44 protein-coding genes, 5 tRNA genes and 1 other RNA gene (2 of these 50 running past the window's edge) are annotated in these 57,671 nt (G+C 44.3%); 31 read left to right on the top strand and 19 right to left on the bottom strand.

Features of this window, described 5'->3' with window-relative positions; genetic code table 11:
- Positions 1–227 carry the 5' portion of a sigma-70 family RNA polymerase sigma factor gene (locus T426_RS0121755; protein ID WP_025863594.1) on the bottom strand. The gene continues 643 nt to the left of window position 1, outside the view, so 227 of the gene's 870 nt are visible here — the first part of the coding sequence; its start codon is at positions 225–227; its stop codon lies beyond the left edge, outside the window.
- Between the two features lie 455 nt (positions 228–682).
- On the opposite strand from T426_RS0121755, the gene rho reads away from it, so the two are divergent.
- Positions 683–2,443, top strand: a complete 1,761-nt coding sequence (gene rho / locus T426_RS0121750) for a transcription termination factor Rho (RefSeq protein ID WP_025863595.1) — start codon at positions 683–685, stop codon at positions 2,441–2,443.
- 76 nt (positions 2,444–2,519) lie between these two features.
- Here the strand turns inward: rho and phoB are convergent, their stop codons facing one another.
- Positions 2,520–3,257, bottom strand: coding sequence for a two-component system response regulator PhoB (gene phoB, locus T426_RS0121745; protein WP_211253581.1), 738 nt, complete (start codon positions 3,255–3,257; stop codon positions 2,520–2,522).
- Between the two features lie 448 nt (positions 3,258–3,705).
- Between phoB and T426_RS0121740 the strand changes: the two genes are divergently transcribed.
- Both T426_RS0121740 and nifJ read left to right on the top strand, forming a co-directional pair.
- Positions 3,706–4,917 carry an AAA family ATPase gene (locus T426_RS0121740; protein ID WP_234406514.1) on the top strand — a complete coding sequence of 404 codons (1,212 nt, stop codon included), beginning with the start codon at positions 3,706–3,708 and terminating at the stop codon, positions 4,915–4,917.
- A gap of 65 nt (positions 4,918–4,982) precedes the next feature.
- Positions 4,983–8,531: a pyruvate:ferredoxin (flavodoxin) oxidoreductase gene (gene nifJ, locus T426_RS0121735; RefSeq protein ID WP_025863598.1), complete on the top strand. Its 3,549-nt coding sequence runs from the start codon at positions 4,983–4,985 to the stop codon at positions 8,529–8,531.
- Positions 8,532–8,588: 57 nt separating this feature from the next.
- On the opposite strand, the gene T426_RS0121730 is transcribed toward nifJ, so the two are convergent.
- On the bottom strand, positions 8,589–9,698 hold the full coding sequence (locus T426_RS0121730) for an acyltransferase family protein (protein WP_036985525.1): 1,110 nt from the start codon (positions 9,696–9,698) through the stop codon (positions 8,589–8,591).
- A 174-nt stretch (positions 9,699–9,872) separates the two neighbouring features.
- Here T426_RS0121730 and T426_RS0121725 point away from each other — a divergent pair, with 174 nt between their 5' ends.
- Both T426_RS0121725 and T426_RS0121720 read left to right on the top strand, forming a co-directional pair.
- Entirely contained in the window at positions 9,873–10,655 is a 783-nt protein-coding gene (locus T426_RS0121725; protein ID WP_027586279.1) for an NIPSNAP family protein, read from the top strand.
- A 287-nt stretch (positions 10,656–10,942) separates the two neighbouring features.
- On the top strand, positions 10,943–11,599 hold the full coding sequence (locus tag T426_RS0121720) for a PQLLE family protein (RefSeq protein ID WP_027586278.1): 657 nt from the start codon (positions 10,943–10,945) through the stop codon (positions 11,597–11,599).
- A gap of 75 nt (positions 11,600–11,674) precedes the next feature.
- On the opposite strand, the gene T426_RS0121715 is transcribed toward T426_RS0121720, so the two are convergent.
- Positions 11,675–12,469 carry an aminotransferase class IV gene (locus T426_RS0121715; protein WP_027586277.1) on the bottom strand — a complete coding sequence of 265 codons (795 nt, stop codon included), beginning with the start codon at positions 12,467–12,469 and terminating at the stop codon, positions 11,675–11,677.
- A 19-nt stretch (positions 12,470–12,488) separates the two neighbouring features.
- On the opposite strand from T426_RS0121715, the gene T426_RS0121710 reads away from it, so the two are divergent.
- On the top strand, positions 12,489–13,067 hold the full coding sequence (locus T426_RS0121710; RefSeq protein ID WP_025863601.1) for a hypothetical protein: 579 nt from the start codon (positions 12,489–12,491) through the stop codon (positions 13,065–13,067).
- Between the two features lie 37 nt (positions 13,068–13,104).
- On the opposite strand, the gene T426_RS0121705 is transcribed toward T426_RS0121710, so the two are convergent.
- The 6 genes from T426_RS0121705 to ffs form a co-directional block, all read right to left on the bottom strand.
- Positions 13,105–13,176 (bottom strand) — tRNA-Thr (locus T426_RS0121705).
- A 6-nt stretch (positions 13,177–13,182) separates the two neighbouring features.
- Positions 13,183–13,255, bottom strand: a tRNA-Gly gene (locus tag T426_RS0121700).
- A gap of 127 nt (positions 13,256–13,382) precedes the next feature.
- A tRNA-Tyr gene (locus tag T426_RS0121695) sits at positions 13,383–13,465 on the bottom strand.
- A 195-nt stretch (positions 13,466–13,660) separates the two neighbouring features.
- A tRNA-Tyr gene (locus T426_RS0121690) sits at positions 13,661–13,743 on the bottom strand.
- 25 nt (positions 13,744–13,768) lie between these two features.
- Positions 13,769–13,842: transfer RNA gene (locus T426_RS0121685), tRNA-Thr, on the bottom strand.
- 7 nt (positions 13,843–13,849) lie between these two features.
- Positions 13,850–13,943: signal recognition particle sRNA small type (gene ffs / locus T426_RS25660), an RNA gene on the bottom strand.
- Between the two features lie 199 nt (positions 13,944–14,142).
- Here ffs and T426_RS0121680 point away from each other — a divergent pair.
- Both T426_RS0121680 and T426_RS0121675 read left to right on the top strand, forming a co-directional pair.
- Positions 14,143–14,694 (top strand): DUF4199 domain-containing protein, encoded by a 552-nt coding sequence (locus T426_RS0121680; protein ID WP_159103298.1) that lies wholly within the window; start codon positions 14,143–14,145, stop codon positions 14,692–14,694.
- 20 nt (positions 14,695–14,714) lie between these two features.
- Complete coding sequence (locus tag T426_RS0121675; RefSeq protein WP_025863603.1) at positions 14,715–15,683, top strand: glycosyltransferase family 2 protein; 969 nt, start codon at positions 14,715–14,717, stop codon at positions 15,681–15,683.
- 332 nt (positions 15,684–16,015) lie between these two features.
- Here the strand turns inward: T426_RS0121675 and T426_RS0121670 are convergent, their stop codons facing one another.
- The 3 genes from T426_RS0121670 to T426_RS0121660 are packed head-to-tail and all read right to left on the bottom strand — an operon-like array spanning position 16,016 to position 19,506.
- Positions 16,016–17,299: a M16 family metallopeptidase gene (locus T426_RS0121670; protein WP_025863604.1), complete on the bottom strand. Its 1,284-nt coding sequence runs from the start codon at positions 17,297–17,299 to the stop codon at positions 16,016–16,018.
- Positions 17,296–18,543 (bottom strand): M16 family metallopeptidase, encoded by a 1,248-nt coding sequence (locus T426_RS0121665; RefSeq protein WP_027586276.1) that lies wholly within the window; start codon positions 18,541–18,543, stop codon positions 17,296–17,298. The genes T426_RS0121670 and T426_RS0121665 overlap by 4 nt, the downstream gene beginning before the upstream one ends.
- Before the next feature lie 9 nt (positions 18,544–18,552).
- Positions 18,553–19,506, bottom strand: coding sequence for an NAD(P)H-dependent flavin oxidoreductase (locus T426_RS0121660; protein ID WP_027586275.1), 954 nt, complete (start codon positions 19,504–19,506; stop codon positions 18,553–18,555).
- A 325-nt stretch (positions 19,507–19,831) separates the two neighbouring features.
- On the opposite strand from T426_RS0121660, the gene T426_RS0121650 reads away from it, so the two are divergent.
- The 4 genes from T426_RS0121650 (at position 19,832) to T426_RS0121635 (ending at position 25,699) form a co-directional block, all read left to right on the top strand.
- Complete coding sequence (locus T426_RS0121650; RefSeq protein WP_025863605.1) at positions 19,832–21,610, top strand: chloride channel protein; 1,779 nt, start codon at positions 19,832–19,834, stop codon at positions 21,608–21,610.
- A gap of 75 nt (positions 21,611–21,685) precedes the next feature.
- On the top strand, positions 21,686–23,458 hold the full coding sequence (locus T426_RS0121645; protein ID WP_036985524.1) for a chloride channel protein: 1,773 nt from the start codon (positions 21,686–21,688) through the stop codon (positions 23,456–23,458).
- A 153-nt stretch (positions 23,459–23,611) separates the two neighbouring features.
- Positions 23,612–24,892, top strand: coding sequence for a serine hydroxymethyltransferase (gene glyA / locus T426_RS0121640; RefSeq protein ID WP_025863606.1), 1,281 nt, complete (start codon positions 23,612–23,614; stop codon positions 24,890–24,892).
- 57 nt (positions 24,893–24,949) lie between these two features.
- Entirely contained in the window at positions 24,950–25,699 is a 750-nt protein-coding gene (locus T426_RS0121635; protein ID WP_025863607.1) for a sulfite exporter TauE/SafE family protein, read from the top strand.
- 75 nt (positions 25,700–25,774) lie between these two features.
- Here T426_RS0121635 and tsaD read toward each other — a convergent pair whose 3' ends face one another.
- Entirely contained in the window at positions 25,775–26,815 is a 1,041-nt protein-coding gene (gene tsaD, locus T426_RS0121630) for a tRNA (adenosine(37)-N6)-threonylcarbamoyltransferase complex transferase subunit TsaD (protein ID WP_025863608.1), read from the bottom strand.
- 171 nt (positions 26,816–26,986) lie between these two features.
- Between tsaD and T426_RS0121625 the strand changes: the two genes are divergently transcribed.
- The 6 genes from T426_RS0121625 (at position 26,987) to malQ (ending at position 36,298) form a co-directional block, all read left to right on the top strand.
- Positions 26,987–31,462, top strand: a complete 4,476-nt coding sequence (locus tag T426_RS0121625) for a translocation/assembly module TamB domain-containing protein (RefSeq protein ID WP_027586273.1) — start codon at positions 26,987–26,989, stop codon at positions 31,460–31,462.
- Between the two features lie 87 nt (positions 31,463–31,549).
- Positions 31,550–32,254 (top strand): MotA/TolQ/ExbB proton channel family protein, encoded by a 705-nt coding sequence (locus tag T426_RS0121620; RefSeq protein ID WP_025863611.1) that lies wholly within the window; start codon positions 31,550–31,552, stop codon positions 32,252–32,254.
- 12 nt (positions 32,255–32,266) lie between these two features.
- The gene (locus tag T426_RS0121615) at positions 32,267–32,680 is read left to right on the top strand and encodes an ExbD/TolR family protein (protein WP_025863612.1); all 414 of its coding nucleotides are present in this window, start codon (positions 32,267–32,269) and stop codon (positions 32,678–32,680) included.
- Between the two features lie 7 nt (positions 32,681–32,687).
- Positions 32,688–33,644, top strand: coding sequence for a cell envelope integrity TolA family protein (locus T426_RS0121610; protein WP_025863613.1), 957 nt, complete (start codon positions 32,688–32,690; stop codon positions 33,642–33,644).
- A 313-nt stretch (positions 33,645–33,957) separates the two neighbouring features.
- Positions 33,958–34,626, top strand: a complete 669-nt coding sequence (locus tag T426_RS0121605; RefSeq protein WP_025863614.1) for a hypothetical protein — start codon at positions 33,958–33,960, stop codon at positions 34,624–34,626.
- A gap of 193 nt (positions 34,627–34,819) precedes the next feature.
- Positions 34,820–36,298 (top strand): 4-alpha-glucanotransferase, encoded by a 1,479-nt coding sequence (gene malQ, locus T426_RS0121595; RefSeq protein WP_025863615.1) that lies wholly within the window; start codon positions 34,820–34,822, stop codon positions 36,296–36,298.
- On the opposite strand, the gene T426_RS0121590 is transcribed toward malQ, so the two are convergent.
- Together T426_RS0121590 and T426_RS0121585 are read right to left on the bottom strand one after the other, a co-directional pair.
- Entirely contained in the window at positions 36,275–37,093 is an 819-nt protein-coding gene (locus tag T426_RS0121590; protein ID WP_025863616.1) for an alpha/beta fold hydrolase, read from the bottom strand. The two genes, malQ and T426_RS0121590, sit on opposite strands and share 24 nt — an antisense overlap.
- A 3-nt stretch (positions 37,094–37,096) precedes the next feature.
- Complete coding sequence (locus tag T426_RS0121585; RefSeq protein ID WP_234406523.1) at positions 37,097–37,813, bottom strand: pyridoxine 5'-phosphate synthase; 717 nt, start codon at positions 37,811–37,813, stop codon at positions 37,097–37,099.
- A 68-nt stretch (positions 37,814–37,881) separates the two neighbouring features.
- On the opposite strand from T426_RS0121585, the gene T426_RS0121580 reads away from it, so the two are divergent.
- From T426_RS0121580 to murI, 8 genes are all read left to right on the top strand, one after another.
- Complete coding sequence (locus T426_RS0121580) at positions 37,882–38,550, top strand: CBS domain-containing protein (RefSeq protein WP_025863618.1); 669 nt, start codon at positions 37,882–37,884, stop codon at positions 38,548–38,550.
- A gap of 15 nt (positions 38,551–38,565) precedes the next feature.
- Positions 38,566–39,444, top strand: coding sequence for an NAD kinase (locus tag T426_RS0121575; RefSeq protein WP_025863619.1), 879 nt, complete (start codon positions 38,566–38,568; stop codon positions 39,442–39,444).
- Between the two features lie 177 nt (positions 39,445–39,621).
- Positions 39,622–40,515: a DUF6089 family protein gene (locus tag T426_RS0121570; protein ID WP_025863620.1), complete on the top strand. Its 894-nt coding sequence runs from the start codon at positions 39,622–39,624 to the stop codon at positions 40,513–40,515.
- An 11-nt stretch (positions 40,516–40,526) separates the two neighbouring features.
- Positions 40,527–41,267, top strand: a complete 741-nt coding sequence (uppS, locus tag T426_RS0121565) for an undecaprenyl pyrophosphate synthase (protein ID WP_025863621.1) — start codon at positions 40,527–40,529, stop codon at positions 41,265–41,267.
- 1 nt (position 41,268) lies between these two features.
- Entirely contained in the window at positions 41,269–43,848 is a 2,580-nt protein-coding gene (bamA, locus tag T426_RS0121560) for an outer membrane protein assembly factor BamA (protein WP_027586270.1), read from the top strand.
- A gap of 59 nt (positions 43,849–43,907) precedes the next feature.
- Positions 43,908–44,423 carry an OmpH/Skp family outer membrane protein gene (locus tag T426_RS0121555; protein WP_025863622.1) on the top strand — a complete coding sequence of 172 codons (516 nt, stop codon included), beginning with the start codon at positions 43,908–43,910 and terminating at the stop codon, positions 44,421–44,423.
- Between the two features lie 41 nt (positions 44,424–44,464).
- A complete protein-coding gene (locus T426_RS0121550; protein ID WP_025863623.1) occupies positions 44,465–44,971 on the top strand; it encodes an OmpH/Skp family outer membrane protein in 507 nt (168 codons plus the stop codon).
- 126 nt (positions 44,972–45,097) lie between these two features.
- On the top strand, positions 45,098–45,931 hold the full coding sequence (gene murI, locus T426_RS0121545; RefSeq protein WP_025863624.1) for a glutamate racemase: 834 nt from the start codon (positions 45,098–45,100) through the stop codon (positions 45,929–45,931).
- A gap of 69 nt (positions 45,932–46,000) precedes the next feature.
- Here murI and T426_RS0121540 read toward each other — a convergent pair whose 3' ends face one another.
- Positions 46,001–47,098 (bottom strand): phosphotransferase enzyme family protein, encoded by a 1,098-nt coding sequence (locus T426_RS0121540; protein WP_025863625.1) that lies wholly within the window; start codon positions 47,096–47,098, stop codon positions 46,001–46,003.
- Positions 47,099–47,113: 15 nt separating this feature from the next.
- Entirely contained in the window at positions 47,114–48,016 is a 903-nt protein-coding gene (locus T426_RS0121535) for a nucleotidyltransferase family protein (protein ID WP_244957732.1), read from the bottom strand.
- 297 nt (positions 48,017–48,313) lie between these two features.
- Here T426_RS0121535 and gluP point away from each other — a divergent pair, with 297 nt between their 5' ends.
- Positions 48,314–49,531: a glucose/galactose MFS transporter gene (gene gluP / locus T426_RS0121530; RefSeq protein ID WP_036984295.1), complete on the top strand. Its 1,218-nt coding sequence runs from the start codon at positions 48,314–48,316 to the stop codon at positions 49,529–49,531.
- 162 nt (positions 49,532–49,693) lie between these two features.
- Here gluP and T426_RS0121525 read toward each other — a convergent pair whose 3' ends face one another.
- Entirely contained in the window at positions 49,694–50,218 is a 525-nt protein-coding gene (locus T426_RS0121525) for a gamma carbonic anhydrase family protein (RefSeq protein WP_025863627.1), read from the bottom strand.
- 215 nt (positions 50,219–50,433) lie between these two features.
- Between T426_RS0121525 and T426_RS0121520 the strand changes: the two genes are divergently transcribed.
- The 4 genes from T426_RS0121520 to T426_RS0121505 all read left to right on the top strand — a co-directional run.
- The gene (locus T426_RS0121520; protein WP_027586266.1) at positions 50,434–52,275 is read left to right on the top strand and encodes a 2-oxoacid:acceptor oxidoreductase subunit alpha; all 1,842 of its coding nucleotides are present in this window, start codon (positions 50,434–50,436) and stop codon (positions 52,273–52,275) included.
- Between the two features lie 2 nt (positions 52,276–52,277).
- A complete protein-coding gene (locus T426_RS0121515; RefSeq protein ID WP_025863628.1) occupies positions 52,278–53,294 on the top strand; it encodes a 2-oxoacid:ferredoxin oxidoreductase subunit beta in 1,017 nt (338 codons plus the stop codon).
- Between the two features lie 191 nt (positions 53,295–53,485).
- Positions 53,486–56,506 (top strand): PEP/pyruvate-binding domain-containing protein, encoded by a 3,021-nt coding sequence (locus T426_RS24715; protein ID WP_025863629.1) that lies wholly within the window; start codon positions 53,486–53,488, stop codon positions 56,504–56,506.
- Positions 56,507–57,040: 534 nt separating this feature from the next.
- Positions 57,041–57,671, top strand: partial view of an alpha/beta hydrolase gene (locus tag T426_RS0121505; RefSeq protein ID WP_025863630.1) — the 5' portion only. 380 nt of this gene lie beyond the right edge of the window; only the first 631 of its 1,011 coding nucleotides appear in the window; the start codon lies at positions 57,041–57,043; its stop codon lies off the right edge, out of view.

Raw genomic sequence — 57,671 nt, 5'->3', positions numbered from 1 at the left:
AGGCTCAGTCCCTGATTTTGGTATTGTTTGGATACTGAAACGACGAATCGGAGATTGGCATTTACGAGTCTTTCCAGCGCCTTTCGGTCACCTTTTTTGATACGTTTAGCCAGGGTTACTTCTTCATCGGCTGTTAATAATTCTACCTTTCCTATCTCGTGGAGGTACTTATCAAGCGATAGAGCTTCGCGGTTGGTTACTTGTTTTGTTATTTTCAGCTGCCTCATAGGTGAATGTAAGACTTTGACGAAACAATTTTAGTTTTGGTTTTTAGAATATACGGCAATTACGCCTCATGGTTATAATGGTTGATGTAAAAAGTTATTGAATGTGAATTTATATAAAAAAATGATTTTCATCAAAGAAAGTGCTTCATATTGCAAATTATTTCTTAACTTATAACGTAATCGCAGGCTTACTGTTGTGGTGTTTAAAAGCATGTTCGCAGAAAAAACATTTTTTAATACGATGAAAATAACGCATATTTGAAAAAAAGTGCGTGAACTTTTGTGAATTTAAAGCATTTACTTATAATTGCAGAAAATTCGATTATTCGTTTTACTAAACAAGTCCCTTTTTCTTCTTCCAATAAATCAATAAGGAATTTTTTAATGTGCCACTTTCCCAAAATATTATACTCAGTGGGAAATCAGGGCTTTATGTTAAGTTAAATCATAATAACATGTACGACATTCTTGAGCTTAGCAAGAAACTGGTTCCCGAGTTACGGGATATTGCTAAGGAGTTGAAAATTAAAAGAGTTGAGTCATTTAAGAAGCAAGACCTTATCTATAAAATACTGGATACACAGGCCATTCTTGCTTCTGAGGGCAAGACGGCTGATAAAAAACCCGCCCCAAAGAAAGGTCCCAAGACAGACAAGGCTGAAGTTGATAAAAATATTTCACCTGTAGAAAAACCGGTTGAAACTCCTCCGGTAAGAAAAGCCACGCCCGTGGTTAACGAAGGACACCGTTCTAAATCAAATGACGATAAGAATGACCGTCGTCGCTCGCGCCGGCCGCGAGTAGGGCGGGACCAGGAATATGCATCTCCGGCTGAAAAACGTCCAGCAGAAAAACGACCGATGGAAAGTTCCAAACCGGCAGATAACCGGTTTTCAGGATCATCTGATCCCGCGCCAAAACCACGCAGGGACGATTCTCGTAAAGATGATTCCCGCAGGGAGCGGAACGACCGTGACCAGGGGGGGCCATCTAAATATCCGCATCAGCCTCAGCAACAGCGTCAGGCTCCTGCTCCTCACCGGAATACACAAAACCAGGGAGGACGTCAGCGGGATAATGAAAAGGCTTTTGAATTTGATGGAATTATCCAGGCTTCCGGTGTTTTGGAAATTATGCAGGATGGTTATGGATTCCTTCGTTCTTCGGATTACAACTATTTGAATTCACCTGACGATATTTACGTTTCGCAGTCGCAGATTAAACTCTTCGGTTTGAAAACCGGCGATAACGTGACTGGTGCCATACGTCCTCCGAAAGAGGGTGAAAAATATTTCCCGCTGATTAAAGTAGTGGAGATCAACGGTCGCAGTCCTGAGTATATTCGTGACCGGGTACCGTTTGATCACCTGACACCGCTTTTCCCCGATGAAAAATTCAATGTCACCGGAAAAGGTTATTCGAGTTTATCGAGCCGGGTAGTTGATATGTTCTCACCCATCGGTAAAGGACAGCGTGGTTTGATTGTAGCCCAGCCGAAAACCGGTAAAACGGTATTACTGAAAGAGATTGCTAACGCTATTGCCGGCAATCATCCGGAAGTTTACATGATTGTTTTGCTGATTGATGAGCGTCCGGAAGAGGTGACCGACATGGCCCGCAGTGTGAATGCCGAAGTGATTTCGTCAACTTTTGATGAACCGGCAGAGCGTCACGTACGTGTAGCCAATATGGTGCTCGAAAAAGCCAAGCGTATGGTGGAATGTGGTCATGATGTGGTTATTTTGCTTGACTCGATTACTCGTCTGGCCCGTGCTTATAACACCGTAGCTCCGGCATCTGGTAAAGTATTGTCGGGTGGTGTTGATGCCAACGCACTACACAAACCGAAGCGCTTCTTCGGTGCTGCCCGTAACATTGAAGAGGGCGGTTCATTGACAATTCTGGCAACGGCGCTTACCGAAACCGGTTCAAAAATGGATGATGTGATTTTCGAAGAGTTTAAAGGAACCGGTAACATGGAACTTCAGCTCGATCGGAAATTGTCCAACCGTCGTATCTTCCCGGCAGTGGATATTACCGCTTCAAGTACGCGTCGCGAGGATCTGCTGATGGAAAAATATGCACTGGATAAAATCTGGATTCTGCGTAATTACCTTACCGATATGAACTCTGTTGAGGCTATGCAGTTCCTGAAAGATCGTCTCCAGAAAACTTCGAGCAACGAAGAATTCCTGGTTTCGATGAATGACAATTAGTCAAAATCATTTCAGATATATAGAAAAGGCGGATTCTCTTGTTGAATCCGCCTTTTTTCAATGTAAATTTTCGCGTTTAGCGGTCCTGTTCAAAGCAGTAACCGTATCCCTGGCGGGTGACAATCTTTTTACTATGACTTCCAATCTTTTTCCGCAGGCGTGTAATATTTACATCAACCGTCCGGTCGAGAATATACGATTCATGTTCCCATATTTGAGTGAGTATCTTTTCCCGGGTAAATACCTTACCAGGATGCTGGCATAGTAGCAGTAGAATTTCAAACTCCTTTTTGGTCAGATTTATGGTTCGACCATCAATGACCAGTTTCTTTTCTTCGGGAAAGATTTTCAGGTCACCAATATTAATTACGGATGTTTTGTTTTCGGGGCGGTTCTTCAGATGCCGCAATGTAACCTTTACCCGGGCAATAACCTCTTTTACCGAGAAGGGTTTGGAAATATAATCTTCGGCTCCGAGATTGAAGCCGGTCAGTGTGTCATTTTCCGTGCTTTTGGCAGTCACAAATATGACCGGAATATTTTTTAGTCTTTCATCTTTCTTCAGAATGTTGGCCAGTTTAAACCCCGAGATTTCGCCCATCATTACGTCCAGCAAAATCAGGTCATATTTTTCTAAGGGGAGTTCAAGTGCCTCTTCAGCTGAGTAAGCGGTATCCACATTAAATCCTTCACTCTCTAAATTGAATTGAAGAATTTCACACAGGTCGGCTTCATCATCAACTACTAAAATATGGCTGGCTCTTATCTGGTCAGGTCGCATGGTTACTGGTTGCTCAAATATTGTTGTTTTCATGGAATCAAAATAAAATTGACACCCGGTAACCGGGTTGTTTCGAAATTCATTGCTGTAGATAAATCCCTTATGAAATGTTGGTTATGGAAAACATAACTAAAGTGAAAAGATGTCTTCTCAATAAGTTCAGTTTTTCGAAGCAATCTTCGTTTCAGAATCTACTGTTCGTGCCGTTAGTTTCCAATAGCAAGAATAATGTGATGTTGTTTCATTGCGGATAAAAAGATGTATCATTTGTATTACAAATCAACAGATTGGAGTTAATGTGCATATTATCAGGTCTTAAAAGGTGTGCTGGGAAGGTTAAAAAATAATAAAAAGCAAAATCACACCTTGTTGAATATCATAATGTTCATATCTTGATGAAATGTTACTTTTATTTTTACCAGATATAAATTGCATTCAAAAGACAAAATTGTAATCTATGGATAGCAAAATGGTGATGTGAATGTTTATTTTTGTTGAAAATAGTTTACTCAAGGTGGAATACTTTCTTAACACACATCGCTATTTAGTCCGTGAATCAAATGAATTGATTCACCGGGAACTGGTCGAAGATATTGATTGGGAACATCGCCTGATTGGTATTAAAGGATTCAGAGGAGTAGGAAAGACTACCTTTCTGCTGGAATATGTAAGGGAACATTTTGGCGAAGACAAGAGCTGTCTGTATGTCAACCTGAATCATTTCTATTTCACTAAGCGTCGTATTTTTTCATTTGCCGACGAATTTTACAAACGGGGTGGGAAAGTGCTGATACTTGATCAGGTTCACAAGTATCCGGAATGGGCAACCGAGTTGCGTCAGTGCTATGATGAATTGCCCGGATTGAAAATTATTTTCAGTGGTTCGCCGGTTCTTCGTGTGATTGAAGGAAACGAGGCGTTAAAAGACATCGCCCGTGTTTATCATCTGGAAGGTCTTTCGTTTCGCGAATATTTAAATTACCGTGCGGGGAAAAGCTTCTCAAAAGTTACGTTGGAAGATATTATTAACCGGCACGAGGAAATTGTTCGGGATATCATTAGTGAAGTAAGGCCGTTGGCATATTTCCCCGATTATTTGAAATTCGGTTATTACCCTTACTTTATCAACAACCAGGTTTTTTATACAGAGAATTTATTGAAGCATGTGAACCTGGCTCTTGAAATTGACGTGACGTATCTCAACCAGATAGAGTTAAAATATTTGCCAAAACTGCGAAAGCTGTTGCAGATCATCAGTGCTCAGATGCCTTTGGCCCCAAATGTGAGTAAATTGAGCTCCGAAGTGGAGACATCACGGGCAACCGTACTGAATTACCTCCGTTACCTGAAAAATGCACGACTTATCAACATGCTTTTTCCGAATGGTAATAACGGACAGTTAAAGAAACCCGACCTGGTATACCTGCACAACACCAATCTGCTGCATGCCATCGCTCCCGAAAATATTAATAACCGTAACCTGAGGCAAACATTTTTCTATAATCAGGTGGGATATCAGCATAAATTGACCTCGACGCCGGAGGCCGATTTCCGTGTCGACGGAAAATACGATTTCTGGGTGGGAGGAAAATATACACAGCCAGAAAAAATGAAGCAATATGGAGCGGCCGATATGATTGAAATCGGTGATGGCAACATCATTCCATTGTGGCTTTTTGGTTTTCTGTATTGAAAAAGGATTTACGATTCAACTAATTATACGACAAACGATTATTATACTTTTAAAGTCAAAATCAAATGGCAAACAAAAAAAAGTTCATAACCTGTGATGGTAACTACGCTGCTTCACACGTCAGCTATATTTTTAGCGAAGTAGCTTGTATTTATCCCATTACGCCGTCATCTCCCATGGCGGAAAGCGTAGATGAGTGGGCGGCTAAAGGCCGTGAAAACCTTTTTGGACAACCGGTTCGTCTGGCAGAAATGCAGAGTGAGGGTGGAGCATCCGGTGCTGTCCACGGTGCACTGCAGTCGGGTGCACTTACCACAACGTATACTGCATCGCAAGGGCTTTTGCTGATGATCCCCAATATGTATAAAATTGCGGGCGAACTTTTACCTACCGTATTCCACGTAAGTGCCCGTGCTTTGGCAACGCATGCATTGTCAATCTTTGGCGATCATAGTGACGTTTACGCAGCCCGTCAAACGGGTTTTGCCATGCTGGCTTCAGGTTCCGTTCAGGAAGCAATGGATTTGGCCGGTATCGCTCACCTTTCAACCATTAAGAGTCGTGTGCCTTTCGTTCACTTCTTCGATGGTTTCCGTACTTCGCACGAGATTCAGAAAATCGAAGTGCTGGAAAATGATGATTTGGCACCGCTGGTTGATATGGAAGCTTTACAGGAATTCCGTGACCGTGCCTTAAACCCGGAACATCCGGTGACCCGTGGTACCGCACAGAACCCTGATATTTTCTTCCAGGCAAAAGAGGCTTCGAATGTATTCTACGATGCCGTTCCGGATATTGTTGAAGACTACATGAAGGAAGTCAGCAAACTTACTGGTCGTGAATATCATCCGTTTACTTATTACGGTGCACCTGATGCTGAAAATATCATCATGGCAATGGGCTCGGTTACCGAAACCATCCGCGAAACCATCGATTACCTGACAGGTCAGGGTAAAAAAGTAGGTTTGGTTACAGTTCATTTGTATCGTCCGTTCTCAACCAAATACTTCCTCAATGTACTGCCTAAGTCAGTAAAACGTATTTCTGTTCTCGATCGGACTAAAGAGCCGGGAGCAAACGGTGAGCCTTTGTATCTCGATGTTCGCGACGTATTTTATGGCCAGAAAGATGCTCCGCTGGTAGTAGGTGGTCGTTACGGATTAGGATCAAAAGATACTACACCCGCGCAAATCATTTCGATTTACAATAACCTGGAATTGCCCGAACCAAAAAATCAATTTACCGTTGGTATCGAAGACGACGTGACCTTCAAATCGCTGCCTTTACTGCCCGAGGTAAAAGTATCTCCTGATGAGCTGTACGAAGCAAAATTCTACGGTCTGGGATCGGATGGTACGGTTGGTGCAAACAAAAACTCCATCAAAATCATCGGTGGTTCAACCGACAAATACTGCCAGGCGTATTTCGCTTACGACTCGAAAAAATCAGGTGGTTTTACCGCATCACACCTGCGTTTCGGTGACGCGCCAATTCGTTCGACCTATCTAATTACTACACCTGACTTCGTTGCCTGTCACGTACCGGCTTATCTAAATCAATACGAAGTATTGAAAGGATTGAAAAAAGGTGGTTCCTTCCTGTTGAATACCATCTGGGATGAAGAAGAAACGAAGAAACGTCTGCCGGATCACATGAAACGTTACATGGCAGAGAACGACATTAGTTTCTATATCATCAATGGTACCAAGCTGGCTACCGAAATTGGTTTGGGTAACCGTACCAATACCATCATGCAGTCGGCTTTCTTTAAAATCACGGGAGTCATTCCTTACGAAATGGCTGTAGATGAAATGAAGAAAGCGATTGTTAAATCGTATGGTAATAAAGGTGAGACCATTGTCAACATGAACTTTGCTGCCGTTGATGCCGGAGGTAAAAACGTACAAAAAATCGACGTTCCTGCTGAATGGGCCAAGCTGAGCGCAAACGAAGACGCTGCAACGATTAGTGGTCGTCCTGATTTCATCAAGAATGTGGTTGATGTCATTAATGCACAGAAAGGCGATGACCTGCCGGTTTCTACATTCAAAGGAATCGAAGACGGTACGTTCCCAGCCGGAACTACTGCTTTCGAGAAACGTGGTATTGCCGTTGATGTGCCGGAATGGGTACCGGAAAACTGTATCCAGTGTAACCAGTGTGCGTATGTTTGTCCTCACGCTGCCATTCGTCCATTCCTGGTAAATGAGGAAGAAATGGCTGGTGTTCCTGCCGGAACCGAAACCATTAAAGCCAATGGAAAACAATTTGCCGGATTGCAATTCCGTATTCAGGTAGATCCACTCGATTGTACAGGATGTAGTAACTGTGCCGATGTTTGTCCGGCCAAGGAAAAAGCATTGGTAATGAAGCCGCTGGGTACTCAGGAAGCGGAAGTAGAGCGTTGGGATTATTTTGCAGCCAACGTATCGTACAAAGACAAGTTGGTTGACAAGAATAAAACGGTTAAGAATTCGCAGTTTGCACAGCCTCTCTTCGAATTCTCTGGTGCTTGTGCCGGTTGTGGTGAAACACCTTACGTAAAATTGACAACTCAGCTCTTCGGTGAGCGCATGATGATTGCCAATGCTACCGGTTGTTCGTCTATTTACGGTGGTTCGGCTCCGGCAACTCCGTACTGCTCGAACAACGAGAGTGGACACGGACCTGCTTGGGCAAACTCGCTCTTCGAAGACAACGCCGAATATGGTTTCGGTATGGCCGAAGGTGTAAAAGCACAACGTGAACGACTGGCCAATGTGATGAGTAAAGCGCTCAATAACGGCGTTTCGGATGCTGAACGCGAAGCTTTCACCGAATGGTTGGAAAGTATGGCCAATGCTGAGAAATCAGAAGAAGCTACCGCGAAAGTGCTGGATGCGATCAAAGGAAAAGATGCAGCTTACGCAAAAGAGATCGAATCATTGAAGCAGTATCTCGTGAAGAAATCGATGTGGATCTTCGGTGGTGACGGATGGGCTTACGATATCGGCTACGGAGGTTTGGATCACGTATTGGCGTCAGGTGAAGATGTGAACGTATTGGTTCTCGATACCGAGGTTTACTCGAATACCGGTGGACAGGCTTCGAAATCAACTCCGGTTGGTGCTGTAGCTAAGTTTGCCGCTTCCGGTAAGAAAATCCGGAAAAAAGACCTGGGAGCTATGGCGATGAGCTACGGTTACGTATATGTTGCTCAGGTGGCAATGGGCTCAAGCCAGTCACAATACCTGAAAGCGCTGCGCGAAGCTGAAGCTTATCCAGGACCGTCGTTGATTATTGCTTACGCACCTTGTATTGCTCACGGATTGCGTAGCTCAATGGGACGCTCACAGGAAGAAGAAAAACGTGCCGTTGATAGTGGTTACTGGTCGCTTTTCCGTTTCAATCCTCTGCTCGAGGAAGAAGGCAAGAATCCGTTCCAGCTTGATTCGAAAGAGCCGGATTGGAGCAAATTCCAGGACTTCCTGAATGGTGAGGTACGTTATACTGCACTGAAGAAGTCGTTCCCGGCTGAAGCCGATCAGCTCTTCAAAGCTGCTGAGTCGAATGCCAAATGGCGTTACCGTTCATACCAGCGTATGGCTGCTATGGACTGGGCTCTTGAGGAATAATTTAAAGCTCAAAATAATTGAAAAGCCACCTTTTTTAGGGTGGCTTTTTTTATGGATTTAGATCCGAATAAAAATCTTTCTCTTGTAGAGGAAATAGCAGATATACCACAATAAAAACCAAACGATAGATGCGGTGATTATTTCTGTCGGGACTTTTCCCATCCAGCCGAAAATGCCAAAGCTAAACGGTTTGACTATTCCCCAAAGCCATCCGGAACCGCCGGTGTTGGTCAGTAAATAGATGAACAACGGGTTCATCCCGACGATGGCGAAAAATGCAGGTGCTTTTTTAAAACCAACTACATCGATGATCCAGAAGGAGAGTGCCAAAGCGATGAAACTCCAGCCTCCGCTGGCCAGAACAAAGGAACTGGTGCAGATGCGTTTGATAATTGGCGTAACCGGATTAAGCGCATAGCCTATGATAATTCCAATTAAACCGGCAAGTAACAGTATCTGAATTTTCTTTCGGTTGGGACGGCTGCTTTTCAGTACCATGCCGGCCAATACGCCCCACATCGTGTGGGCAGTGGTTGGAACTGCGTTGAAAGCCACCCAATGTCCGCCCGAAAGTTTGCCCATTAGTTGCAAATCGACCCACGAGCCGAAATTGTGGTCGGGCGTAAAAGGCTGGTTAAATCCGGGCACCCAAAATAAGCGGTACAGCAATTCGGAACCGATTAGAAGCAGAAATGTGACGATGATTTGGGTAGGAATGGATTTTCGCATCAAGAGAAACGCGACCAGGTAAGTAAATGACAGTTGTGCCAGAACATTCCATAACTCGAAGGTCAATTTACCCGGGCCAATGCAGTATAGGGCCCAACCAAAAAATAACAGCAGGAATGAGCGTTTTAGGGCATGGCGGAAGGTCAGGCTCCAAGGGGCTCCGCGCTGCCAACGCTTCCCGAAGGAAAATGGCATAGAAACGCCAACAATGAACATGAAAAACGGCTGGATTAAATCCCAAAAACGAAGCCCATTCCAAGGATGATGATGTAATTGTGTGCCAATGGCAGAAATAAGGGTTCCATCAAGTGAGGGATCAACCAGGTAATGAAACAAATGAGTTGATTCGCCAATGAGCAGGAACATGGTAATTCCACGAAAGAAGTCGATGGCAAAAATGCGGTCAGTCTTCAGCGTGGTAGCTGTTTGTTGATTCATGGTAATTCGGTTATTTCGTCCGTTTTCGATTTCCCGGAAGGGAGAAAGCCTCCCTGAAGATAGGTAAAACTCTCATTCTCAGAAAAGGGAAAAGCTGATGAAGTCGGTCGGTTTGTAATCCTTCTGCAAACTGTGTAAATTAATAAGTCTATTAACCAAACTAATAAAACAACCATGAAACGTCGCAACTTTCTTCGTTCCGCCATACTGGGGACTGCAAGTACGGCTGTATCCGCAAATGTTTTTGGAGCCGGAAGAGCCTCTTCTTCCCATAAACAGTTTTACGAATTACGGGATTATGAACTGGTTCGTCTCGAAAGGCAGGAGTTCCTCGATCAATATTTTAGGTATGCATTAATTCCGGCACTGAACAGGGCGGGCGTTGAGCATGTGGGTGTTTTTAGGGAGTTGAAGGCCAGATATCCTGCCAGGATGCTTTTGCTAATTCCTTACGATTCCGGTAAAGACTTTTTCAAGGTGAAGGAGGAATTGGCTGAGAATACGATTTTCCAGGAAGCATCGAAAAAGTACAATGCCCTTTCAGTCGATGATTACGTATATTCCCGTTATACGACTTACTTGTTGGAAGCCTTTTCGGGTTTTCCCGAAATAAAAATTCCTTCAGGGGAACCGAAAGTGTTTGAACTGCGCAATTATCAAAGTTACAGTGAAGATGCAGGAAGACGGAAAATAGAGATGTTCAACAGGGAGGAGCTGGCATTATTCAATGAAGTTGGACTTTCTCCTTTGTTTTTTGGTAAAGTATTGGCCGGCGACACCATGCCATCGTTAACTTATATGCTCAGTTTTAACAATATGGAAGAACGAGATGCCCTGTGGAAAAAATTTGGTGAGAGCGAAGGGTGGAAGCAGATGAAAGACAAGCCGGAATATGCTAATACGGTTTCTGAAATTGTCAACCGGTTTTATGAACCACTAAGTTATTCCCAGATATAGGAATGACAGATTCGGATAGAATAAAAATACAAAGGGGAGGTACAAAAAACTTCCTCTTTTTTTGTATCCTTTTGTGGCCTTTCCAGTATGAATGGAAACGAGAGCAAAGTGAATTTTGATTCAATTGAATAGCACGTTCGAATAGGCTAAGCAACGGGAATACTCATCGGATGTAAAAAAATTGAAACAATTGTTAAGTGCTTAACAGAATGAAATAGTACGTATGATATATTGTGTAACTTGAATGCATTGAAGTTTAATTATCCATCCCCAAAAAACTTCCCATTATGATTACAAATCGAGACAAAAGAATGGCTACGACGCTGGCCAGAATTGAGAATTCTATTTACCGCATCCTGAGCGAACCCGAAATCATGACACGGTTGGCAAATTATGGTTACGATTTTGGTGCGGTGCATTCAGCACGTAATCTTCTGGAAGAAGTTATCCGGTTGAATCGTTTGCCGGATAATTATGACGGGAAAGAACGTTTGTTACTTGAATCATTTAAAACAGTAAAAACCGATTTTGAAAGCTTCTATAACCGGCACCGTCAGCTAGTGCAGGAAATGGAAGATGCAGAAGCAAAAGGGATCTGGAGACATACTTATCCGGAACATCCCGATTACGAGAAATGGCTTTCTCAGGCTGACGTTTTTTACGGCTCTTTGATGGAAAACGAATCAATAAAAGAGGCCATGCTGAAAGTTAATGTGCCGGAAAGTGAATTAATACAGGCACGTCATTTAATTGATATTATGCGACAGGTTTTCCGGGAATACCGAAAGCAAAAAGGTTCCGAAATAAAAGAGGTGGTGGATTTGGAGAAAAAAATTCGCGACCTGGAGAACTGGTACGACCGGTTCGTCGAAATCAACCGGATTGCTTTTGAAGGAGAACCCCAGACACTTGAAATACTGGGTATTCCTATTGCAATGAATTAAAGAATAAGTAGTAATCAAACATAAGGTTCGTCTAATGCAGGCGGACCTTTTTTTTGAGGCGTATCGCCCAAAGAATTAAGGCATAATTTTATTTCGGATGTAGGATTCAATCTGTTCGTCGTACAGGCGTCCAATTCTTCTGACGAGCATATTCCCATTGTCAAATTCGTGATGATCGATATGTGAAACGGGCAAAACCTTAACGGATGTTCCCGAAATAAATACCGCATCGAACGTATCCAGCTCCGACAATTTAATCGGTTCTTCACTTATCAGGATGTCGTTTTCGATGCATAAACGAAGAATGACTTTCCGGGTGACGCCCGGCAACACTTGCATTGTAGGAGGAGTGTACAAGCGATTTCCTTTGACGAAAAATATGTTGGAGCGACTTCCTTCGGTGATGTAACCTTCGTGATTGACCAGCAATACTTCATAATACTTCCCATGCGCAATAATTTCATCGGTTCGTTGGCGCAATACCGGGCGGTAGATTTTCGCGTTAGGCAACTCACGCTGAGCCATCAGTGTTCTTAGCCGAACACCTTCGGCAAAGTTCCGGTCTTCCGGATAACGGTGCGGAATAAATGCCAGCGCTGGTTCGGGTACATCCTCTTCCGAACTAACGGTTAACGATAGCCGGATATTTCCTTCCGAAACATCGCTATTACGCAAAAACGAAATCAGCTTTTCCTCCAGTGCGACCGGGCCGGGCAAGTGATGTACTTCGGCCAACCGGGCCGATTGATATAACCGGTTCAGGTGTTCCTCCAGAAAAAGCGGAACTTTCCGGATAACTCGAATTACTTCGTAAAGCTCCACCGGAAAGTTGGATGACATGGGATGATCCTCCGATCGCATTTGCGCCATATTGCGTACATTTATTGAAATGGGAAGTTTAAAAGTACATAATTATTTTGACGTTCCGTCGCCCTTTATTTACAATCCACTGAAGCATCATCTGGGCTGCATTCGGCAGTTCATTACTGACGCAACTGACCATAAACAGGAAGATAAGGAATTAGAGGAAATCCTTTCGGGAATTGGTGCTCCCATGACCGATATTTATTCGGGGACGTTATCAGTGCAGGAACTATTGGATACAGTTTCATCCAGGCTCTTGGAGGAAAGAGCTTTCAACTTGTCATCCTACCGGGAATGGTTGAACAATGCGAAGAGATATCGTTTTTTGCTACTTCCCGATGACTCGAAATGGATATTCATGGAAGGACGAGATACAGACCGCTACATTCATTTTCATCCGGCAAAATACAGCGAGCTTACTTTCCGGGTACGCGGTTCTACACTACGCACCGTAATTGCGGTAAAAATAAAAGGTGCTGAGCAACCGGAAAACTGGTTTAATGTCTCATTCGTAAATGAGATTCGTTCGTCGCTGCTTGGTTTGTCGCCGGTGAAACGCATTGTTCGGGACAGGGGAATCGGGAGATTGATGGAGATGGTATAAACGAAAAAAGCCCGGTCGGTTGAACCAGGCTTTCGTGAGCCGATGACGAGAATTGAACTCGTGACCTCTTCCTTACCAAGGAAGCGCTCTACCCCTGAGCTACATCGGCGAATTGAGCGGGAGACGGGATTCAAACCCGCGACCCTCAGCTTGGAAGGCTGATGCTCTATCAGCTGAGCTACTCCCGCAGATACATATTTTACCAGGCGATAAAAGCCTGTAGCGGGTGAAATCAGTTGAGAAAACTTCCTTTTTTCAACTTTCCGGAAAAACAACCAGTAAAAGAACGTTCAGCATTCATTTGCTGAGCTTCGGTGGGGAGAGCAGGATTCGAACCTACGAAGGCATAAGCCAGCAGATTTACAGTCTGCCCCAGTTGGCCACTTTGGTATCTCCCCGTTGATGTTTTAATTATCCGCTATGTCCCGTTTTTATGGGAATGCAAAGCAAATAAATAAAATGTTACCGACAAAAAAATTAAGAACATAATGCCACAAATAGGGCGTAAAAAAAAGCCTTACTTTCGCTTCGAAAATAGGCTTACGTTATGCACATCATGATGAATCATTGTCGACTTCGAAACATCATCTGTGTGGGGAGAGCAGGATTCGAACCTACGAAGGCATAAGCCAGCAGATTTACAGTCTGCCCCAGTTGGCCACTTTGGTATCTCCCCAACAATCGTATAAAGAACTTTTTTGAGCCGGATGTCAGATTCGAACTGACGACCCCGAGATTACAAATCACGTGCTCTGGCCAACTGAGCTAATCCGGCAAGTGGGTAAGCGATCTACGTCGCACTGCTACAACCGCCTACCCTTGCTGCCTTCCGACCCTGGGGGAATTCAGCAGGAGCTAGTCGCGTAGGACTTACCCGGCGGCAAAAGTAGAAAAAAAAGCATTCGTACCAAACAAAATGGGGGGATTGGGGATGTTTTTTTTTCGCTGCACAGAATAAGGATTTTATTTTCAGTCCGGTATCTGTTTTTTTTTTTTAATGCAACTTTTTGCTGAATGGAGTCCCGTTCGCGCAAAAAGGGTATCTTTGTTTTATGTTTATTGAAAAATCATGATCATGGAAAATCAAAGTAAATCGGTATTTAGTTCAGCCATGTCCTATGGGTTGTATTTAGGACTAGCGCTCATTCTGACGCAGGTAATATTCTACGTAACCGGAAATCCGTTTTCCAAGGTAGCGTCATATATTGTGTATGCATTGCTTTTCGGTGGAATCGGCTGGGGTATGTACCTGTTCCGTGAGAAGAACGGGACTGATGGAATGCCTTACGGCAGAGCCTTGGGACTGGGAACTGCGCAATCGTTTTTTGCATCAATCCTGTTTGGATTTTTTATTTTCATCCTGTATAAATTTATCGATACGGGATTGATTGATAAGCTGTATATCTATACCGAGCAAACCTATTTGGAACATGGCATGTCGGAAGATCAGGTGGAAACCATCATGCAAATGGCTAAGAAGATGATGACACCGGCCATCATGGGTGTTTCGCAAGTCTTTACTTTGACCTTATTCGGATTTATCTTTTCTTTGATTCTTGGAATTTTCTTTAAACGAAATCCCGAAGAACCTTTCGGTGAAGTAGTGGACGAGGAAGAACAGAATTAAAAAGAAAGAGCTTTTGCCAGATGGATATATCGGTTGTAGTCCCTTTATTTAATGAGGAAGAGTCGCTGCCCGAACTGCACGCGTGGATCACAAGGGTGATGAATGAGCATGGTTTTTCATTCGAAGTAGTGTATGTGGATGATGGCAGTAACGATGGCTCGTGGAAATGGATTGAGGAAAAAGCCCGGGAAGATGAACACGCCCGCGGCGTTCGTTTTCGTCGCAATTACGGAAAATCGGCCGCGCTACACACTGCTTTCGAAGAAGTGAGAGGAGATGTGGTGATTACCATGGATGCCGATTTACAGGACAGTCCCGATGAAATCCCGGAACTGTACCGCATGGTTGTTGAAGGCGGATACGATTTGGTTTCGGGTTGGAAGAAGAAACGATACGATCCGATTTCCAAAACACTACCGAGCAAACTCTACAATTTTACTGCCAGCAAAGTAACCGGCATCAAATTGCACGATTTTAACTGTGGTTTGAAAGCGTATCGCAGCAAGGTGGTGAAGAGTATCGAAGTATACGGTGAAATGCACCGCTACATTCCCTACATTGCCAAACAGGCTGGTTTTACACAGATAGGAGAGAAGGTGGTTCAACACCGTGCCCGGAAGTATGGCAAAACCAAATTTGGTTTGAGCCGCTTCATTTACGGCTACCTCGATTTGATGTCCATTTATTTCATTTCCCGCTTTGGGAAACGACCGATGCACCTGTTCGGAACGATGGGAACGTTTATGTTTGTCATCGGTTTCCTGGCATCGTTATGGTTGGGCGGTTACAAGCTGTATTGTGTGGCCAATGGCATACACGCGGCCAAAGTGACTGAGAGTCCGTATTTCTACCTGGCGCTTTCGTTCATGCTTATGGGAACGCAACTTTTCCTGGCCGGCTTTTTGGGCGAACTGATTTCCCGTAGCGCCAGCGAACGAAATGTGTATCTCATCGAAACAAAAACCGATATAGAAGGGAAAGAATCGTAACCGGATTAATCTTTTTATAATCCGAAACAGGATATACAGACATGGGTACCCCGGCTGTATATCCTGTTTTTTGTATTACTTCAGCAGTATTCATAAACCGTATCAGGTCATGCGTTGCTTCTCGTTGTGCATGGCTTGCTACGGGTCCGTTTTGTGTTGCTTCTCGCGTGGCATGGCCTGCTACAGGGTAACCGTGCATTGCTACATGGCAACGGTGCGTTTCTACAGAGCACTTGTGCATTGCTACATGGCAACGATGCGTTGCTACAGGGCGGGCACCTGCTGCTACGGGGATTTTATCTGCTATTTGAGTTGCCTCTCTTATTGAACGTCTATACGTTTCCGGCAACTACTTGCGTCATCGAATCGGGCGATAAATATTGCTGAGCCAAATCCTGAATTTCTGTTGGCGTGATATTCCGGATGGTTTTGATAAGCCGTTCGTAGTATCCGTAAGTTAATCCAAACTCAAAAATGGTTTCAAAGCTTTGCGACATGGCAAATGGGCCATCGAATTCGCGCAAAACACGACCCATCATATAACTGCGGACCATCTCCAGTTCATCTTCCGGAACCAGTTCATTTTGCAACCGTTCCATTTCGTGGTAAATCTGTTTTACCGCATCCGCGGAAACTTCCGTTCCCACTTCCGAGAACGTCAGAAAAATGCCCTGATGTAAAAAGGGAATAGACGAAGAATGCACCGAATATGTGTAGCCTTTGTCTTCCCGGAGATTCTTCATCAGGCGCGAGCCATAAAAGCCACCAAGCAAGGTAATCAGTACTTTTAACGCAGGATAATCCGGATGATTCCGTGTGGGCATCAACCGGCCAATGGCAATGGCATTTTGCGAAGCTCCCTTTTTATGGATGTCGACCTTTTCGGGAGCCGGAAGTTGTAAGTGGCTTATGTCGGGGGCATAATCTGTTGAACCTCCCCATGGTGTACCAAACGATTCTTCCAGAATAGCCAATGTCTCATTGTCCACAAGTCCTGAAGCAATGATATTCATTCGTTCCGAGGTGTAGTGATTCCGGTAGAACTCGTGAGCATGATCGCGGGTGACCTTATCGTACAAATCGAATGAATTGATTGGTGCATACGGATGTTGATTTCCCATAATCTTGCGCAGAAAAGTGCGTTGAGCGGTTATGCTAACGGTTTTCGAGTCGACCAGTGCTTTTTGTTTCCGTTTTTGCCGCAGAATTTCAAATTCATTTTCCGGAAAAACCGAATCTCTGAAAATATCGGCCACAACCGGAAGGAGCGTTGGTAAGTGCTTTTTCAGGCTGAGAAACGAAACGTAGCTGTTATCGTAATACGGACTGGCACTAAATTGTGCTCCGTAAAAATCGAACGTGTCTGCTAACTGCGCAGCGGTTCGTGAAGTAGTACCTTCGTGCAGCATCGATGCTGCCATTACGCTATCAAGCTTGCGTTTATCGTACCAGCTGCCGGCGCGGAATAAAAAATCGAGTTTCACAATCTCCTGCTCACCGCCATGCATCAGGTAAACTGATGAACCGTTGCTCAGCTGATGTTTTTCCGGTTCCAGGAAGTTTATTTTGCCTACCGGAGAAATGTCCGGTTGTTGATTTCTATTGGGGTTTATCATTTTCCGTCTTTCTTCGATAAGTAGTTCAGGGTATTCATGTTTCCTTCGCGGAAGATTTTTCCGGCAACGCGAAGGATATCATCCGGTGTTACTTTACGGTAGTGCTCTACCTGTTCGTTGATTTGAGCAGCATCGCCCAATAGTTCGTAATTGGCCAGCTGGATGGCATTGTCGAGATATCCGACTTCGTGATAGAGCAGATGTGCTTCCACTTTGTTTTTCACTTTCTCCAACTCATAGTCCAGCGGTTTTTCCTGAACCGTTTTTTGTATTTCATCGAGCACGGCCTTTTTGGCCTTGTCAAAACCAATTCCCGGATTCACTCTGCCCACTACCGTGAAAAGGCCGGGATCATTTTCTCCCGAAAGGAAAGCATCCAGTTCGTTGAAAAGTTTTTTCTCCTTCACTAACCTTTGCTGGAATCGGGAAGATTTTCCGTTCGAAAGAATATCAGAAAGCAAATCGGCGGCAAAAAAGTCGTCGGCATCGCGGGCTCCCATATGCCACCCGATGTAGAATGCATCCATCGGAACATCACGCTCCACTGTCAGTTCTCTGTTTTCTGTCTGCTCTGGCTCAGGTTGTCTTGGAGGATTTTTCAATTCCCGGAAGGGAACTTCGCTGAACCATTTTTCGGCCAGTCGGAAAGCGTTATCGGGAACAATATTCCCGGAAAGAACCAGCACCGCGTTGTTGGGGGCGTAGTGATTGTAAAAGAATTGCTTCACCTCGTCCAGGGTCGCCTGAGCAACATGGTCGGGCGTGCTGCCAATGGTTGGCCAGCGGTAAGGATGCACCTTATAGGCCAGGTCACGAATCAAATGCCATACATCGCCGTATGGCTGGTTGAGGTAACGCTGGTTGAACTCTTCGATGACCACTTTTTTCTCCCTACTCAGTATTTCGTTTGTAAAGGCCGGTTCCAGTATACGGTCCGACTCAATCCACATGGCTGTTTCGATATTTTGCGCCGGAAGAGTGATATAGTAATTAGTGAGATCGACTGTAGTAAAGGCGTTGTTCGAACCTCCTGCCTGCTGTACCGGTGTATCGAAGTCGGGTACATGCCGGCTTCCGCCGAAAGTGAGGTGCTCGAACAAGTGCGCGAATCCGGTCCTGTCGGGGTTTTCATGCTTGGAACCCACATTATATGCCACATTAACGGCCGCAAATGGTGTTACTTTATCCTGATGAACAATGACTTTGAGGCCATTGGGAAGTGTATGTTTTTCAAATGAAATCATATACTGTTGTTAAAAAGGTGAATGTTGCTGAAGCGTTTCAAGCGTTTTTCGGTAATCGTTTATCAGCTCTTCCATAATTTCCGACACCGGCTGAATACGGTCGATGATGGAAGAAACCTGGCCGATTTCCAGTTCACCGTCTTCCATATCACCTTCGAAAATTCCTTTCCTGGAACGCCCTTTCCCGAGCAGGGTTCTTAATTCATCTGCATCGTCACAGCGTTCTTCGGCTTGTGAAACCAAATCGAAAAAGTGGTTTTTCATCAAACGAACGGGCGCCAGCTTTTTCAACATGAGCTTGGTGTCTCCTTCAACAGCATCAACCACGCGTTGTTTAAATAGTCGGTGGGCTGAGGATTCTTCCGCTACAGCGAAACGGGAGCCAATCTGAACGCCATCGGCACCCAAAGCCATAGCGGCAACCATCGCTGCGCCTGTTCCAATTCCCCCGGCTGCAATCAGCGGAAGTTTCGTCGCTCTCCGCACGGCCGGAATCAAGGTCATGGTGGTGGTTTCCTCGCGACCATTATGACCACCAGCTTCAAAACCTTCAGCAACGACTGCATCTACACCGGCTTCTTCCGCCTTTAAGGCAAATTTGGCCGAGGATACCACATGAACTACCGTCATCCCATGTTCTTTCAGGAACGGGGTCCATTTTTTGGGGTTTCCCGCTGAGGTAAACACAATCTCCACTTTCTCACGAATCAGTATGTCCATGACTTTATCCATCTCGGGATAGAGCAGGGGAACATTTACACCAAACGGTTTAGATGTGGCTTTTCGGGCCTTCCGGATATGCTCTTCCAATGTGTCGGGGTGCATCGATCCAGCTCCGATGATGCCTAATCCGCCATGGTTACTTACCGCGGAGGCCAGACGCCAGCCGGAACACCAAACCATGCCTGCCTGAATGATGGGAAATTCGATGTTGAAGAGTTCGCCTATTTTATTTTGTGCCATATTTTTCTGAATAAAAAGGTAAAGATAGCTTATTCAAACCTCCCTCAAATGTATTGTGAAAAGTATTATGAAGGACGAATTCATAGCAACACTTTCTCGGCATGAAAGGTTTTGTTTTCGTAACTTGACTTGTCAATTCGAAGCTAAAATCTGTCAATTCGAAGATGAGAAGAAGGAGGTGAATGTAGCGAGTCTGCATACCGTTTTCGTCGTCGCGTATGACTGTCAGGAGGTTGTATGAGTCCGGTTAAAATGTTGAACTTACTGGTTTTTTCTTACTTTTATGGCGCTTTCAGAACAGGAAAATATAGCAGATAGGAATAGCATGTCGTACCTGAATACCCCATTGGCCCGATTTCATAAGTGGAGGCTGACTCATATAAAACCGGGAACCTTTATTATCATGCTCAGTATTGTGGTGGGCATTGGTGGTGGTTTTTCCGCAGTGATTATTAAAAATTCGGTTTGGTTCATTGATGGACTACTAGACAATTTCATTCCAGAAAAGATTCATACCTACTTCAATTTCATATTCCCCATCTTCGGTCTTTCGCTTACGGTTCTTGTTATCAAATATGTGGTAAAGAGGCCGGTTCGACACGGGATTCCCAATGTACTGTATTCCCTCTCACAGCGTAACGGGAAAATCAGGCGGCACAACATGTTTTCGTCTATTATCACCAGTTCGCTAACAGTTGGATTTGGTGGTTCGGTTGGATTGGAGGGACCAACGGTGGCAACAGGTGCAGCCATTGGGTCGAATCTGGCTATTCTGTTTCACCTGGAGTACAAACAGATAATGCTGATGTTGGGATGTGCCTCGGCGGCTGCCATGGCAGCTATCTTCAAAGCTCCCATCACAGCCATCGTTTTTGCAGTTGAGGTGATCATGATTGATTTGACTTCCTTTTCCCTGATTCCGTTGCTGGTTTCATCCATAACAGCTGTGATCACATCTTATTTCTTCCTGGGGCAGGATGTATTGTATCCTTTTAAGTTTCAGGCAACCTTCACTCATGGTGATCTTCCCTGGTATATTTTACTGGGCGTTGTAACAGGTTTGGTTTCAGCTTACTTTTCCAAAATTTACCGGCTCATCAGTAAATGGTTCGATGGAATGTCGAGTGAATGGAAGCGATTGTTAATCGGTGGAGTGCTGTTGGGAGTAATTGTTTTTCTTTTTCCTCCTCTATTTGGTGAAGGCTATAACCCAATTAACAGCTGTCTCCAGGGACATATGGGGTATCTCTACGATAATTCCCTTTTCGACTTCATGCGTGGAAACATTTACTCCGTATTTGTTTTCATCATCCTACTGATATTGGTGAAGATTTTTGCAACCAGTATTACTTTCGGGGCTGGAGGTGTTGGAGGTATTTTCGCGCCGACGCTATTCATGGGAGTGCATACCGGAATGTTATTCGCTCTTTTTCTGAATACCACTGGAATTCATGTGGTGAATGAAAATACATTTGCCCTCATCGCAATGGCGGGGCTGATTGCCGGAGTGCTGCACGCACCGTTAACCGGAATATTCCTGATTGCCGAATTGACCGGCGGATACAAAATGTTTGTTCCGCTGATGATTGTGGCGTCGGTGTCGTACCTGACAGTTCGTTTGTTCGTGAAAAATTCGGTTTATACATACCAGTTGGCTCAACGCAAAGAGTTGTTTACACACGACAAGAACAAAGCGGTATTGTCGATGATGAAGGTAAACAAACTGATTGAAACCGATTTCAAACCGGTGAATGCGGACGCCAGCCTTGGCGATTTGGTGAAAATTATTGAAGTTTCGCACCGGAATATTTTCCCTGTAGTGGATAATGAAAATCATATGCGGGGCATGCTGAAGATGGATGATGTACGCCACCTTATTTTCCGGCCGGATAAATACGAGAAGGTCAAGGTGAAGGATTTGATGTACATGCCTGAATTTTATGTCTCCAGTAACGACTCAATGCAGGAGGTAGCCGATAAGTTCCATTCGTGTGGTCGGTATAACCTGGCGGTGATTGATGAAGGTAAATATGTGGGATTCATTTCGCGGGCAAGAGTGTTTTCTGCTTACCAGAAAATGTTAAGACACTTTTCGCACGATTAAACCATTATTTTATTAATGCAAAGATTACCGTAAATTGATGTTGCGTAACATGAATTAGACCTACTTTTGCGCATCATGAAAAACTTAGCTGATATACCGGTTACTATTCGGGAGTGGCGGCTAAAACACTTAAACGAGCACCAACTAACCATTCTGCTTAGCCTGACCGTTGGATTACTCAGCGGCCTTGCAGCCATTCTTCTGAAAAATGCCATTCATCTCGCCAATCATTATTTGACGCATGATTTTTCGTCATACGGACAGAGTTATCAATACCTGGCTTATCCGTTTATTGGTATCCTTGTTACCACGCTTTTTGTGAAGTATGTGGTGAAAGACGATATCGGGCATGGCGTGTCGAAAATTTTGTTCGCTATCTCTAACAAAAAAAGTATCATCAAAGTCCACAACACTTTCACTTCGATGATTGCCAGTGTGATTACCATTGGCTTTGGTGGCTCGGTGGGAGCGGAGGCCCCCGTTGTACTAACCGGTTCTTCTATTGGTTCGAACATCGCGCGAATGTTTCGGCTCAACTACCGGATGATGACGTTGATGGTAGGTTGCGGTGCGGCCGGAGCTATTGCCGGAATTTTTAAGGCACCATTGGCCGGTTTGCTGTTTGCCATCGAGGTGTTGATGCTCGACCTGACAATGTCGTCGTTGATTCCACTGTTGATATCAGCTGTTACTTCAGCTACCCTAACCTTCTTCTTCATGGGACAGGGATATCATTTCACTTTTAAACTGGCCGAATCATTCGACATTAAAAATGTACCGTGGTATATTTTGTTGGGCGTTTTTTGTGGTTTCATCTCGTTGCTCTTTACCCGAGGATCGATGTACATCGAAGGGAAATTTCACAAAATCAGGAATCCGCTGATGAAAGTATTGATTGGCGGCGGTATTTTGGGAATTCTGGTTTTCCTGTTTCCATCCCTGTGGGGTGAAGGATATTTTTCAATCGATGCCATATTAAATGAACGCAGTGCCGAGATTCTGAAGAATTCCATTTTTGTCGGATTACAGGACAATCATGTACTCTTTTTGGTCATTATCGCCGTCATATTGGTGATGAAAGTCGTTGCATCGGCGGTTACCACCGGAGCCGGAGGGATTGGAGGTATTTTTGCTCCGACGCTGTTCATGGGAGGAATGGCCGGGTTTCTGTTGGCCCAGTTGTTACTTTTTGGAAATATTTCCGTTCCGGCGCGTAACTTTGCTTTGGTGGGCATGGCCGGCGCCATGGCGGGCGTCATGCATGCCCCGATGACGGCCATCTTCCTCATCGCTGAAATTACCGGAGGCTTCAGTTTGTTTGTTCCACTCATGATTACCAGTGCTGTTTCGTACCTGACTATCATGCCGTTTGAACAACATTCTATTTACCACATACGCCTCGCACAGCGAGGAGAACTGATCACACATGACAAGGATAAAGCCATACTGACGTTGTTGAAACTCCGGAATGTGATTGAGACGGATTTACAAACCGTGTCGGTAGATGCCAATTTGGGCGAGCTGGTGAAAGTGATTTCCAAATCGAAACGAAACATTTTCCCGGTAGTGGACAAAAACAACCGATTCGAGGGAATTGTCCTGCTGGATGATATTCGGGAAATCATGTTCAACAACGAGATGTACGACAAAACATTCGTCACGGATGTAATGACTATGCCACCGACAACAGTCTCGAAAGATGAACGGATGGAAAGTGTGATGAAAAAGTTTCATGAAACGAGAGCGTGGAATTTACCTGTTCTGGAGGATGGAAAATACATCGGATTTATTTCAAAGGCGACGATTTTTAACGCCTACCGCAACGTGCTCGTCCACTTTTCGGAATAACCAAAGATAAAAGCTATTATAGAACATAAGGTTGGCGAAGAAACCATGAGATTATCCATAGTTTAAATTTGCATTTCGTAACATCTTGGCGCAACCGAAAAAGGGACGAAAAATTGTACCTTTGGGCAACACAAAACAGATTAAATTTTTACCATGAAAAAAGATACCCAGGTTTTTGAAATCATCGAAAAAGAAGACCAGCGACAGCGGAACGGAATTGAATTGATTGCTTCGGAGAACTTTGTATCGGAGCAGGTGATGGCAGCCATGGGCTCGTGCCTGACCAACAAATATGCAGAGGGTTACCCCGGACATCGTTATTACGGCGGATGTCAGCATGTTGATGAAGTGGAACAACTGGCCATCGACCGGATCAAAGAGCTGTTTGATGCCGAATATGCCAACGTGCAGCCGCACTCAGGTGCGCAGGCCAACATGGCGGTTTTGATGACGGTTCTGAAGCCTGGAGATACATTCATGGGACTCGACCTGTCGCACGGCGGTCACCTTTCACATGGTTCGCCGGTTAACTCATCCGGTCTGCTTTATAATCCGATTGCCTACAAAGTGAAGGAAGATACCGGCATGGTGGATTACGACATGATGGAAGAGCTGGCGCTGAAAGAAAAGCCGAAGTTGATTATCGGTGGTGCTTCGGCTTATTCACGTGAGTGGGATTATAAACGGATGCGCGAAATTGCAGACAAGATTGGAGCTATTTACATGGTGGACATGGCGCACCCGGCTGGTTTGATTGCTGCCGGCCTACTGGATAACCCGGTAAAATACGCGCACATTGTAACTTCAACTACGCATAAAACCCTGCGTGGTCCGCGTGGTGGTATTATCCTGATGGGTAAAGATTTTGAAAATCCATGGGGGATTACTACGAAGAAAGGTGAGGTGCGGATGATGTCTGCATTGCTCAATTCAGCTGTATTCCCCGGTATTCAGGGTGGACCACTCGAGCATGTAATTGCAGCCAAAGCCGTTTCATTTGGCGAAGCACTGAAGCCGGAATATAAAGAATACCAGCAACAGGTGCAGAAAAACGCCAGGGTAATGGCTCAGGCATTTATCGACAAAGGGTACAAAGTGATTTCCGGAGGAACCGATAATCACTCCATGTTGATTGACCTGCGAACCAAATTTCCGGATATTACCGGAAAAAAAGTGGAAAATACACTGGTTTTGGCCGACATTACCATCAACAAAAACATGGTACCGTTCGATAGCCGTTCTCCTTTCCAGACTTCTGGTTTGCGCGTCGGAACTCCGGCCATCACTACCCGTGGACTGAAAGAAGAGCACATGCCGTTAATCGTTGACTTGATTGATGAAGTGATTAGCAACATCGACGACGAAGCAACGCTCGACCGTGTTCGCGGAAAAGTGAATGAGATGATGAAAGACTTCCCGATTTTCGCATGGTAAGCGGGACTTAAAATATTTTTTCGAAATTAGGGGCTGATTTTAACAGCCCCTTTTTTTATGGAATGGTATCTGATTGCAGGTTTAATTGGTGTCGGTTTTCTGGCCGGATTTGTCAACACCTTAGCAGGCGGAGGCTCCATGCTGACACTGCCAATGCTGATGTTTCTGGGGCTTCCGGCGGGTGTAGCCAACGGAACCAACCGCGTAGCCATTTTGCTGCAGAATATTGCCGGTGTAAAAACCTTTCGTGATAACAAAGCCATTAATCTGAAAGTCGATTCGAGGCTGGCCATTCCGGCAGTAATCGGAGCCATACCCGGTGCTTTTATTGCGGCTGATTTGAATGAAGAGATCATGCGGCGGGTAATTGCCGTGGTGCTGGGGCTCATGTTTTTTCTGGTATTATTGAAACCAAAAACATGGGAGCGAAGCATGATAGCCGATCCCGAACGTCCCGTTTGGTGGCAGTATCTACTCTTTTTCTTCATTGGGATGTACGGAGGTTTTATTCAGGTGGGAACCGGATTTTTGCTGCTGGCAGGATTGGTAATGGGAAGCGGATACGATCTCGTTCGTGGTAACGCGGTGAAGAAATGGATCATACTACTCTATACTCCTTTGGCACTGGCTGTTTTCTTTTTTAATCACCAGGTGGATTTGAAAGCTGGTTTAATCCTGGCTGTCGGGAATATGTTGGGAGCAGTTGTCGGAGCTAAGTTTGCGGTTAGCTGGGGCCCTAAAGTGGTGAAATATTTTCTTCTGTTGGCGCTGGTAGTCGTGACGTTGAAATTATTTAACGTCTTCTGATATTCTTCCCGGAAGGGAAAAAAGAAAGCCCGGCTGTTGCTGCCAGGCTTCCCCCTGAATATTTTATTCGTTGTCTTATTTTTCATTGATGACCATCCGCGAGAACGGCGCGACATCCTGACCGACAAATTCGCCTTTCAGGTATTTGTAGTAACCGGTGATGGCAATCATGGCTGCATTATCGGTGGTGTAGGCAAATTTCGGAATGTGCAGTTTCCAATTGTGTTTTTCGGCTTCTTTTTGCAACGTTTCGCGTAAACCGCTGTTGGCCGAAACTCCACCGGCAATGGTAATCTCTTTGATGCCGGTTTCTTTAGCCGCTCTTTTTAATTTGGCCAGCAACACTTTGATGATGGTATGCTGAATAGAAGCACAAATGTCCGATTTGTTCTCTTCGATGAAGTCGGGATTGTTTTTGATGTTGTCGCGGATGAAATAAAGGAAAGATGTTTTTAGTCCACTGAAGCTGTAATCCAGTCCCTTAATTTTTGGTTCAGCAAATTTAAACGCTTTCGGATCTCCCTCTTTGGCCAGCTTGTCGATTAACGGGCCGCCGGGATAGGGGAGTCCCATCACTTTGGCACACTTGTCGAAAGCTTCGCCGGCTGCATCGTCGATGGTTTGTCCGATAACCTCCATGTCGAGGTAGTCGCGCACAATGATTATTTGTGAGTTTCCCCCGGAAACCAACAGGCAGAGGAACGGGAAGTTTGGGGCAGAATCATCATTTTCGTCTTCTTTGATGAAATGTGCCAGCACATGTCCTTGCAAGTGGTTAATTTCGATGAGCGGAATGCCGGAAGCCAAGGCAAAACCTTTGGCAAAAGATGTTCCGACTAACAAGGAACCCAACAATCCAGGCCCTCGTGTAAAGGCTACGGCTGAAATTTGATCGCGGGAGATACCGGCCTTTTTAATGGCTTGATCAACAACGGGAATAATATTCTGCTGGTGCGCCCGCGAGGCCAGTTCAGGAACAACTCCGCCATATGCTTTGTGAACAGCCTGGCCAGCTACTTCGTTACTCTTAATGACACCATTCTGAATGATGGCAGCAGAAGTATCATCGCAGGAGGATTCTATACCTAAAATGACAATATTTTCCTTGTTATTCATTGTGTATATTTTCCTTGAAAAATTTGGTGCAGACAGCTGTTGAATACTTGGATTGTCTGTTGAAAAAAACCTATTTTTATGTGCCCCAATATTAACATGATTTCCGGAGAGAATGTTTCTTCATAAAAGCGCAAAAGTATTAAAAAAAGCCATAAAATATTACTGATTGCCTTGCTGGTACTTGTGTCGTTACCGGTGCTGGCTTATCTTACTTTCCGTTCCAACAAAGTTCAGTTGAGGGTGGTGCAGTGGGTGACGCAACAACTTTCGGCCACGCTGAATACGCAGGTGAGTGTACAGGGGGTCGATATTGCGCTCTTTCACCAGATTGTACTGGAAGGAGTCTTAATTAAGGATCAGGCCAACGACACGTTAATTTATGCGAAAAACGTTAAGGCCGATATCGACAGTATTCGTTTGCAGAAGCGGAGCGTCCACTTCAGTAATCTCTATTTGTGGGACGCAGAGGTCAATCTGCGAAAGGATTCATCGAAGCTGAATCTTCAATTTTTGATTGATTCGCTTAATGCGATGCCGGCTGACACCGTTCATCCGTGGAAAGTTACATTCGACAATGTTCATTTACGAAATTCGGAATTCAAATACCGACAGCTCAGTGGTACCAATCCTCATAAGCATGGGGTTAATTTTCATGATGTTGCTGTTCATAATCTGAATTTGTCTCTCCTTGATTATCAGGATGCCGATTCGGCTATGTCCTTTCGCATCGATCATCTATCCTTTAAAGAAAAATCAGGGTTTGCGGTAAAAAACATCGCTTTTAATGCCCGGATTGACTCGTCGACGTTTACTGCTACGAACTTCTTTCTGGAGACAGACAGCACAAGACTGGATGCGGCGGAGTTGCAATTTAGTCCCCGAACCATACCTGTCGATTCGACTGAGTTGACTCAGAACGATGAGCTGTATCCATTCTTGTCGAAACTGAATAATTATCAGGTCAATTCGCAGTTTAACGATTCCCGTGTGTCGTTGCATGATTTAGCCTATTTCGTGCCGTCGCTGTGGGGAATGGACGCACCGTTTCACTTCTCAGGGGTGGTCAGAGGAACCGTGGATAACTTCAAGATTCGGGATTTCAAATTCAGAATCGGGAAATACACCCGTTTTCAGGCTGACCTCGATATGCAGGGATTGCCCGACTGGCAAAAGACCTACATCTTCTTTAAGTTTTACGACAACACGTTTGATTTTCGTGATTTAGCGGCACTGAAGTTGCCGGAAGGAATGAAGCCCATTCGGATTCCGAAGCAATTACTCGACAGTGTTCAGCTAACCTACCGGGGAAACTTTACCGGATTCCCGTCGGATTTTGTGGCTTATGGTACGCTCAACGGAGATTTGGGACAGATTTCCAGTGACCTTGCCTTTAAACCGACCGAAAATGGAAAGGTCGATTTTGAAGGACGAGTGATTACCCGTTCTTTCGATTTGGGAAAGGTGCTGAATAATCAATCGTTGGGAGCTATATCGATGCGTACCAAATTGAATGGAACCCGTTTGGGCAATGGGAAATTTAGTGCGAAAATTCAGGGGATGATCGATAGCTTGTATTACAACAATTACCGCATCAAATCGATATATCTGAATGGAAATGCGCGGGAGCGAGGGTTCGACGGGGAAATCTATGCAGACGATCCGAACCTGCAATTCTTCTTCTCTGGTAAGGCCGATTTGGAACCGAAAATTCCGGTTTTCAATTTTACGACAACGGTTGATAAGGCCAATCTTTATGTACTCGGTTTGGACAAAAAAGTAAAAAATGCCAGCGTTTCATTTGGATTGGAAGCCAATTTCCGCGGAAGCAATTTCGATAACATGAACGGGGAAATAAACTTCGACCAGATCAGTTATACCCGCGACATTGGAACATTGGATTTATCGGGTGTGAATCTGAAGACGGAGAATTCGCCCGAGCACAACTCCATTTCCCTTCGTTCCGACTTTGTTGATCTGGATATGGATGGAAAATACCGCTTCAATGATATTCTTCTGTCATTCCGCGATTATGTACAGCATTACCTGCCATCGGCTAAGCTACCATTTGCCGGGAAACAGGCTGTTGGAGAAAATCGGTTTCATTTCAATTTACAGCTCAAGGAGTCAGATCAGCTGAGTAAGTTTTTCCTTCCGGAATTGGAAGCGAAGCCTCCCGTGCGGATTTCGGGGAATTTCGATTCCAACAAACATCTTTTTAACCTGGATGGATTCGCTCCGGATATCACTTATCAGAACAATGAAATTGAAGGATTCTCTCTAAGGGCGCGCTCCGATGCTGACAGGACCAGTATTCGTGCCGGAATTAACAAAGTAACCCTGAAAGGGAAGCATGATATTTACAATCTGACTCTGAATAATACAGCGTTTAACGATAGTTTGGCTACGTGGTTAACATGGAATAATACGGATACGGTAACCTACAGTGGTGAGGTCAATACGTTGACCACGTTTAGTCGTGATTCGGTGACCGGAAGAAATCACACCGAAGTTGCCATTCATCCGACGAAAATTTGGGTGGCCGATAGTTTATGGCAAATCGAACCTTCGCATCTGACCATCGATTCAACCCGTTGGACAGTAGCTGATTTTCATGTTCATCACCGGAAGGAAGAGTTTAAAGTCGACGGTGTGGTGTCTAAAAATCCGGACGATAAACTCGATCTCTCTTTTGGGAACCTGAAATTAGGCGACTTTTCCGATTTGCTTGACAGCGATTTGATGATGAGCGGTACGCTTGATGGTAAAGCCAGTTTTAGTAACCTGTACCGAAAATTGGTTGTATCGGGTGATTTGGGAATTATGGACCTGATATTTCAGGATACTCCGTTGGGTGATGTTTCAATAAAAAGTAACTGGGATCCTGTAAGGCAAAAGGTTGTTTCGTCCCTGAATCTGACATCGGACGGAAAGGATCGGCTCGACATTTCCGGTGCATATACGCCTGACAGTAACCGAGTGGATTATTTGGCAAAAATAAAAGGTGTTCCGCTTCAGATGCTGTATCCTTTCATGACGAGTTTTGCCGACCAATTTAGCGGAGAGGGATATGGAAACCTGAGGATGTCGGGGAATCTGGACAAACCTCGGTTTGACGGAGATGTTTTTGTGCAGAGTGGTAAAATCGGAATCGATTACCTGAAAACCAATTACGATTATTCGGATACGGTATTTTTCAAGAATGATTCAATTATTTTTAACAGAATCTTACTGAGAGACGCGGATAATCACATTGCTCGTTTGGATGGTACCATCCGTCATACACTCTTCAGTGATATGAAGTATGATTTGTCCGTCACAACGGCTGATATAGAAGTATTGAATACGACGGCTCGTGACAACAACCTGTTCTACGGGAAGGCTCATGCTTCGGGTGGAATTCGGATTACTGGCGAGAGACAGCATGTGAGGCTCGACATTTCGTTGAGAACTGAACCCGGAACGCAGATATTTCTACCGATGGAACGGCCGGAATCGGCGAGTGAATATAACTTTATTACCTTTGTTAATTCGACAAAAACCGATAGTACTCAACATCTGACCGTTAAAAAGCCGGAGAATAATTCGGATTTTGAAATGTACATGGATGTAGAGGCAACGCCTAGTGCCAAGGTGCAAATCATTTTCGACTCGACCATTGGTGATGTGATTAAAGGACAGGGGAATGGCAACCTGCGTCTGGTTTACGACCGGGAAGGAAATTTCAGGGTATATGGCGATTATGTAGTGGAGAAAGGAGATTATCTTTTCACGCTGCAAAACGTTATCAATAAAAAATTCAGGATTGAACAGGGAGGAACCATTTCGTGGAATGGCGACCCGTATGATGCTGTTGTCAATTTAGATGCGGTCTACAAACTACGGGCATCGCTCTATGATTTGTTGCTGAATACAAGTAACGAAGGTGATTATTCGCGGCGCATTCCGGTTGAGGTGAAAATAAATCTTTCGAAAAAACTTTTTAATCCGGCAGTTAAATTCGATATTGAATTCCCGACGGCAGATAAACGAACGCGCGATGAAGTCCAGCAGTACATTAGTACGCAGGATGAAATTAACCGACAGATTCTCTCTTTACTGGTAATGGGACAGTTCTATACCCCGGAATATCTTCGTGGTAACCAGAATTTTGAAACAACCGGTGCCAGCATGGTCAATGCCACTACCTCGGAAATGTTGTCAAACCAGTTGTCGAACTGGCTTTCGCAGATTAGCAACGATTTCGATATTGGTTTCAATTATCGTCCGGGTGACCAGGTTAGTAACCGGGAAATTGAGGTGGCGTTGAGCACCCAGATTCTGGATGACCGGGTGACTATCAATGGTAATATCGGCAACAACGGTAGTTTACAGTCGAGCAATACCAACCAGATTGTGGGAGAGGTGGAAGTTTATGTGAATCTCGATAAATCGGGGAAACTGCAGCTGAAAGCTTACAACCGCTCCAACGATGATTTGATATACGATACCAGCCCGTATACGCAGGGTATTGGTATTTCCTTCCGGGAAGAATTCGATTCTTTCGATGATTTGTTCCAGCGTTATTTTAAGAAAAGTCAGGAGAAAAAACGAGAACAGGCATTGAAAAAGAAAAGAAAAAAGGCTGCTGAATCGTCATCCGGTCAGTAAGATTAATTAAGATTCATTATTTTTGCTTTCATCATATTTTCGCGATATTCAAGACATCAAAATCACAACGAAATTACGGTAATACATATGGTTAATCTCTTATTCCTCCAAAGTACAGATGCCGCTGCCGATACGGCCAATATGGCTGCACAGGCGGCGCAGGGAGCTGTCGAACTGAAGTTTTGGGACCTGGTTCTCAAAGGTGGTTGGATCATGATTCCTATTTTTCTCCTGTCGATTATTGCTGTTTACATTTTTGTGGAACGTTATTACGCCATTAAAAGAGCCGCAAAAATAGACGATCGTTTCATCGATCAAATAAAAGATAATATTCACAACAGCCGTTTCGATGCAGCGTTGGCGCTTTGCCGTAACAACGATACACCGGTTGCCCGGATGATTGAAAAAGGAGTATCACGCATTGGCCGGCCGTTGAACGACGTGAATACCGCCATCGAGAATGTTGGAAATCTCGAAATTTCCAAATTGGAAAAGGGACTTCCTACTTTGGCCAGTGTTTCCGGAGGTGCCCCGATGCTGGGATTCCTCGGAACCGTAATGGGAATGATTCAGGCCTTTTATGATATGTCGAATGCCGGAAGTAACGTGGATGTATCGTTGCTTTCAAGCGGTATCTATCAGGCCATGGTTACTACCGTTGCCGGATTGATTGTTGGTATTATCAGCTACTTTGCCTACAATATTTTGGTGGCACGCGTCGAAAAGGTTGTTTTTAAAATGGAAGCGACTACTTCTGAATTTATGGATTTACTGCACGAACCTGCAAAATAAACAAGCATTTGTATGGCATTACGTCGAAGAAATAAAGTGAACGCGGGTTTCAGTATGTCGTCAATGACGGACATTGTATTCCTGTTGCTCATTTTTTTCATGGTCACATCAACCTTGATTAGCCCCAATGCGCTGAAAATGTTGCTTCCGAAGAGCAACAATCAAACCAATGCCAAGCCGCTTACAACGATTTCGATTACGAAAGACCTAAACTATTATGTGAATAATAATGGTCGTCTGGTGAAGGTAAATTTCAGTGAAATTGAGCCCTATTTGCAGGAAACGCTGCATGGAAAGAATGACATCTATATTTCGCTGCATGCTGAGAAATCGGTTCCGATTGAACAAGTGGTGAAAGTGATGAATATTGCCAAACGAAATCATTATAAAATGATTTTGGCCACGAGTCCCGAACAAACCCGATAATAACTATATGTCCAACATCGGTAAACATAGAAGAGGAATTCTGGGGACCATCCTGTTTCACGGGGTGATTATCTTGTTGTTATTATTCTTCGGATTTGTTACGCCGCTTCCGTTGCCGGAAGAACAAGGGATTTTAGTTGATTTCGGAAATTCAGCCACAGGCTCCGGGGCCAGAGAACCTGCCAGGAGAGCAGCACAGGCGCCAGTCAAAAAGGTGGAGAAGAAAAAAGAACCGGTTGTTACTCCTCCTCCGGTAAGTAAACCAAAAGCACAACCCAAAACAGCACCTAATCAGGGAAAAGAGAAGGTGTTGACGCAGGATTTTGAAGAATCGGCTGCAGTTAATTCCGGAACGAAAAAAAGTAAGGTCGACGAGGAGAAGAAAAGACAGGAAGAACTTGCGCGCCAAAAGAAGATCGCGGAAGAAAAAGCCCGTCAGGAGGAGCTGGAAAAACAGCGTCAGGCTGAGCTGGAACGTCAGCGTAAGGCTGAAGCCGAGCGAAAGAAAAAAGAAGAAGAGCAACGCCAAATAGCGGAGATTAATTCAAGGGCACAATCAGCTTTTGGCGGCGGAAAAACCGATAATGGCTCCGATAGTAAGAGCCAGGGAGTTACTTACGGTGGTGGTAACCAGGGAAGCCCTGATGGTTCGCCCGGCGTAAACCGTTATGGCAATGGAGGAGGAAGTGGAAATACCTACAACCTCTCAGGCCGGAGCTTAGTTGGAGGACTGCCCAAACCCGACTTTCCGGGAAACGAAGAAGGAACAGTTGTCGTTGAAATAACCGTCGACAAATATGGAAAAGTAACCCAGGCAAATCCTGGCGTGAAAGGCTCCAATACCATCAATCCCTCATTGTTGGCTGCGGCCAAAAAAGCGGCCTTATCCGCCCGTTTTAATACCGATAACAACGCTTCCGCTTTCCAAAAAGGAACCATTACCTACCACTTCGTACTCGATTAACTTTCTCTTTTTTAACTTTCTTTATTTTTTATAAGCATTGATTTTGAGGCATTTTTTCTGTAATTTGTACTCAGTCTTTATAGGTAAAGAACAGACGAAAGAGGTTAAAAGGAGAAAAAGGGACATTCAAAGACAGATTCTTATCTCACACACTTAACCTTCCTAATCCCGCCTTTATGGCAAGTCCTGGCATTATGCCACTGTGTTTTCATACGTGAAACGACCGGTATTTGAGTTTTTCCTCAATTACAGGGTCTGCGTCACTTTCGCCGGGAGCGAAAGTGCGATTAATTACAGTAAAAATTTTATGATTATGGATGTAGGAAGAAATTACCAGTTCAGCGATGCGCAGTTGGTCCGGATCGGATCAGAAATTAAAAATCTTCTCCCATTGTACATTCGGCAGTTAACGGATCATACTCCGGCCATAAATGAAGATTTTTTGATTCAATTTCAACGTACCTTAAAGGAGGCAAAATCAGTGCCTGCAACCGACTCCCTGGATGAAGAAATTAGTCTGTTGGAGGAAGAGATTAAAGAAAAGATGGAAAATGCGTGCATTGTATTTCGGTCACTCCGATTGTACATTCAGGCAGCTTTTCCGCATGACAGAAGGGTTTGGGAGCAACTCGGTTTTTGTGATTATCAACGGGCCAGTGCCAATCGCAATCAAATGCTGATGAAATTGCAGGAGTTGCAAAAATTGGTGGAAAAACACCGTTCGGCCCTTCAGGGTGTCCATTGTCCACCAGATTATTATTGGCAAATTAGGGTCCTGAGAGGTGAACTACAGTCTATGGGCCAAAAACTCAATCAGCAACAGGTTGAACAGAAGCGGTTGCAATCATTGAGATTGGCACGTATGAATGAGTTGTATGCCAAGGTGCTGCTCATTTCGGATGTTGCGAAGAAAGTCTTTATAGGCAAGCCGCAAGTTATCGAAATGTTTCAGTTGCCGAAACATTTGGCAGCAGTAGGATAAAATTAATATGGAAAATGGAAGAAGAAAAGCGCAGAAAATATTCTGCCAGTTCTGGAAAATGGTTGTCTTGATGAAGGCAGCCATTTTTTTTGATTGTGCACACACAAAACGAGCGGTTGCTCGTTCATTCTGGTACGTCATCTTTCTTATCTTTGCGGCATTCCGATGTACGACCGGAACATAAATCGTCCCGATGAAACGAGAAAGTGGAATATTATTGCATCCTACATCCCTTCCGGGGAAATATGGAATAGGCTCAATTGGATCACAATCACGCTGGTTTGTTGACTGGCTGTACGCACATGGCCAAAAAGTGTGGCAAATTCTGCCGTTAAATCCAACCGGGTTCAACCATTCTCCTTATCAGTGTTATTCGGCTTTCGCCGGAAATCCAAATTTGATCGATTTGGATGAGTTGGTTTCATCAGGTTATCTGGAAACAGGTGACTTAAGTACGGTTCCTCATTTTTCCAGTCATTGCGCTGATTTTGCCGAAGCGATTGAATTTCGGGAACCTCTTTTGCAAAAAGCATTTATTCGTTTCCGGGAAACCGGTGGTTTCGGTCTTCCGGAATATACACAGTTTTGGGATGAACATGCCTGGTGGCTCGATTCGTATTCACTTTTTTACGCGTGTCACAAAAATCTGAAGGGTAAGAATTGGAACTATTGGGAAGATGCCCTGGCAACCCGGACTGAAGGAGCACTTCATTTCCATTTTCGCCGTTTTCGGGAAGATGTGGAATATCAGCGATTCCTGCAATTTGTTTTTTTTCGACAGTGGTTTGCATTAAAACACTATGCTAACGAAAAAGGAGTTGAAATTCTCGGTGATATTCCGCTTTATGTTTCGTATGACAGCGCCGATGTTTGGGCCAATCAGGATCTGTTTATGCTGGACGAAAAGCGAAAGCCTGTAAAAGTTGGCGGGGTTCCTCCCGATTATTTCAGCGAAACGGGGCAACGTTGGGGAAACCCACTTTACAAGTGGGAACGCATGAAAGAACGGGGATTTGACTGGTGGATGGCACGTATTCATTTCAACCTGAAAATGTTCGACCGGGTTCGTATTGATCATTTCAGGGGGCTGGAGTCATTTTGGGCGATTCCGTATGGCGAAAAAACGGCGGTAAAGGGAGAGTGGCTTCCTGCCATGGGAGATGAGTTGTTCCGTATTTTACGCGCTCAGTTGGGAAACTTGCCCATCATTGCGGAGGATTTGGGAACAATTACGGATGAAGTTCACGCATTGCGGAAGAAATACGGATTCCCCGGAATGAAAGTGCTTCAGTTTGCTTTTGAGAGTGGAAGCGACAACGAATACCTTCCGCACAATTACGAAACTGATTTTGTGGTTTACACCGGAACCCACGACAATAATACGACACGAGGCTGGTGGAAATCTCTAAAAGCTGAAGAGCGAAGAGAAGTGCTTCCCCATTTGCCAAATCCAAAAGAGGAGAAACACTGGCAGCTTATCCGGCTGGCCCTCTCATCGGTCGCTGAAACAGCTATTATTCCTTTGCAGGATGTAATGGGACTTAATGATCGGGCGCGAATGAACACACCGGGTACGGTCGACGGAAACTGGAATTGGCGATTTACCCAACGGGAGTTACATCGTCATCATGGCGAAAAGCTATTGAAACTAACCCGCCTGTACGCACGATAAAACTGCTTGCAGAAACAGTTTAGGTTGCTCGGCGTGTAACCAGTGACCTGCATCGGGAATATCGATGATGCGCGCATCCGGATAAATTTCTTCAATCGCCGGAATATCCTCATCATTAATGTACTTCGATTTCAAGCCTCGGATAAATGTCACCGGGTAGCGGAGAATGGGCTTTCTGTCTTCAAACCATTCAGCATTGACTTCGCTAATGATTTGTGGCAGATATTTTTTCAGCACAGGAACATTTAAGCGCCACATGAATTTGCCTTCCTTTGTGCGTTTGATGTTTTTCAGTAAAAATTGCCGTAGCCCCACAGCATCTAATTTGGTCGCCAAATACTGGTCGATCTCCTTTCGCGTTTCCACCTGACTTAAATCAAGCTCGTCCAATAATTCCAGGATGGTTTGATGCATGTGGAAATTCGATTTCGATCGGTCGAGTTCAGTGTAATCTTTGGGAGCTATATCGGCAACAATCAGGCAATTCACCTTGTCAGGGTAATCAGCAGCGAAATGCATGGCCACTTTTCCACCCATGCTGTGACCCAGGACGGTGGCTTTATCCAGCTCCTGTTCCTCGAAAAAGCCGGCCACATCTTCGCTCATGGCTTCAAAAGTATGGACATCAGCATTGGGCGAATCACCATGATTCCGAAGATTCAGGAGGTAAACTGTATAGGATTCTGAAAGATGTTTTCCGATGGTGAGCCAGTTATCCGAAGAGCCATATAGCCCATGCAGAATAACCATATTCGGGCCGGAGCCCATTTTCTTAAACTTCAGTGAAACACGCATAAATTACCTCAGGCACTCTTTGTATTTTAAAATAGTCAATTCCAAACCAAGATAAATGGCTTCGGAGATTAAGGCGTGGCCAATAGAGACTTCGAGCAGACCGGGAATGTTTTGATTGAAGAAGCGGAGATTCTCCAGGCTTAGATCATGACCGGCGTTCAGGCCCAACTCCGATTCCATGGCTACTTCAGCAGCCTGAATGAAAGGTGCAATGGCTTTTTCCGGCGCAGCAGGATAATCCGTGGCGTAAGGTTCAGTATACAATTCAACCCTATCGGCACCAACTTTGGCTGCTCCTTCGATAAAGCGGGCTTCAGTTCCCACAAAAACCGAAGTACGAATACCTGCCTTTTTAAATTCGCCGATTATTTCTGTCAGAAACTCTTTATTGTCAAGTGTATTCCAACCAGCATTGGAGGTCAATGCATCAGGGCCATCGGGGACAAGTGTTACCTGATGAGGTTTCACTTCCAGTACCAAATCCATAAATTTTTTGGAAGGATATCCTTCGATGTTGAACTCGGTGGTAATCAGTGGGCGAATCTCCCGAACATCGTTGTAACGGATATGTCGTTCATCCGGGCGGGGGTGTACGGTAACTCCTTCGGCTCCAAATTTCTCACAGTTCATGGCAGCCTCCAAAACGTTGGGAATATTGCCTCCCCGCGAATTTCGTAGTGTTGCTATTTTATTTATATTTACACTTAAGCGTGTCATCATTTACAAATATTGATTGAATGCGCAATTTACAATTTAGATTGCAAATGAATAAATAAATATATCATATTGTGACTGCCAGCGAACTCATATCCGACAGTATTCCGACAGTAAGTCTTGAAGAAACAGGACTTAAAGCTCTGAATTTAATGGAGGTGTTTCATGTGAACCATCTTCCGGTAGTGAATGGTGCGGAATATTTTGGCATTATATCCGATCAGGATATATATAATGCTGACAATTTTGAGGAACAAATTGAACAATATGGTATTAATATGCCGCAGCCGCATGTGCATCGAAATCAGCATATTTTTGAGGTCGTCGGTATTGCTTCGCAATGCGGTGTGACCGTTGTTCCGGTACTCGATATGGATCACTCTTATATGGGAGCCATTTCGCAAAGGGAAGTGAACCGGAAACTGTCGGATTTGGTGGCCGTAAACGAGCCTGGCGGAATTATAGTGCTGGAATTGTGTAAAACCGATTACTCGCTTTCGCAAATTGCACAGATTGTGGAAAGCAATGATGCCAAGATACTTAGTTTCTATGTAAGCCGCCCATCCGAATCGAGCAAGGAACTGGACGTGACCATCAAATTGAACAAAATGGATTTGTCGGGTGTCATACAAACATTCACCCGTTACGATTACAATATTAAGGCCACATACATGGACGATTCGCGCATAAATAATCTGTATGATGATCGCTTCGATCAGTTTATGCGTTATCTGAATACTTGAAAATGCCTGCAATTCATGAGAATAGCCATATTCGGTAGAACAATTAATCCGGTTTTTTACGATAGTCTGAAACGTTTGTTTGACATTCTGCATCTACACAATGTAGATGTGGTAATCTATCAGCCTTTCGCCGAATATCTCTGCAAGGAGGTTAAGTGCGATCCGGCTGTGCCGGGAGACTTCTCTACGCCGGAAGAACTGAAGAATGTAGATTTCTTTTTCAGTATTGGTGGAGATGGAACTTTTCTGGAGGGTGTTTCGTTTGTTCGTGACTCCGGAATTCCAATGGTGGGGATAAACAGTGGAAGGCTGGGATTTTTAGCCGACATTGCCCAGGAGGAACTGGAGTATGCCCTAGAGGACCTGTTCGCAGGACGCTATCGTCTGCAAACGCGTTCTTTGATAAAGCTGGAAGACGATAATGGTACGTTAGCCGATTTCCCGTATGCGCTGAATGAATTCACAGTGCATAAGAGGGATACTTCGCAAATGATAACAGTTCATACCCAAGTGGGGGATGAGTTTTTAAATTCCTATTGGGCCGACGGATTAATCGTATCGACACCAACCGGTTCAACCGCTTATTCGCTAAGTGTAGGAGGTCCGGTGATACCGCCGGTGGCTTCGAATTTCATCATTAGTCCGATTGCGCCGCATAATTTGAATATCCGGCCGGTAGTCATTCCCGATTACCAACAAATTACATTGACGGTTGAGGGGCGGGGTGGTCGTTTTATGACCACACTTGATTCCCGTTCAGCTGTATGTGAATCGGGAAAGGAAATTCGATTACGTAAAGCCGATTTCGGTATTAAGGTTCTCAAACTTTTCAATCACAGTTTTTACGGAACATTACGAACCAAATTAATGTGGGGAGTCGATCGTCGAAACTGAATTCTTTATCCGGTTAAAGATGCAATTTTTCACGCTTTTATCGGTTTATTATGGTAAGAGCGGAAGGAAAATTCTGCGAATCTATTACATTTGTAAACCTTGAGTCGGACAGATGAATTTTGGACTGATATATTCAACAGAACGGTTTTAAATTGTCGGCTCAATAATTTAAACTGGATGAAGAAACTGCTAATCATTACGGCAATTTTCCTGACCGGTATGAAGGTTCAGGCTCAGAAAACTGCGGATCTCGGTCTTATGACTGGGTTAGCATTTTATTGGGGAGATGTTCAGCAGGTTGATTACATGAAGTCGCTTTCACCGGCTTTTGGCGTATTTGCGCGTTGGAATATGAATAAACGAATGGCGGTAAAGGCACAGTTGATGATTGCCTCAATGAATGTGAAAGGAATATACAACGATGTGTATCTTTCGCAGCCCGATTTGGGATTTACTTTTCAGAATTCATTGGCATATCATTACCCACGTGATTTATCGCAGTATTATTCATTTCAACGATCCATCCAGATGCTCGAAGGGATTTTTGAGTTCAATTTTAAAGATTATGAACTGGGAAGCAAAAAGGCTTCCTTTACACCTTATATATCTGCTGGAATAGGCGTAATGTACACAAGGGCAAACGGTAGTGGTACGTTAATTTTGAATCAGCAGCCGAGAATTCCTCAGGGCGGCAATTTTTTTTATAATGCCTATGTTGATGCAAATGGACACACTACTAATGGGTTAGATGCTTTTTCTCCGGTTATTCCGGTTGGGATGGGTGTAAAGTGGAATATTTCCGATATTTTTGCCATCAATGTAGAAGCGATGGTTCGGAAAACCTTTACGGACAATATCGACAATCTGGATGATCCGATTCGGTTCCATTACTTCGACACATCCATGGTACCGGATCCAACGGATCCAACAGGAGTCAGGCAAACATATGCCGGCTATGTTGATAAGTTCTCGTCCAGTACCTTGCATAATAACGACTGGTTGTCAACGTTTACTGTTTCCTTCATCATCTTGTTGTGGGACGGTAAAAAGAATTGTCCGGTATACGACTAGTGATTAAGAAAATGGGAATTAATAAATTGAATAAGGAGTACATGCCGAATCACGTTGCCATAATAATGGATGGCAATGGAAGATGGGCACGACAACATGGGAATGAGCGGATCTTTGGTCATGAGCAAGGTGTGGAAGCAGTGCGTTCAACGGTTGAAGGTGCTGGTGAAGCTGGCTTGAAGTATTTGACGCTTTATGCATTCTCGACCGAAAACTGGAGTCGTCCCAAAGAGGAGGTGGAGGCGCTGATGTCGCTCCTTGTTCATGCTATTACTAGTGAAGCGGAGAATTTAAATAAGAATAATGTAAAACTGATGACCATTGGAGATACGGATAGCCTGCCTGAAAACGCCCGTATCAAGTTGCAGGAAGCAATGGTTCTGACATCAGAAAACACTGGATTGAATCTTGTATTGGCCCTGAGTTATTCAGGTCGATGGGAAATTCTGAATGCCGTGCGTCGTTTGGTGGAGGATTCCTGTAGCGAAAAAATAAAGACCACTCAGATTGATGAAAACCTTTTCGATAATTATCTCACAACAAAAGGGATACCTGATCCGGAATTGTTGATTCGAACCAGTGGAGAATACCGGGTAAGTAATTTCCTGCTGTGGCAGATTGCTTATACGGAATTTTATTTCACCACAAAATTATGGCCCGATTTTAGAAAAGATGACTTATTTGAAGCCATTGCCGATTTCCAGCAGCGAGAGAGAAGGTTTGGTAAAACTAGTGAACAAATCAGAATCTGACATGTACAAAAAACTGATACTCTTTTTCCTTTTAATTTTTAGTAGTAGTGCAGGTGTTTTTGCCCAGGTGGTAGCCGACAGTACCAACTTTTCCATTTATTACGACAGCCAGAAAATGTATACCATTGGTGGCATCGAAATTAGTGGAATTCGTTTTCTGGATAAAGAAGTCCTTAAAAAGCTTTCCGGCTTGCAGGTAGGAGACGAAGTCTCCGTGCCCGGCGATAAAATTACTGCCGCGATTAAAAAATATTGGCGTCAGGGATTATTTTCCGACGTGAAAATTACCGCAACGAAAATTGTTGGTAACAAAATTTGGCTCAATATCTATCTTCAGGAGCGTCCCCGATTGTCTCAGGTTAACTATAATGGTGTGACTAAGGGTGAAAAGGACGAAATTGAGAAGAAGGTATTGCTTATTATTGGTGGTCAGGTTACCGATAACCTGATTAACAATGCACAACGTCAGATTCTCAATTACTATCATGGTAAAGGCTTCTTCAATACCGAAGTGAACGTGGTTCAACGCGATGATCCTTCCAAGGAAAACCATGTGATTCTCGACGTTAATGTCAACAAAAAGGAGAAAGTGAAGATTCAGAAAATTTCCTTCTATGGAAATAAGGCATTAACTGAAGGACAGTTGGAACATGCCATGAAAAAGACCAAGGATAAAGGTCTGAAACACTTCTTCCGTTCCAAGAAATTCCTGGAAGACAAGTATGGGGAAGACAAAGTAAATATTATCAAGAAATATAATGAAGAAGGTTATCGTGATGCCCAGATCACGGCTGATTCAGTATATAAAAATCCCGATAATACGGTTAGTATTAAAATATGGATTAGCGAAGGCGATCGTTACTATTTCAGAAATATTAGCTGGGTAGGTAATACTGTCTACACTTCAGAATACCTGAGTCATATTCTTGGAATTAAGAAAGGCGACATCTTCGACCAAAAATTACTAAACAAGCGGCTCAGGGAAGATGACGATGCGGTAAGTAATTTGTACCTGAACCACGGTTACCTGTTCTTCAATATTAATCCGGTGGAAACGAAAGTGCAAAACGATTCCATCGATTACGAGATGCGTATTTATGAAGGGCAGCAGGCAACCATCAACCGCATTATTATTTCCGGAAATACAAAAACGCATGAGCACGTTGCTCGCCGCGAATTGCGTACCCGTCCCGGACAGCTTTTCAGCAAGGATAACATTATTCGTTCGGTAAGGGAGTTGGCTCAGCTCGGACACTTTAATCCTGAAACCATTAATCCGCAAGTGATTCCGCATCCTGAAGATGGAACGGTGGATATCAACTATCATTTGGAAGAACGTGCCAACGACCAGATTGAGCTTTCTGGAGGTTGGGGAGCCGGTATGTTTGTGGGAACAGTTGGTTTGAAATTTACCAACTTCTCAGTTCGCAATATTTTCAACGGAAAAGCATGGCGCCCGCTTCCAACGGGTGACGGGCAAACGCTGAGCTTGCGTGCGCAGACCAACGGTTCGTATTATCAGTCATATAGTTTTTCATTTATTGAACCCTGGCTGGGAGGAAAGAAGCCGAACTCATTTAGCTTATCAGTTTCCTACACTAAACAAACAAGTGGTAACTCCGCCTATAACTATGGAGGCTACAACCCGTATGGTTACGGAAGTTACGGTTCCGGTAGTTACTATGGTAGTAGTTACGGTGGTTATGGCGGATACTCAAACATGTACGATTACCAGATTACCCAGCAGATGACAATGTTTGGTGCATCCGTTGGGTTAGGACGACGCCTGAGTTGGCCTGATGACTACTTTACTCTTTACAATGAGGTGTCGTACCAGTTGTTTAATCTTCAGAACTGGGATTATTTCCTATTTCGTAACGGGGCTTCTAATATCCTTAGTTTCAAGACGGTTCTCGGGCGCAACTCGCTTGACAATCCATTATATACCCGTAGAGGATCCAATTTTTCTTTATCGCTTCAGTTAACGCCGCCATATTCGTCTTTTGACGGGGTAAACTACGCTGACCCGAATTTATCCAAATCTCAGCGATATAAATGGATCGAATATCACAAGTGGAAATTCAAAGGTGACGTGTATACACCGGTTTCAAGAAATGACAAGTTAATACTTCGAACCAAATTTGAAGCTGGATTCTTGGGGTACTACAATAAAGATCGTCGTTCTCCGTTCGAGCAGTTCAAGCTGGGAGGTGATGGAATGTCTGGTTATAGTATGGTCGGTAGCGATGTCATTGGATTGAGAGGTTATGAGAATAACTCGTTAACACCAATTGGCGGAGGTAACCTTTATGAGAAATTTACGGTGGAGCTTCACTATCCGATTACACTGAGTCAGTCAGCCACAATTTATGGGTTGGCATTTGCCGAAGGTGGTAATTCCTGGTATGATTTCTCAGACTATAACCCGTTTGATATTCGCCGTTCAGCTGGTCTTGGAGTCCGTATCTTCCTGCCGATGTTTGGTTTGATGGGATTTGACTGGGGTTACGGATTTGATGATGCTTACAAGGCGAACGCAAACGGAAGTCAGTTCCACTTTATCATAGGCCAGCAATTCTAAGCTGAAAAGTTGGTCTGGTTTTTGCTTTTGTTTGAGAAATTTCATTCAAAACACGAATTATGAAAAAGATCGTTCTCCTTTTTACACTGTTAGTAAGCATGGTGGGCTATACATATGCCCAAAAGTATGCTTACGTCGATACAAAATATATTCTTGATAATATTCCAGCTTACCATGCGGCGCAGGATCAACTGGATAAAATTTCGAAGCAATATCAGAAAGAGCTGGAAACGCTTCACGCTGAGTTGGATCAAATGTACAAGGATTTTCAGGCCGAATCGGTGTTGTTGTCTGATGATATGAAACGCCGTCGGGAGGATGTCATCGTTTCGAAAGAGAAAGAATACAAGAAACTGCAGCGGCAGTATTTTGGCCCTGAGGGGGATTTGTATAAAAAGCGAGAGGCGCTGATTAAACCTATTCAGGACGACGTTTATAATGCAATCCAGGAAATTGCGGAACAAGGTAGTTATGCCGTAATCTTTGACCGTTCTTCGGGTATGAGTATGCTGTATACGAATCCCAAATACGATTTAAGTGATCAGGTACTGCAGAAACTTGGATATAAGAATTAATATCTATATTTATGCGAAATAATTTGTTAAATCAGTCAAGTATGAGAAACATTTTAAAGGTAATAGTACTTTTCGTAGCCCTTTTCGCCGGTAGCGCTTCAGCACAGACATATAAATTCGGGCATATCGATTTCAACCAGCTACTGCAGGTCATGCCGGAACGTGATGCTGCTCAGAAAGCGATGCAGAAACATGCTTCTGAGCTGGAGAGTCAGCTGACTACTATGCAGAAAGAGTACCAAACGAAGGTACAGGCCTACATTGCTCAGCGTGACAGCCTTTCAGAAGCTGTTCGTAGTGCAAAAGAAAATGATTTGCAGGATTTGCAGCAACGTATTCAGAACTTCCAGTCTGTAGCTCAGCAGGATCTTCAGAAAAAGCAGGAAGAGCAATTCCAACCCATTGTAAAGAAAGCTCGAGCAGCTGTCGCTGAAGTGGCAAAAGAAGAAGGTTTGATTTATGTTTTCGATGTCAACAATCTTCTTTATCACTCAACTCAATCAGAGGATATTCTTCCTTTGGTGAAGAAAAAACTGGGGATTCAGTAAGAAAAAATATTCGTACAGGAAAAAGGACGCTGTGAGACAGTGTCCTTTTTTTTGTTTTAAGGGTGTCGATAACACTTGGTTTAAGTAGAATTTTGTAGTTTCAGGTTGGAAATAGAACTGGAAATAATGTCTGAAAATTACAAGCCTATCGGCGTATTCGATTCCGGATATGGAGGATTGACGGTTCTCCGTTCGGTCATTGATGAATTGCCACAGTACGACTATCTCTACCTAGGCGATAATGCGCGCACTCCCTACGGTACCCGTTCATTCGAAGTGGTGTATGAGTATACACTTCAGGCTGTGGAAAAACTGTTTGAAATGGGCTGCCACCTGGTAATTCTGGCTTGTAATACGGCTTCAGCAAAAGCGTTACGTAGCATACAACAACGAGATTTGCCCAACATCGATCCCACTCGTCGGGTATTGGGAGTGATTCGTCCCAGTGTGGAACGAATCCCGGAGGTAACTCGTTCCGGTCATGTAGGAGTATTGGGGACAACTGGTACCGTAAAATCGGAATCGTATCCGATGGAAATCCGAAAAATATCGGTTGGCCATCCTGTACGGACTTATCAGGAAGCTTGCCCCATGTGGGTTCCCATTGTTGAAAACAATGAAATTGGCACGCCGGGAGCCGATTATTTCGTTGAAAAGAATGTGAAGCAATTGTTGGAGAAAGACGCCAAAATTGACACGGTCATTTTAGGTTGCACGCACTACCCGCTGCTATCGGAAACCATTCGGAAATTCCTCCCTAAACACATTCAGTTACTCGAACAAGGACCAATTGTAGCCGACCGACTGGCTGATTATTTGACGCGGCACCCGGAAATCGAGCAGAAATGTTCAACAGGTGGCTCGCGTCGGTTTCTCACAACCGAATCGGTGGAAAACTTCGAAACACGGGCAGGCATGTTTTTTGGCGAATCGTTGCAGGCAGAACATATTCATCTTTAATGTATGAAAAAACGGACGAAAAATCATCGTTCCCCGTCCGTTAGATATCATGAATATTTCAGGAAATTCTTACCCTGCTTTGCTGATAAAACTCTCCATCTTTTCACGGTTCTCTTCCAGTACTTCGAGGTACCGGAACTGAGCTTTGGTCCGAACCAGGTTGTGTTCCGGATACGCAGTTTTGTAATAGGTGTCTCCGTTCAGGTAATCGGTCATAAACCGGATGGCCTGTTCCCACGCCATGTAGAGGCACGAAAAGGCCAGATTCTCTCTTTCTTTTTGCGTTAAAAACTTACCGGCCTCTGTTAGGTAACCTTCTGCGAAAGCTTCGAAAATGTCCTTTGCAAAGCCAATTTTCGACAACTCAGGTTCGTCTTCCGCTGCGGTATTCCCGATGGTTCGGATGGCATCGCCAAAATCGTACAAAGCGCTTCCCGGCATCACCGTATCGAGATCGATAACGCACAACGGCCTGTTATTTTCATCAAACAAAATGTTGTTGATTTTGGTATCGTTGTGTGTAATCCGCAGGGGGAGTTCTCCTGAATCGAGCCATTTCTGCAAACGCGTCATTTCGTCTCCCCGCTTTGAAAGTTGTTCGAGTAGTTCCTGGTTTTCAGCTACACGCCCGGCTGCATCCTTTTCAATGGCTTTCCGGAAGTCATTGAGTCGGGAGATACCGTTGTGAAAATTGGGAATGGTTTCGACCAGTTTGTTGCCGGGTAAGTCCGCCAGTTGTAGCTGAAAATGACCGAATGCCCGTGCTGCCATCATCGCCTGCTCCGGATTTTCGATATTTTCGACACTATGGCTACCGGAAATGTAAAGAAATAACGTCCAGCAATTACCTTTTTGATCGTTAACAAACCATTTACCATCTCTGGCAGGAAAATACTTCATTACTCTCCTGTCGATATCATCTTCTTGGTACTTCTTAATACCTTCTCGAATGTGTTCTGTTACCGCAACAATGTTGTCCATCATTCCGGGAACATTCGTAAAGATTTTGTGATTTTTACGTTGAAGAATAAAATCAGAAGCTTCATTTTCCTGGTTTCGCCCTAGAAAGGTATCATTAATATGCCCGTTCCCGAAAGGTTCCCAGTGTTTTACATGACCTTTAGGGCTAAAAGATTTAAAAATTTGATTTAGTTGACGGTTAGTCATATAGCAGGTTTTAGTTTATTTCCATAGATTCTCGGGATAGACCTTGTCTGCGATTAATTTCTTCAATTTACCCTGAACATAAGGTTTGTCCTCCTTGTAGGTAACGCCGAACCAGGGCGAATCACAAGTTAGTACTTTTACCGAAACAGTTCCGTCGACAATTTTATCGTTAATGAGAAACGGTACAAAGAACTCTGACTTCAGCTTGTTACCTTTTTCTTGCAGAAATTCACGGAAACCTTCGTTGAGATACTTGAAAACAGAGGTTTTTACTCCCCAGAAATTCATTGAAACCGGCTCTTTCCCGGTCAACGGAAAGCGCTTTTCGTCTTCGTAATAAACAATCTCGTCATCTTCTTTCTGAATCTTGGTGCGTTCGTTGATTTCAGTCAGACGACCAGAACTGTCGGTTTGGCAAACGCCACGCGATACGGAACCGAATTCCGACAAGGTATTATCGAGCTGGTAACCGACCATTCCGTATTCATTTTTATCAGTGGATGAAGTCAAAAACGATGCGATTTCCTGGTAAGCCTGTGGTCCGTAAAAATCGTCGGCGTTGATAACTGCCATAGGTGAATTTACCTCCGGTTCAGCCATCAACAAAGCATGTCCGGTTCCCCAGGGTTTTACCCTTTCGGGATGAATATCGTAACCGGAAGGAATTTTGTCGAGTGCCTGGTAAACGTAAGCTACTTCTATTTTACCTTCGAGCTGTGGTGCAAAGCGTGCCTTGAATTCGTCGGCGAAGTCCTCACGGATGACAAATACTACCTTGCCAAATCCGGCTCTGATAGCATCGTAAAGCGAATAGTCGATAATGGCTTCTCCGTTAGGGCCAACTTCGTCCAATTGTTTGAGCCCTCCGTACCGGCTTCCCATACCGGCAGCCAGAATCACTAAAGTCGGTTTCATCATTTTGTTGTGTGTTTTGTCTTATGAAACTACAAAAAGTTGGAATCATTTGGTATTTATTCGAAGATTCCAGCTTACTAAAGTAGTTTCTTATTAAAAATTTTAGTCTTTTATGTAATGACTTGAATATAAATTCAGTTTCATTGGCGCACTTTCTAAAAGTTTATCGCCGGCGTTTTTGCCCTTCAAAAGTAGACATAACCCGCACTCAGACAAAGGGAAAATCGCAATAATCTATTAAAATAAAGTATTATATTCGTGAGCAACGTATTGTTCTATATAAACTAAACTGATTCAAAAATGGCAGCAGAAACAGCTACTTACTCAAGACGGAATAATTATGTGATTCCAATTATCATTATTGGAGTCATGTTTTTTGTGATTGGATTTGCTCTTGGAATTAACGGTTACCTGATTCCTTACCTGAAGAAGGCACTTGATTTATCTTCGGCCCAGTCGTACCTGGTGCTGGCAGCCACGTTCTCGGCATTTGTTGTATTTGGATATCCATCGGGGATGATCATCAGCAAAATTGGTTACCGTCGGGGAATGATGGTTTCGTTTTTCTTTTTTGCTGTAGGGCTTGCGCTTTTTGTTCCATCGGCCCGTTATGAGAGTCTGGGACTGTTTCTGCTGGCGTCTTTCATTAGTGGTATGGGAAACACGTTGCTTCAGGCATCGGTTAATCCGTATATTACTATTCTGGGACCGCAGGAAAGTGCAGCCATGCGCATCAGTATTATGGGAATCATCAATAAGGCGGCCTGGGCTGTGGCACCGATATTTTTGAGTTTGTTTCTGAATCTCGATGCACCATCACTTGGTAAAATGTACTTTCCATTCTACCTGATTGTTGGGATGTTCATTTTATTAGGCATCTTCTCTTACTTTGCTCCGCTGCCTGAGGTTAAAGCGGAAGGTGAGGATGAGAGTGAGGAAGAAACTCCGGTTTCAACATATGCACGGACAAAGACCAGCATTTTTCAATTTCCACACCTGATTTTGGGCGTTATTGCGCTCTTCTTTTATGTCGGTGTTGAAACCATTGCTCTGGCAACCATTGTGGATTATGCCGACAGTATTGGGCTGGGGAATCCTGCAACCTATACTACCTATACGGTAATTTTTATGGTTATTGGTTACTTGTTCGGAGTGTTCTTTATTCCGAAAGTAATTACGCAGAATACGGCATTAAAAATTAATTCCTGGCTAGGAATCGTCAGTTCGTTATTGATTGTCTTGGTTGCCGGAAGATATTCCATTTGGTTTGTTGCTTTGTTAGGCCTTGCGAACTCGTTGATGTGGCCTGCCATCTGGCCATTGGCTATTGCCGATTTGGGCCGTTTTACCAAAACCGGAGCTTCGTTGTTGGTAATGGGGATTGTTGGCGGTGCGATTCTTCCATTGATTTTCGGTGGAGTAAAGGACTTTGTGGGAATCCAGGCTGCTTACTGGGTTTGTTTCCCGGCTTATCTCTTCATACTCTTCTATGCTTATAAAGGACATAAAATAAGATAATATCATAATTTGAACTGAAAATAGATAAGGGTTACCAGCTGGTAACCCTTTCTTTTTGTTTTTCAACGATATCATCTCTCCGGGACGATGTAAATTCAACCACTTCAAAATTAATGTCCCGAATGGGTATTCTAAAACATATTATGTGATGCCAAATAATAATTAATCTTCACCTTCTTTGTACCAGCCCGCATACATATGGTAGTTGTTGGCAATCCGGTGAATTTCACCTTCCAGCAGTTCAGGACTGATTTCCTTGATCTTTCTGGCAGGTGAACCGGCATACACCGATCCGGAACGAACCACAGTACCTTTTGTAACAACGGCACCGGCAGCGATGATGGAGTTACTTTCAATGACTGCATCGTCGAGTACCACAGCGTTCATCCCGATAAGGACATTATCATGAATGGTGCATCCGTGAACGATGGCACCATGTGCAATGCTGACGTTATTTCCGATGTTAGTAGGAGACTTCTGATAGGTCGCATGAATGACTGCATTATCCTGGACGTTGACATTATCACCCAGTTTGATGTAATGCACGTCGCCACGCAATACCGCACCGAACCAGATACTACAGTTGTCGCCTGTTTCAACATCGCCAATGATGGCAGCATTTTCTGCAATAAAACAGTTACTGCCCATGGTTGGCGTTTTTCCGTTTAAAGGTTGTATAATGGCCATTATCTGAATTGATTTTAATTTACTACCAAAGTTAATATTATGGACGAAATAAGTCGAATGTCATAGTCGCTGATAGTCTTTAATCATTAAATTTGTCACATATGTTTATAATCTTTTCCCTTACGGTTAACTTTTTTGAGGAATTGATATAAAATATGTCTTGAAAATTGTTTTTCGTAAGCAGATTAACCTGTCGAACATAAGTTTTCGTAATTATGTCTAAGGAAACAAAAGTTATTGAACTTGAAGAGGTAGCCATCCGGTTTTCCGGTGATTCGGGAGATGGTATGCAGTTAACCGGAACGTTGTTTTCGGATGCCTCTGCTCTGATTGGGAATGATCTTTCGACATTCCCCGATTATCCTTCAGAAATACGCGCCCCACAGGGAACAGTTGGCGGAGTATCGGGCTTCCAGGTACAATTTGGAACCCGTCGTGTAACCACACCAGGTGATTACGCCCATGTACTGGTAGCCATGAATCCTGCGGCCGTAAAAGCAAATGCGCCGTTTATGCGCCCCGGAGGGACGATCATATACGACCAGGACAGTTTTACGGAGAAGAATTTTCAGAAGGCAAAATTTACCACGGATCAACCGTTCGAGGAGTTAAAGCTGGATGATTATTTTAAGATTCCGGTTCCTATAACAACCCTTACGAGGGAAGCGTTGAAAGATTTCGGTCTTGACAACAAGAGTATTCTGCGAAGCAAGAATATGTTTGCATTGGGCTTGGTTAGCTGGATGTTTAACCGTCCGATGGATTACATGGAACGTTTCATTCAGAATAAATTCAAGAAGAAACCTGCGGTGGTCGAAGCCAACCTCAAAGTGCTGAGAAGCGGCTGGAACTACGGTATGAACATGCAGCATATGACGCCGCGTTATATTGTGCATGCGGCTTCGATTGAACACGGAGTTTACCGGAACATCAATGGTAATCTGGCTACTGCATGGGGATTACTCGCAGCTGCGGAAAAAGCCAATTTGGAAATTTTTCTCGGTTCGTATCCCATTACCCCTGCAACAGAAGTGTTGCAGGCGCTTGCAGCCCGAAAAGATTTGGGGGTAAAAACATTTCAGGCGGAGGACGAAATAGCTGGTATATCAACCACTATCGGAGCTGCCTTTGCCGGTGATTTGGCGGTTACGTCGACCTCTGGTCCCGGTTTGGCCCTGAAATCTGAAGCATTAGGTTTGAGTGTAATGGCAGAGTTGCCGCTGGTATTGGTAAATGTACAGCGCGGCGGTCCTTCTACCGGTTTGCCAACCAAAACTGAACAATCGGACCTGTTGCAGGCGCTTTATGGCCGGAACGGTGAAAGTCCGGTTGTGGTGTTGGCTGCTTCCACGCCTTCCGATTGCTTCAACTATGCTTTCCATGCGGCTAAGATTGCGTTGGAAAGAATGGTGCCAGTAATACTGATGACTGACGGATTCCTCGGAAACGGTTCTGAACCCTGGAAGATTCCTAAAATGGCCGATATGCCGGAAATCACACCGCGTATTGCCAAAAATGCTGAAACATATAAGCCGTACGCCCGCGACGAAGAGACGTTGGCTCGTGAATGGGCATTTCCGGGAATGGATGGCTTCCAGCATCGAATTGGAGGCTTGGAAAAAGACCTGATGGGAAATGTTAGTCACGATCCGGAGAATCACCAAAAGATGGTGGAAATTCGTGCCGAAAAAGTCCGGCGGGTTGTTGACATGGTTCCGGAATTGGAAGTATGTGGCGAGCAGGAAGGCGATCTGCTGGTTGTTGGCTGGGGAGGCACATTTGGTCACCTGGAGAGTGCTGTTCGCGAGATGCGTTCGCTCGATCACAAAGTCAGCCTGGCACATTTCAATTACATTAATCCGATGCCGGCCAATGTACATGAGGTATTCAGCCGTTTTAAGAAGATTGTTGTATGCGAATTGAACATGGGACAGTTTGCAGCCTATCTTCGAGATAAAGAACCCGATTTCAAATACGAACAATTCAATAAGGTCAAAGGACTTCCGTTTACGGTTCATGAATTGTGCGAAAAATTTGAACAACTATTGGAGGAATAACAATGGCCGAAGAATTAGCATTAACAATAAAAGATTTCAAAAGCGAAAACGAAGTTCGCTGGTGTCCGGGGTGTGGCGATCATGCCATATTAAATTCCATTCAGAAGGCAATGGTTGCGCTCGGCATTCAACATAAAGATTATGCAGTGATATCAGGAATCGGATGTTCTTCCAGGTTCCCGTATTACATGAGTACATACGGCTTCCACACAATTCACGGACGGGCTGCAGCAGTTGCTTCCGGTGTAAAGTGTGCCAACCCGAATCTCTGCGTATGGGAAATCACCGGTGACGGTGATGCACTGGCCATCGGAGGAAACCATTTCATTCATCTGATCCGTCGGAATATCGACATCAATGTAATCTTGTTCAACAACAAGATTTATGGTTTGACGAAGGGACAATATTCGCCAACATCCGATAGGGGTTTTGTCACCAAAACTTCGCCCTATGGTACGGTGGAAGATCCGTTTGTTCCGGGACAACTGGTGTTAGGTGCCCGGGGAAAATTCTTTGCCCGTTCGGTGGATAACAACATCAAGATGAGCCAGGAAATATTTGAAGCAGCAGCCAGACACAAAGGAACTTCGGTTGTGGAAGTACTGCAGAACTGTATGATTTACAACAACGGAATTCATGCAGCTATCACCGATCCGAAAATGAAAAAAGAGCATCAGCTGATGCTGAAGCATGGTGAACCAATGATTTTCGGTGATAACGAGGATAAGGGTTTGGTCCTGGAATGCGGTCACCTCAAAGTGGTTAAGATTGGCGAAGACGGTGTTACCCGTGATGACATTCTGGTTCATGATGTAACTGAGCCTAATGGATTCGTTCATCAATTGTTGATTAACATGGCACTTCCCGATTTTCCGGTTGCCATGGGAGTAATCCGTGCGGTGGAAGCCACTTCCTACGATGAGGCTATGGTAGCCCAGATTGAAGAAGTGAAAGAGACCTCGAAAATTAAATCGGTTGACGATCTTTTGATGAGTGGAAACACCTGGGTAGTTGAATAAAGAACCAACATCATACAATTGAAAAGGAGGCTAAGGCCTCCTTTTTGTTTTTTAAGGGTAAAAATTTCGCTATTTTCAACCTAATCAATTCCGGACACCTGCCATCCGTATCGAAACCTTCGTAAGTTAGCCGGTATTGACTATTGTTGAATCGATCTACCAATACAATTGGTAAATCTAACCTATGGCGAATGAGTAAGTTTGATAGTATTTCACTCTCTTCCATTTATAAAAGAAGAAAGACCGACCGCGATATTTTTCAGGAACTGATGCCAACGAAAGTGAAGGAAATCCTTTTGGTGGCTACACTTTACGATTCCTATTCCATTGTCCGGGAGGGGCAGTTTTCCGATAAAATTTTTGGGGAGTATCTTCAGTTGAATTTGTACGCTGCTCCGCGTTTTACAAGCGTCAGTAGTTCCGAAGAAGCGTTGAGAGTGCTGAATACGCGCCATTTCGATATGGTCATTATTATGGCGGGAGTGGATAAGGAAGCTCCGTTGCGAACCGCAGAAGATATTCATTTCGTCAAAGCGCGCGTTCCGATTCTTCTCCTGGTCAACAATAACAGCGATTTGGCTTATTTCTATTCAGCTGCGCAGAGTGTAGCAGCCATCGACCGGGTTTTCGTCTGGAACGGGAACACCAATGTTTTCATGGCGATGATTAAATACATCGAGGACAAGAAGAATGTGGCGCGCGATACACAGTTGGGTAACGTTCGCATTATCCTGCTGGTGGAAGACTCGGTGAAATATTATTCGCGATACCTGCCATTACTTTACACCAGCGTGATGACGCAAACGCAAAGCCTGGTGTCGGACGAGTCGACGGATGAGCTGCACATGATTCTGAAAATGCGTGCCCGTCCTAAACTGCTGTTGGTTAGCACTTACGAAGACGCCGTTGAAATCATCAATAACTATCGTGAATACCTGCTTTGCGTGATTTCGGATGTGAAATTCGCCAAAAACGGTGTGGACGACGAAGATGCAGGAGTGGAGCTGCTGAAATTTGTGAAACGAACTCTTCGTTTCCCTATTCCCATTTTGTTGCAGTCGCACGACGTAACCAATGCCGAGCGGGCTAAAGATATTGGTGCTGATTTTATCAATAAAAATTCAGATAGCCTCGCGCTGGACATTAGCGAATTCATCAACTATAAGTTGGGATTTGGCGATTTTGTTTTCCGTAACGGGCAGGGTGAAAAAATTGCGGTCGCACGAAATCTTCACGAATTCGAGGAGTTGATCATTAAGGTTCCGGTCGAGTCGTTGGTGTATCATGCTAAACAAAATGCATTTTCTACCTGGCTCATGGCCCGCGGCGAGATTAATATGGCAGAAGAACTGCTGCCTTACCGGGTTGAGGATTTTGATGATCCCAGCCGTATTCGTGATTTATGTTTGAATGTATTCGAGAAAGTCAGGGAGCAGAAAAACCGGGGGCGTATAGTCAATTTCGATCCGCAACTCGTCAAAGGTAATCGTTATATTGTCCGGTTGGGAAGAGGATCACTGGGAGGCAAGGGACGTGGTTTGGCTTTCATCAGTAACCTGATTGAGAATCTCGATCTGAAAAAGCTAATTCCAGGTGTCAATATTCGTCTTCCCGCTACCGCGATAATTGGTGCGATTGAGTTCGACAAATTTCTGGAGCTGAATAATCTGTATCATATCGCATACCATCATCACCAGGATTACAATGTCATACGGGACAAGTTTCTGGAAGCCGAATTGAGCATGACATTGAAAGAACGATTATTTCAGTACATCAAAAGGATGGATCGGCCGTTGGCCATTCGTTCCAGCGGCTTGTTCGAGGACTCGTTACTGAGGCCGTTTTCCGGAGTTTATTCCACGTACCTGATTCCGAATAATCATCCGGATGTGGATGTTCGATTTGAACAGTTGATGACCGCCGTGAAACTGGTTTATTCCTCCATCTTTACGCCCGATGCTATTTCCTATTTCGAAGCCATCAACTATAAAATAGAAGAAGAGAAAATGGCCGTAATTATTCAGGAGGTTGTTGGACACGAGCGAAATAATAAGTTTTATCCGACCATTAGTGGAGTGGCGCAGTCGTTTAATTACTATCCGTATTCATACATGGAACCCGAGGACGGCTTTGCTGTAGCCGGTGTTGGTTTGGGAATGTTGGTTGTAGGAGGGGAGAAGGCCTTCCGTTTTTGCCCTAAATATCCAAACCTGAATAACAGTTCGGTTCATGATATGGTCCGGGATTCGCAGCGCGAGTTTTATGCCATCGATATGACCCGCGAATCATTTGATCTGACGCGGGATGGTGAAGACGCTGCGATTACGCAATATCGGATGGTTGAAGCGGAAAAAGACGGTGTATTACCTCATTGTGCCTCGACGTATGATGTGGAGAATGATTACCTGATTCCGGGAATCGATCAAAAAGGACCGCGGGTGATTGATTTTGCCAATATTCTGAAATACGATCACCTTCCGCTATCGGATACGTTGCAGTTGTTACTGAATCTTTTCAAACAAGCGATGGGTTCGCCTGTCGAACTCGAGTATTCTCTGGAGTTGGAGAACGGCGAATATGGTTTGCCTACTTTTTATTTGCTGCAGATTAAGCCACTTATCCGGCAGGAAGAGGAGATAAACATTGATTTGGGAGCAATGGATGACAAAAACACGTTGATGATCTCCCATCGGGGAATGGGACACGGGCGACTCGAAGGCATACGAGACGTGGTTTACGTGGACACTGATACTTTTGACCGGACGGAAACACGAGCTATTGCCAGGGAAATAGTGGAAGTAAACAATCGGCTGGGAAAAGAAGGACGAAAGTTTGTGTTGATTGGTCCCGGTCGCTGGGGAACGCGTGATCCGTTTACGGGTATCCCGGTTATCTGGGCAAACATCAACAATGCACGGGTGATTATTGAAATGGGATTGCCCGATTTCCCATTGGATGCATCATTGGGCTCGCATTTCTTCCATAATGTCACCTCAATGAATGTGGGCTATTTCTCTGTTCCTCATAAAACGAAGGAGAACTTTTTGAATCTTGATATTCTGAAAAAGCAGGAAGTGGTTTGGGAAAGTAAATTTGTCAAACACGTACGATTTGAAAATGAGTTGGAAATTTTGATGAACGGTAGGGAACGTACAGCCGTTATCCGGTTTGACGAATTGAACTCCGGTGGAGCAGACGTCAGTCCGGAATAGTAACGAGGCTGGTTATACTTTCGTTTTACACGTGATACCGGGATTGTTTATCGGACCGGCATAGTAAATTACTTCCTCGGCGGGATTTATAACCAGGCCGGTGCGGAGAAATACTCCGGTGAAGCAGTGACTGGACCTCGTTGTCGCGATAAATTACCCCGTCAACGCGGTTATGTACCCCGTCGGCGGGGTACCATAACCCCATTCACGCAGTAAAAGACCCCGTCAACGCGTAGAACGACCCCTTTGTCGGGGTAATTCATCGCGTGCACGCAGTAAATTACTCCGTCGACGGGGTTACCTGACGGGGTAAACGGGGTCATGTGACGGGGTAAATGGGGTCACTTGACGGGGTAGCGGGGTTATACGACCCCCTGGTTACGTTATTTGACAATGTTATGGGGCGAAGGTATAATGCTTGTTTATAGAGGATAAGCTACGATGAGAGTGAAACGAGATAATTCAGGCAATTAAATTTTATCAGACAGTAGGGCATTTGATTAACATAGCTGTTGAAATAAGAAATTTCAGAAGATGAAAAGAAGGTACATTCCGTTTGTGGTTATCGCCGTTCTGGCGATTGTGTATTTGCTGGGGCCGGTGATGCCGAAACCGGTATTGGATAATACCTTGCCAACGGTTCCGGTTTCGCTGGATTCTGTTGCCTGGTATGTCAATAAAATGGAATCGTCGGTGAAGACAAAGCCAGACAATGAAGCTCGCATTATCTGGGCAAACGATTCAATTCATCAAAAAACGGAATATGTACTACTGTATCTTCCGGGATTTTCAGCCAGTTACTACGAAGGTTATCCGGTTAATGCCGACTTTGCCAGGCGATATGGCTGCAATGCCTATTTTGCGCGCCTGGCTGGACATGGCCTGGTAACCGACGAGCCATTGCTGGACATGACGCCCGATAATTTATATGAATCGGCAAAGAAGGCATTGATGATTGCCAGTCGACTGGGGAAGAAAGTGATTATCATGAGTACGTCAACCGGAGGAACGTTAAGCTTGATGTTGGATGCCCGTTTTCCACAAATGATCGATGGCTTGATTCTCTATTCGCCAAATATTAAAATTCGGCAGAAATCAGCCGGATTCATTCTGTCAAAACCCTGGGGCCTGCAGATAGCCCGTTTGGTTTACGGAGGAAAATACC

It is taken from the genome of Prolixibacter bellariivorans ATCC BAA-1284 (assembly GCF_000621705.1).
Taxonomy (GTDB): domain Bacteria; phylum Bacteroidota; class Bacteroidia; order Bacteroidales; family Prolixibacteraceae; genus Prolixibacter; species Prolixibacter bellariivorans.
This window is presented reverse-complemented; position numbering and strand designations above follow the sequence as displayed.

Coding starts and splice junctions, on each gene's coding strand:
- T426_RS0121535 (WP_244957732.1), bottom strand. CDS start 48,016: ATGATGAAACCGACTTTAGTGATTCTGGCTGCCGGTATGGGAAGCCGG.
- murI (WP_025863624.1), top strand. CDS start 45,098: ATGTCTGAAAATTACAAGCCTATCGGCGTATTCGATTCCGGATATGGA.
- T426_RS0121590 (WP_025863616.1), bottom strand. CDS start 37,093: ATGCGTGTTTCACTGAAGTTTAAGAAAATGGGCTCCGGCCCGAATATG.
- T426_RS0121585 (WP_234406523.1), bottom strand. CDS start 37,813: ATGATGACACGCTTAAGTGTAAATATAAATAAAATAGCAACACTACGA.
- T426_RS0121675 (WP_025863603.1), top strand. CDS start 14,715: ATGGATATATCGGTTGTAGTCCCTTTATTTAATGAGGAAGAGTCGCTG.
- T426_RS0121620 (WP_025863611.1), top strand. CDS start 31,550: ATGGTTAATCTCTTATTCCTCCAAAGTACAGATGCCGCTGCCGATACG.
- T426_RS0121665 (WP_027586276.1), bottom strand. CDS start 18,543: ATGATTTCATTTGAAAAACATACACTTCCCAATGGCCTCAAAGTCATT.
- T426_RS0121575 (WP_025863619.1), top strand. CDS start 38,566: ATGAGAATAGCCATATTCGGTAGAACAATTAATCCGGTTTTTTACGAT.
- T426_RS0121730 (WP_036985525.1), bottom strand. CDS start 9,698: ATGAATCAACAAACAGCTACCACGCTGAAGACTGACCGCATTTTTGCC.
- tsaD (WP_025863608.1), bottom strand. CDS start 26,815: ATGAATAACAAGGAAAATATTGTCATTTTAGGTATAGAATCCTCCTGC.
- T426_RS0121570 (WP_025863620.1), top strand. CDS start 39,622: ATGAAGAAACTGCTAATCATTACGGCAATTTTCCTGACCGGTATGAAG.
- T426_RS0121520 (WP_027586266.1), top strand. CDS start 50,434: ATGTCTAAGGAAACAAAAGTTATTGAACTTGAAGAGGTAGCCATCCGG.
- T426_RS0121605 (WP_025863614.1), top strand. CDS start 33,958: ATGGATGTAGGAAGAAATTACCAGTTCAGCGATGCGCAGTTGGTCCGG.
- bamA (WP_027586270.1), top strand. CDS start 41,269: ATGTACAAAAAACTGATACTCTTTTTCCTTTTAATTTTTAGTAGTAGT.
- T426_RS0121610 (WP_025863613.1), top strand. CDS start 32,688: ATGTCCAACATCGGTAAACATAGAAGAGGAATTCTGGGGACCATCCTG.
- malQ (WP_025863615.1), top strand. CDS start 34,820: ATGAAACGAGAAAGTGGAATATTATTGCATCCTACATCCCTTCCGGGG.
- T426_RS0121715 (WP_027586277.1), bottom strand. CDS start 12,469: ATGGCGCAAATGCGATCGGAGGATCATCCCATGTCATCCAACTTTCCG.
- T426_RS0121525 (WP_025863627.1), bottom strand. CDS start 50,218: ATGGCCATTATACAACCTTTAAACGGAAAAACGCCAACCATGGGCAGT.
- glyA (WP_025863606.1), top strand. CDS start 23,612: ATGAAAAAAGATACCCAGGTTTTTGAAATCATCGAAAAAGAAGACCAG.
- T426_RS0121725 (WP_027586279.1), top strand. CDS start 9,873: ATGAAACGTCGCAACTTTCTTCGTTCCGCCATACTGGGGACTGCAAGT.
- T426_RS0121635 (WP_025863607.1), top strand. CDS start 24,950: ATGGAATGGTATCTGATTGCAGGTTTAATTGGTGTCGGTTTTCTGGCC.
- T426_RS0121615 (WP_025863612.1), top strand. CDS start 32,267: ATGGCATTACGTCGAAGAAATAAAGTGAACGCGGGTTTCAGTATGTCG.
- nifJ (WP_025863598.1), top strand. CDS start 4,983: ATGGCAAACAAAAAAAAGTTCATAACCTGTGATGGTAACTACGCTGCT.
- phoB (WP_211253581.1), bottom strand. CDS start 3,257: ATGAAAACAACAATATTTGAGCAACCAGTAACCATGCGACCTGACCAG.
- T426_RS0121710 (WP_025863601.1), top strand. CDS start 12,489: ATGGGAAGTTTAAAAGTACATAATTATTTTGACGTTCCGTCGCCCTTT.
- T426_RS0121555 (WP_025863622.1), top strand. CDS start 43,908: ATGAAAAAGATCGTTCTCCTTTTTACACTGTTAGTAAGCATGGTGGGC.
- T426_RS0121740 (WP_234406514.1), top strand. CDS start 3,706: ATGTTTATTTTTGTTGAAAATAGTTTACTCAAGGTGGAATACTTTCTT.
- T426_RS0121540 (WP_025863625.1), bottom strand. CDS start 47,098: ATGACTAACCGTCAACTAAATCAAATTTTTAAATCTTTTAGCCCTAAA.
- T426_RS0121660 (WP_027586275.1), bottom strand. CDS start 19,506: ATGGCACAAAATAAAATAGGCGAACTCTTCAACATCGAATTTCCCATC.
- T426_RS0121645 (WP_036985524.1), top strand. CDS start 21,686: ATGAAAAACTTAGCTGATATACCGGTTACTATTCGGGAGTGGCGGCTA.
- T426_RS0121670 (WP_025863604.1), bottom strand. CDS start 17,299: ATGATAAACCCCAATAGAAATCAACAACCGGACATTTCTCCGGTAGGC.
- rho (WP_025863595.1), top strand. CDS start 683: ATGTACGACATTCTTGAGCTTAGCAAGAAACTGGTTCCCGAGTTACGG.
- T426_RS0121650 (WP_025863605.1), top strand. CDS start 19,832: ATGTCGTACCTGAATACCCCATTGGCCCGATTTCATAAGTGGAGGCTG.
- T426_RS0121550 (WP_025863623.1), top strand. CDS start 44,465: ATGAGAAACATTTTAAAGGTAATAGTACTTTTCGTAGCCCTTTTCGCC.
- T426_RS0121680 (WP_159103298.1), top strand. CDS start 14,143: ATGGAAAATCAAAGTAAATCGGTATTTAGTTCAGCCATGTCCTATGGG.
- gluP (WP_036984295.1), top strand. CDS start 48,314: ATGGCAGCAGAAACAGCTACTTACTCAAGACGGAATAATTATGTGATT.
- uppS (WP_025863621.1), top strand. CDS start 40,527: ATGGGAATTAATAAATTGAATAAGGAGTACATGCCGAATCACGTTGCC.
- T426_RS0121515 (WP_025863628.1), top strand. CDS start 52,278: ATGGCCGAAGAATTAGCATTAACAATAAAAGATTTCAAAAGCGAAAAC.
- T426_RS0121720 (WP_027586278.1), top strand. CDS start 10,943: ATGATTACAAATCGAGACAAAAGAATGGCTACGACGCTGGCCAGAATT.
- T426_RS24715 (WP_025863629.1), top strand. CDS start 53,486: ATGAGTAAGTTTGATAGTATTTCACTCTCTTCCATTTATAAAAGAAGA.